Consider the following 57,671-nt stretch of genomic DNA (forward strand, 5'->3'; position numbering starts at 1 on the left):
ATTTAGTATAGCCTAGGTTGGGACAATGATAACATTAATTCTAATTAATAAAGATATATAACGTGAAAACTTATTCTGCAAAACCATCACAAATTCAGAAAAAGTGGTGGGTCATAGATGCTAAAGACCTTGTATTAGGTAGACTTGCTAGTGAAGTAGCTAAAATCTTACGCGGCAAACATAAGCCTTCCTTCACTCCTCATTTAGATTGTGGAGATTATGTAATAATAATTAATGCCAAGCATATTTGCTTGACAGGTAAAAAATCAGATCTTAAAGATGGTAAGTTTTATTATCGCCATACTGGTTTCCCAGGTGGAATAAAGGATACAACAGCTGGAAAAATTCTGTCTGGTAAATATCCTGAACGTGTCGTTAAGCTTGCTGTAAAAAGAATGATTACGCGAAATGTTTTGGGATCAAAGCAGATGGGTAATCTATATGTCTATGCAGAGAATGAACACCCACATAAAGCACAGCAACCTGAGTTTTATGATTTTGCAAGCAAAAATACAAAGAATAAAAAATAGTGGATTATGACAATATTAAAGGTTCAAAGTGAGAAAACCAAAAGCGATACAGTTCAGAGTAAGTTAGTTAAGCCTAAAACGCCTGTAGGAAGTAGTGATAATAAAGTCTATGGTACAGGTAGAAGAAAAAGTGCAATTGCTAGAGTTTGGTTAAAAAGTGGTAGTGGTAAGGTAATTGTCAACAAAAAAAATATGGAGCAATATTTCACTCGTGAAGCTCATACCAAATCTCTTTTGCGACCATTTGTTGTAACCAATACTGCTGGACAATATGATATAATATGTACTGTTAGAGGCGGTGGAATATCAGGACAACTGGGTGCTGTACTACACGGTGTTTCTAGGGCTCTTGACAAAATTGCACCAGAATTTCATAGTATTTTACGCAAATCCGGTTTCTTAACAAGAGACTCAAGGGTTGTAGAACGAAAAAAATATGGTAAGCATAAAGCTAGAAAAAGTACTCAATTCTCTAAACGTTAAAATTTTACAGAGTCTGTTTGGAGTTGTCTAGCATGTCATTTTCTGAAGCTCTTTCCATCATGGCGGGGTAGCTCAGTTGGTTAGAGCAGCGGAATCATAATCCGCGTGTCGGGGGTTCAAATCCCTCCCTCGCTACCACAAAATGCTAATTCATGTGGTAGTTTATTATCGACTTTGTGTAATGGGGGTTTTCATAATAAGAATCAACAACTAATTCTTTAAAGCATTAAGTATACGGCGATTTTTTTTATATTTTATATATGAAAGTTATTAGTGCTACTTGATGTCTATGCTATTATGCGGTGAATGTACTCGAAATTCTTCAAGTTCTTGCAAACATTATTATGAAAAGGATTACATTCGGTTTAATAGCTGAGTATGTGGCTATTATTATTTATAAAATTAAATTTTATCAAATTCTTCACCATCGTAAAAGATATTATGTTGGTGAGATTGATATTATCGCCCTACGTGGAAAACAACTTGTTTTTATAGAAGTAAAAGCAAGGCGTTCTGACGTTGATGATCGGATATTATCAACTCATCAACAAGCAAGAATAAAAAGATCTGCTAGTGTATTTTTAAGCTCTAACCCAAAATACCAAAATTATCAAGTTAGATTTGACCTAATAATTATTAAACCTTACAGTATACCAATTATTATTGAAAACGCATGGTAATAGAGTTCTTTCTACTACACTATACACTCAAATGCTAACTGACTAAGTAATTATTTTAAAATTATTGCTTGACCAATAAAGCAATATATGTCAAAAAGATCATACTCATATAGTCTGAGACTTCTCTTAAAACTAGGCCGCTATAGCTCAGAGGTAGAGCACATCATTGGTAATGATGAGGTCGTAGGTTCAATTCCTACTAGCGGCACCAATTTTTTATTAGTTGTAATCCTTAAAGTCCTAGTACTCATAAGCTTTCTTCCTATAATTTGCATTAATATTTAAAGACTATCTAAACTTGATATATTTGTCCTCAGTACAGGACAAAGAGATTAAGGAGAGAATAAAAACTAGTAATCCCGTCTTCATACTGCTAAAATTCGATTCTACTTCATGTAAATTATGGTAAGCTTTATCAACCAATTCTTTACTCATCAGTTAATAGACCAATCACTATTTGCTTTTTACCCTTCTTTTTATCCCGATTGTACCCATATTCCGCAAGTTCATTCTCTGTTCCTTCGAAATAGCTGGAAGTGACGTCATATAAAAGCATAACAGGCGGCTTGTTATTTTTCTTTTGATAAGTTTTAAATAATTTTAATTCGATCTTTTCTTGGTTCTCTTCTAACCATTCTAGAGCCTGATATAAATGGTTTTCATCAAATGAATCGACAGATAATACATCAGATATCGCATGCGATTTCGCCCATTTCACGCTGGAAAGTCTAGACCCTTGGTGAGCAAAGCGTGCTAAAACCAAAAATAGACTCAATAAAGCTTCTTTGCTTCTAGTACCAAGAGCCTTAGTAATACTAATTTCATCAGCAATTCTTTTTAGTAGAAAAATAGTCCCAAAACTTTCACCAACCTCAGGAACACCATCTAAACCATCAAATTCACCTTTAAGCATCTTCTTAAAAGCCTCAATGCGTAAATCATCCCAGTTAGTTAAGTTAGCTAGGGTTTTATTTAATACTTTCCCGTCTTCGCGACTTATCTTCGAGAGGGAGAAGTGTTTGAAGAGGTAGGAAAGTAAGGTTTATAAGGATTTTGCTATAAGATTTGTAGTCATGTAAATGATATTTTTTATTTGACAATGCTGGAATTTAGAGATATAATCTCTTTCATGTATATTACAACTGTTCCAAATAGAAATTCTCGTCCTGCAATATTGCTTCGTACCTCTTATCGCGAAGACGGGAAAGTATTAAATAAAACCCTAGCTAACTTAACTAACTGGGATGATTTACGCATTGAGGCTTTTAAGAAGATGCTTAAAGGTGAATTTGATGGTTTAGATGGTGTTCCTGAGGTTGGTGAAAGTTTTGGGACTATTTTTCTACTAAAAAGAATTGCTGATGAAATTAGTATTACTAAGGCTCTTGGTACTAGAAGCAAAGAAGCTTTATTGAGTCTATTTTTGGTTTTAGCACGCTTTGCTCACCAAGGGTCTAGACTTTCCAGCGTGAAATGGGCGAAATCGCATGCGATATCTGATGTATTATCTGTCGATTCATTTGATGAAAACCATTTATATCAGGCTCTAGAATGGTTAGAAGAGAACCAAGAAAAGATCGAATTAAAATTATTTAAAACTTATCAAAAGAAAAATAACAAGCCGCCTGTTATGCTTTTATATGACGTCACTTCCAGCTATTTCGAAGGAACAGAGAATGAACTTGCGGAATATGGGTACAATCGGGATAAAAAGAAGGGTAAAAAGCAAATAGTGATTGGTCTATTAACTGATGATCATGGCGAACCTTTGGCTGTTAGAGTTTTTAAGGGTAATAGTGCTGATCCTTCTACCATTTATGAGCAGATTGAGCTAGTAAAATCTAATTTTGGTATTAAGAATATCGTCTTTGTTGGTGATAAAGGAATGATTAAGAGGACAGGCAAAGAAGCCCTGAGCAAAGAAGGATGGGACTATATTACAACCTTAAGTAAAGTTGAGATTGAAAGCTTAAAGAAAAGCGGAGTTTTGCAATATAGTTTTTTTGAAGAACAGCTATGCGAAGTAACCAATAATGGCAAAAGATATATTTTAAGGAAGAATGGTTCTATAGCCCGAAAAGTTGAGTTTGATAGGAATAACCGAGTTGAAAAATTGGTTGCAAAGATTGAAGAGCGTAATATATATGTATCAACCCATAAGAAAGCAAAGCTAGAACTTGGTTTAAATAATATTCAAAAAATTGCCAAAGAATGGCGGATAGATAAATTTATCAACCTAAAATTAGACGGCAACCAAATAGTGGTTGAAATTGATCAAGATAAGAAAAAAGAGTTGTTTGCTCTTGATGGTTGTTATGCGATTGAAACACAGATTGAAATTAAACTGATGAGTAAAGAATTGGTTGATAAAGCTTACCATAATTTACATGAAGTAGAATCGAATTTTAGCAGTATGAAGACAGGATTACTCGAAGTAAGACCGATCTTTTTAAGGAAAAGCAACAGAACGAAGGGACATGTATTTGTTTGCATGTTGGCATTAAAAATATGGCACTATATGAAAAATAAGTTGAAACAAGGTTGTGGCGTAACCAAGGATGGTAAATATAATGTGACCATTGAGGAAGCATTAAGAGAGCTGGATAAAGTATGTTTTTTATATTACACAATCAAGGGTTGCAAAGTTATAAGATTACCAAAATTAAGCGAGTTTCAACAAAATTTATTCAATTTATTTGATTTAACGATGCCCCAAATGACAAAATCTGCAAAATGATAAAATAATGGTATGGACCTCCTGATATACAGAATGAAAAGCAGTTGCTAATCTTCTAAAGTTAATATTAAATATTAAAATAACAATCAGGAGGCTAAGATGGAAGTTACCACAATTGGTATAGATATTGCAAAAAGAATTTTCCAAATTCATGGTGTAGATAAAAATGGTAAGACGGTATTAAAGAAAAAATTAATGAGAGATCAAGTTTTAACATTTATGGCTAATTTACCAAAATGTTTGGTAGGTATGGAAGCTTGCGGCGGAGCTAGTTACTGGGCAAGAGAAATAACTAAATTGGGGCATATAGTAAAACTAATGGCTCCACAATTTGTCAAACCGTATGTTAAAACTAATAAAAACGATCAAGCTGACGCTGAAGCTATATGTGAAGCAGTAACAAGACCAAATATGAGGTTTGTACCAATTAAAACTGTAGAACAACAAGATATTTTGTCAATTCATCGGGTAAGAGAGAGATTGGTAAAAAACCGTACGGCACTTGCGAATGAAATTAGAGGATTATTACATGAATTTGGTTTTATTATTCCTCAAGGGATCAATAAGGTTGTAACAAAATTAACTGAGATTTTAGATGAAGGAAATTTGAGTCAGCTAGGTTACCAAACATTTAGTGAATTGAAAGAGGAATTTTTGGATAATGACAAAAAAATAAAAGAGATAGAAAAAAGATTAAAAATAATAGCTAGCAACTTAACTCAATATCAACGATTAACAGCTATACCTGGTCTTGGTTTAATTACTGCTACTGCTTTAATAGCATCAATAGGTAATGCTACAAGTTTTGAGAATGGTAGGCAATTATCGGCATGGTTTGGATTAGTGCCAAGGCAGCATTCCAGTGGAGGGAAAGATAAGTTGCTTGGAATTAGCAAGCGAGGTGATGTTTACTTGCGTACTCTATTGATCCAAGGAGCTAGAGCTGTACTAAATGCCAAGATAAGATTTACATCGGAAGAACAAAAATCTAAAAAAGATTTTAGCAAATTTACGCAGTGGATGTTTAATTTATCTGAGCGAAATGGACATAATAAAACAGTAGTTGCTGTAGCTAATAAACTGGCAAGAGTGGTGTTTGCAGTACTAAGGTCAGGGGATGATTATGTAGAGAGTAAAGTTTGTAGCACAGAGCTATTATAATTAACATAAAATAAAATAAATAGTGGTTTATTAATTAATAGGTAAACAAAGAATATGTAAGAGATTCCAACCCGGAATATGCGTGAGATAATAATATTGATGGTAAATAAGACAAACCTTAGCTTACAAAGAAACTGATGACTACAATGGCTCTTTGAAGCCGATAAAATGATAAGTATATAGTTTGTAAGCCAGCGAATTCCATCAGGGCTGTAGGATAAATTACACATAATTTATTAACTATAAGCCGGATACATGTATGCATTTGCATTTTTGCTATTAGATGTTATTTTTTTCTTGCATTTTACAGGAGGTCCATACATGTAGTCAGTAACGAGAATTTAATTCTACACTCCACTCGTCGCATAATACTCACGTTCTATAGCATAATTTCTGCTCATATTTATCTCGAAGATGAGTAGCGAGGAGGCGATGGAATCGCCGACGTGGCAATCTTTCGAAGTAGCAACCCTTACTTCACAAGATCGCCACGGCATCTAACGCACAACTGTCAAAAGTTTACAAATACCTATACTACAGCGTCATTGCGAGCGAACGTATGTGAGCGTAGCAATCCATTTTGCTAAAATAAAAACATGATTTTAATCTTTTAAAATCATGTTTCTAGCTTTAGAAAGGTTTAAAATGCATTCGCGTTAGCCGCTTTAAGAATGCATTTTTCCTTATATTAAAACCGCTTCCTCTTCTAACTTTCAACAGTTGATGACATCTGAGCTATTAAACCGATGTCTTACATCAATAGTTGAGGTTAACTATACTGAAAAACTTGAAGTATTTGCAAAAATATCATAAGTTACAAAAAAGTTACTATTTATTAGGGTTGTTAATATAATTTTCGTGATGTTATTTGATATTACTTGATTACTGGCTATAAACCTGTCTTAATTTACTGAAGACGTCTTGTATCGCTAAATTATGAAAGAGGAAGTTTTGGAAAAAAATTAAGCAAGGAGTATAAGTGGAACAAGATATGTATAATTCCTTACTTAATTTTGACAATAAGATTACCTTACAAGAATGAAGTTATGCAAGAGCCTATTTCTACATACTAAAAGTTGTAATACTGGAATACCAGTAGTACAAACGCTGTCATTCCCACCGTAGCTCGGATGACAGCTTTGTGTGTAGTACAACTAAAGTTTAACAGCAGGTTTAGATAATATAAAATCTAACTGCTACTAATTAAATAATAAAACAAAAGTATACTAGGAGGATATTATGTTTAAGTCGCTTAAGAAATCTAGTCCAGATAAGAGTGCTAGTCTAGGTAGGAGTTCTAGCCTAAGGAGTACTGGTAATGATACTAGTACTGGTATTGATCCTGTTTTAGAGGCTAGATTTAAATCTCTCCAAGAAATGCTTGGAGCTTTTCTAAGGAGTATTAGTAATGATACTAGTACTGGTACTGATCCTATTTTAGAGGCCAATTTTAAATCTGCTCAAATACGGCTTGGAGCTTTAAATAAAGAATATGGTGATGTACAAAAGATCGGTACGGATCCCAATCAATTCAATTATAGTAAGGCTCAGAAGGAATATAAAAATTTATATGACGATATTAAAACCTCTAAGTTTTCTCTAGAAAAGGAACAACAAGACTCACTATTGTTTGGAATATACCACGGTCTAGCTATTAGTGCCTTCCGAGCAGGTAAGTTTAAAGAACATAATGAACATTTATTACATGCGTATGACAAGTATAGTCCTGATAGAGATAAATCTATAATAGGACTAGAAATATGGGTAAAGATATATAAAAATCTTGGTGCAAATGCACAAAAAGTACCCAGCATTTCTTCACAATGCGATAAGTTATTAAAAGAGGTTGAAACAGAAGTTCAGTCACTAATTAAGGCTGGAGGATATGACCAAGCTCGTACAAAAATGGAGTATTTGAATAAAAATAGCCATAATTTCCAAATATTTGAGCTATACGCTAGTACAATAAAAGATCCAAAGGAAGCTTTTAAGTATCTTAAAGAGAAATCAGATAAATATAATCCTATACAACGTCAAGATATTTATGAGATCTTTAAAACATTGCAAGAGAAGTTTAACAAAGCTGGAGAGACAAAACTTGCTGAAGAAGCTGCTACCTATGCTTTAAAGTACAACCCAAATCCAACAGTTGCTACGGCATCTGCAGCTCCAGTTGTAAGCCCTGAGGTAAAGAAAGCTGAAAAAGAATTTGAAAAACTTAAAGAGAAATATGACGAAGCTGCCTTTAAGTTAAAGACGGTTGTAACTCTTGATGTACATACTAAACAGTTAGAGGAACTTAGAACTAAACACGAAGCTGAATTAAAAGCTGAATTAGAGAAACTTAAAACTGAACACAAAGCTGAATTAGAGGCACTTAAACCTAAAGCTTCACCTACAAAAGATACTAAAGTGAATGACGCCGGTGACTTTTCTCCTACTTCATCTCTACCACCACCGTATACCAGTGTCGATATAGGTAATCATAAATATTTGCAACTTGTTAAAAATGCCACCACAACTCCCACAGCCCCCACAACTCCCGTAGTTAAGGTCGTTACTCCTCTTGCCGAAGAGGTTTTAAATGAGTTAACTAAGTTAGCTCATTTGATTCCGTCGCTTAATTGGCAAGATTCACAGTATAACACTACTAAAGGTAAGGCAAAAAGTCTTTTGAGTGAAGCTGTTAAAGAGAATCCTGATGTATATAAAACTATAGAGGATCCTAAAATTTTGGTGCTTCTTGCTGACGTTCTTTTGTCTTCAAATAAAATGGAGGAAGCAAGAATAGTTTGTAAAAAGGCTCTTGACGCTGATCCAAATATATGGCAAGCTACCGATGATCAGATAGTTTTGCTAAATTTAGCTGGAGTTCTTTTACCTTCAAATCAACTAAAAGCTGAACAAGTTTATAGTAAAGCTATTAGTACTCGTATTTATTTTACAGATGCACGTGGTAATTATGAAATGGATGTTAATAAGACTACTATAGTATCCAAGACTGTTGCTCAAGATGGATATAGTGCTGCAGAGAGGGATTGCTTAGTTAAGGTCTGTTTATCTTCCAATAAAGTATATCAGCAAGTACAAGCTGTAGATTGTTACCCACATACAGATTTTGCTAAAAGAGAAGCTATAGCTGGGCAATTAAAACAGTTAGCTAAGCAAATGCTGCTTCCAATATTCCCTAGTTATGCAGCATATACGTTATATTCAAAGGCTTCTTTTGTTCTAAAAGACGATCTAGAATTAAGTCAGGATATGAAAACAACATACGAATATACTCGCCCTTATAATGTTCTGCCTAAATATTCTACTAAATATTCTAATTATTATCCCCCTACTGAAGAATCTACTACATACCTCATCGGTGAGTGTGCTAATAACGATTATTAAGGCTAGTCATAAATAGTGAATAAAGTCCCATAAATTATTCCTCCTACTTCAAAGCCTAACAGCTTTTGAGGTAGGAGGGATAGTTGCTCAGGGTAATTTTAAAATGGGGCTGTTTAAACAGCCCGGCTTTTAAATTGTTCTGTCGCTATCCACAAGCGGCTAGTTTCCACAACTGTCGAAAGTTTACAAACACCTATACCACAGCGTCATTGCGAGCGTAAGCGAAGCAATCTAGGAAACAATCTATAGATAAATGATGTTACTGGATTGCTTCGTCGGTCTTACAGCCTCCTCGCTAATAGACGCATAGGAAAGCTGTATTTACTAACTTTCAACAGTTGTGGACTAGTTTCGAGAGAAGTCCAATGTTAAAAAAATACTAAAAAGATAAAATATTGAATAGGCAAATAGTTTTTTAGCTTGTTTATGATCTTTATCACTAAACAGAGAGGCAGCATAGTATAAAAAAATTAGCCCCAGTATAAATGCAGTTACTAAATATACAAAATTACTTATTCCTAAAAAAAAGGGCGTAAATGAAGTAATAAACATAATTATACTATAGGCAAGAATTTGCTTCTTAGTATAATATTCTCCCTTTACCACCGGCATCATCGGGACGCCACAATTTTTGTAGTCTTCTGAGCGAAAAATTGCTAATGCCCACGAGTGTGGGGGTGTCCAGGTTAGAATAATCATAAATACAGAAAAGGAGAAAAGTGAAATCTCATTAGTTACTGTTGCCCAGCCAATCATAGGAGGCAATGCACCTGCAACCCCTCCAATAACTATATTTTGCATTGTTGAACGTTTTAGCCACATGGTATAAATGAAGACATAATACAATATGGTTATTAGTAATAATAAAGCAGATAGTAGGTTAACACAAAGTCCCATCAAAAAAACTGAAAAGAACCCCACAACCACGCCAAAAGCTAAAGCATCCTGTGGTTCTATAACCCCAATAACTAGAGGTCTGTTTTGTGTACGTTTCATTATCGCATCAATATCTCTATCATACCACATGTTAATAGCTGCACTACTACCAGCTCCAAGTGTAATACAGAGCATAGCGATGCAAGCTATAAATGGATGGATGGGGTATGGAGCAAGCCATAGACCAGAAAAGCTAGTAAATACCACAAGTGCCATAACTCGTGGTTTCATGAGTAGGATATAGTCCATAACTGAGCTATTAGAGCTTTTTTTAGTAGTATTCATCTCTAGTTTTGCAAGAGGTCTATTAATATAATTAGAGGAATTATTCATATATTTTTATCTTAAGAAAATTTATTATTTCTAGGAAATCCACTAGGAGGGATTTTACCAACCGAACCTCGTCGTCCAAGAAATGGTAAAAGATCTTTCTCTACCCTAATCTTTTCTCCTAATTTCCAGCTTAGCCCTAAACTACTATCAAATATCTTGACATCCATAAGTTTAGCATTTTTGAACTTTTGTAGAATTACCCCTTGTCCTCGTTTCATTATTGGTATTTCGTCTAGTTTAAATACTAGTAATTTCCGGTTCTCACCTATACAAGCTATACAATCACCTTCTACAGGCACACAAGCAATACAGGAATGATTTGCAGGAATTTGCATAATTTGCTTACCGAGTTTAGTTTGTGCTACTACCTCATCTGAATCGATGATAAAGCCTTTGCCAATACTACTTGCCAATAAAAGTTTTTGGGTAGGCCTATAGACCAACATGCTTACTATTTCTTCATTACCTATATCTATCATCAATTTTATAGATTCTCCATTGCCTTTGCCTTTAAATATATTATCGGCTAGGATAGTGAAAAAACGCCCCGCTGCACTTAATATAAGAATTTTGTCAGTAGTATAGCCTTCTAGAATAAAATTTTCTGCGTCTCCTTCCTTATATTTAACAGTTGATAAATCGTTACTATGACCTTTTAAAGAGCGAATCCACCCCATCTTGGAACATATTATGGTAAGAGGTTCTTTGGCTATGAAAGCTGAAATATCAACAATCTGAGCAACAATATTAGCCTCTTCAAAACTAGTTCGACGTAGTCCTAGTTTAGTACTAAAACCAAACTTTGTTTGCACCATTTTAACTTCTTTCTTAACTATCTTTTTTAATTCACTCGGATCTTGTAGAATTTTCTGTAAATGTGCATGCTCTTTTTCGAGTAGATTATGCTCGTTAATAATTTCTTGTTCTTCCAATTTTCTTAAAGATCGCAATCTTGTATTAAGAATTGCTTCAACTTGCACATCAGTTAAACCAAACTTAGCTATCATTACTTGTTTAGGCTCATCTTCTTCACGAATAATTTTAATTATTTCATCCAAATTTAAGTAAGCTATCCTTAGACCTTTGAGAACTTCCAACCTATGTTCAATTTTGCCAATAAGAAATTTAGATCTGCGAGTAATAATATTTTGTCGGTGTAATAAAAACTCCTGCAATATTTCCAGTATATTAGCTACTTTAGGAATATTATTTGAACCTATAACATTCATATTAAGCTGAATTCTATTCTCTAAAACTGTCAGTTTGAATAATGACTCCATAATTACATTAGGATCACAATTACGATCCCTAGGTTCAATAATTAATCTTATATCTTCTGTAGATTCATCTCTAATATTGCTTATTAAAGGAATTTTTTTGTCTTTTAACAATACAGCTATTTGTTCGATAAGTTTAGATTTTTGTACTTGATAAGGTATTTCAGTAATTACTATCTGATATAAACCATAACTTAGGTCTTCCTTTGCCCATCTTGCTCTTACTCTAAAACTACCACGCCCCACACCATAGGCTTGATGGATTGAATCGATTCTATCAACAATTATTCCACCCGTTGGAAAGTCAGGACCTTTAACAAATTGCAAAATATCGTTAACATTTGATTGAGGATGGTCAATTAAATATATTAGTGCATCACATAATTCATGTAAATTATGTGGTGGTATACTGGTTGCCATTCCAACTGCTATACCTTCTGAACCATTAGCCAGTAAATTAGGAAACATAGCGGGCATAACTACCGGTTCGGTATCGGAATCATCATATGTAGCCCGAAAATCAACAGTATCTTGATCTATATCTGACATTAATAAGGTACAAATTTCTGTCATTCTTGATTCTGTATAACGCATAGCTGCTGCGTTATCTCCATCAATAGAACCAAAATTTCCTTGTCCATCAATTAGTGGATATCTGAGAGAAAAATTTTGTGCAAGACGTACTAATGTATCATACACTGCAACGTCACTATGTGGGTGATATTTACCCATTACATCACCGACAACTCTTGCACATTTCTTATAGGCAGAGGTTGGGTCTAACCTTAATTGGAGCATGCCATACAATAATCTGCGATGCACTGGTTTTAACCCATCACGAACGTCAGGCAAGGATCTTGACATAATTGTTGATAAGGCATAAGAGAGGTAACGCTCTGATAATGCATTACCAAAGTCTATATTTTCTATTTTAGCATTATCTATCATACAAAACTTTTTATTATTATTTATTCCATGTTTAGTATAATATCCTAAATATATGCTAGCACTAATAGCAAAATGGTATTAAATAATAAAAATTATACTTTTTCTTTTAATCGTTCTATTTCAACAATATATTTATCACCTTGCTGGTCTTCAACCCATAACTGTTGAAAGTTAAAAAACCGTCTATTAGCGAAGTACTATTGTAAGGCTTAAACCGTCTATTAGCGAGCGAACGTACGTGAGCGTGGCAATCCATGAAGCTTGTTATATGGATTGCTTCGTCGGCTTATGCCTCCTCGCAATGACGCTAGGCTGTTTTTCCTATGACTTTATAAATACCACGCGTAAAGTAAATTAGTTACAGAAATAGTTTTTTTGTAGTTGTCTTTCTGCAACTTTAGTGTAAAATCAACAGGAAATCAACTTATTTTAGACCGCTGCCTACGCGGGACAGTTTAAAAGTCATAACTAATGATAGAAAATACTAAGTTATAAAAACAAATAGTTGTCATCGCGAGCCACAAAGTGGCACAACTGTCGAAAGTTCAACAAACGTCTATTAGCGAGGAGACCGTAGGTCGACGAAGCAATCCATGTGACAAGCTTCATGGATTGCCGCACTCACGTACGTTCGCTCGCTAATAGACGGTTTAGGGCTGACAACGCTCCTCGCTAATAGACATTTATGCATTTTAAAAAACAAACTTTTCTATCATTAGTTAGGACTTTTAAACTACCCTAGTGACATAATGATGGCAGGGATATAGACATGAATTATTTTTTTTAATTATAGAATGGTAAAATGATGGCAAAAAAACAAAAATTCTTTAAAAATTTACTGGCTAGTAGTGCAATCGCCTCGGTTGTAGCTAGCCTAGGCAGTAGTAACGTGGCATTTGGAGCTGGTGTTGCTGCGGAACGTGGTGCTATAATTATAAACAATGGTGCGGCTTTGATGGATGATGCTGCTAATCTGAATTGGCATGGAATTGATCAAGTCGGTCAGCCTATAGTAGCAATATATGATGTAGCTGCTGTGTGGCGTGATGCTAATCTAGCAAATCGACAATTAGCAATCACCTATGGTGGTGATCCTGCAGCTGATCACTACACACTTAATGCTAACCAAGCAGGTGCCATTATTACCGCTATCAACTTAGCTGGCCGTCAGCCCGGCGATCTTACAGTTAATGAAAATCTGTCAATCGGTTCTATAGTGCCTGGTGCTGGTGGTGCTGGTAGGTTACCTATAAAGATAGTAGCTGGTCACACCGCAACTTTAACTGGTACTGTAGCTGCCATAGCTCAGCATGGCTTCAATGCAGACCCCAATACCTACACCGGCTTGGGTAATGTAGAGCTTGGTGGTAATGATGGTGGTGGTCATGCATCAACCCTTGTAGTTCAAGCTGGTAATACAATTCGTACTGTCACTGCTGCTCGAAATGGTGAGGGAATATTAAGCTTCGAAGGAGCTGGTGGTGCTACTGGAGATATTGGTACAAATCTTCTTAGCTTAGCGAGAGTGAGCATAGGTGATGGGGAAGCTTATTTACAGGGTGATGTTTTTGCTACTACCACTAGGCTTACCCACGAAAATTCAATACTTAAGCTAGCAGCCGATAAGACAATCACTGGTGCTGTATGGAATGATACTGGTGCGGCTAATAAGGGTGTATTAACCTTCGAAGGAGCTGGTATAGTAACCGGAGATATCGGTGCTGCTGATTTTGCTGCTGCTGGTGATAGGACTTTAAAGACAGTAAATATAGGTAATGGGGAAGCTCATTTAAAGGGTAATGTTTTTGCTACTACCACTAGGTTTAAACACATAAATTCAATACTTAAGCTAGCAGATGGTAAGACAATCACTGGTGCTGTATGGAATGATACTGGTGTGGCTAATAAGGGTGTATTAACCTTCGAAGGAGCTGGTATAGTAACTGGAGATATCGGTGCTGCTGATCTTGCTGCTGCTGGTGATAGGTCTTTAGCAACCATAAATATAGGTGCTGGAGAAGCTCATTTAAAGGGTAATGTTTGGGCTAAGAACACTAACCTTACCGATGGAGCGTCTGTACTTAAGCTAGCAGCTGGTAAGACAATCACTGGTGCTGTACGGAATACTACTGGTGTGGCTAATAAGGGTGTATTAACCTTCGAAGGAATTGGTAGAGTAACTGGAGATATCGGTGGTGATGATCCTGCTCATCTTAGTCTTTGGTCTTTAGAAACTATAAACATAGGTAAAGGAGAGGTTACTTTAGACGGTAATGTTTGGGCTAAGAATACTAACCTTACCCACGAAAATTCAACACTTGCACTAGCAGATACTAGAACAATCACTGGTAATATAGTTAACACCACTGCTGAAAATAATAAGGGAATATTAAACTTTGCAGGAGCTGGTACGGTAACTGGGGATATTGGTGCTATTAATTATGATCCTGCTCTTAATAAGCTTATTTCCCGAATTAATATTAATGGAGCTGGTAAGGATGTTATATTAAGAAAAAATGTCTACACTGATACACTTCACTTTGGTGCTGCTAGTACTGTACAAATTGGTGGTAGTTTTGTAGGAGAAGTTGATTTTAATGTTGGTGGAGTATTAGAATTTAACGGTGCTGATGGTCCTGTAGGGGAAATAATACCTCGTTTTTTCAACTCAACAATACAAGGTGGTAATAATGGTACTTTAAATGTTAATACTAGCGTGCTCATAGCTAACAATGTGGAAATTGGGGAGATTGATACCATAAATATAGGTATGGTTGGGGGAAATGCTAAAGCTCTAGCAATAAATGCCTCAGCTGCTGATGCTAATCTTCTTAATGGTACAAATATTAATTTTATGCATGCAAATTCGATGTTGGGCTTATTTACAAGGGGACGTGATAGTATTGTAACCTTTCATGGTAACTTACCAAGAGGAGTTTCTAATGGTGCTGGTGTTTTGGTTGGTAATGGAGGAATCGTGTGGCTAGATGGTGATGATACAACTCCAGGTTACACTTTAACTGTGCAATCTGCAACCGGTGCAGAAACCCTTGGTACTGTTGCTAATAAGCTAGGTGAATTACGTATTTCTCGTCGAGTTACCATCGCAGGGGAGGCTGTTAATAAGCTTGATGTCAAGAATGCGAATGCGTTGAACATTATTAATGGGGCAATATTTACCGATAATAGTGCTACCTCTGCAAAGATTGCCAATATTCATATTGGAGCAGCGTCTGCTGATGTGCCTACACCTGCCGGTCCAGCAAATTATATACTTGATGCAAAACACGGTGTTTTTAATTTAAATGCTACTAAGGCTGATCAGATTACTTTTGACCATGCAAATGCTCAGTTAACCTTACGGAATAGTGCTGCTGCAGATAAAACAATAACTTTGGTAAATAATTTAAATCCAGGTGCTGATGGTAAGGGTATAGTTAAGCTTGATTCTGTTGTGGATGGAAAAACATTGACGATTGCTGGAGGAGGTAAATCTTTAGGTATTATTGGTAATAACCTAAAAAAGGTAATTTTTTCTGGTGCTGGTAAATTTGACACTCGGCAGATTACCATTCATAGCCAAAATATAGAATTAAATGTAAATGAACTAACATTGGGTGCGATTAATAGCAATATTTTATTTGCTACAAATACTGTGCTTACCGCTGAGGGTTATATTACAGGTAATGTAGATTTCCAAGATAAGGATGGTACAGTTATATTGCAAGCTGGTAAAAACATCAATGGTAGTGTAACTAGTACTGGTACTGGTGATGCTAAGGGAACATTAGTATTCCTAGGAATTGGTGAAGTAACAGACCCGATTACTAAATTAAAGATGTTAAGAGCTGGGATAGGTGAGGTAAGATTAGCAGGTGGCAATTATAATATTACTGAAATTCAAGGTAATGGTGTTAATAATTTAATTTTTGCTAATAACTTTAATTTAACAGGTTCTATTAACTCAACAGGAGGAGCTGCAGTTGGTTTAATATTCAAAGGCAACAATAGAGTTACTGGTGTAGTTGGAACGGCAAAAAATCCTGTTGGTACTATACAAGTCCAGGGTACTACCGTCTTTAGAGACAAAGTTCAAACTGCTAATGATCAGGACATCATAATATCTAATAATGCAACTGCTGAGTTTGCTAACACTGTGACGACCCGTGATATTAAGGGAGCAGCTGACGGTCAAGGTACGGTTACATTTAACAATACCACTCCTATAACTATTAATAGTACAATAGGTGCTGGAAATTCAGTAGATACTCTAAACATAGCGGGAAAAGATGTAGAGATTACCCAAGCAGTTTCGGCGAGTAATATTAACTTCTCTAATACACAGGAGGCAACTTTAACTTTAGAAGGGACAAGTACCGTAGATGGTATTAGGACTAATGGTAATAATGTTCATACTCTTGCATTAGCTGCAGATTTTACCACTGGAATACAAGATATTGGGTCAGAGAATAACAGGTTAAAATCTGTTAAATTACTGGGTGATCATAAAATTACTATTAAGAGTGGTGTCTATTCCGATATATCAACTAAAACTAATAATACTGGTAAAGTAGTTTTCAACTCGGATGGAAGCTTTGCTTATAATTTAGGAACAAATGATTTAAAATTGTCTGATGTAATCTTTGATAAGAATGCTACGGTAAGAGGTGATGTTTATTCTCAGCAAATAACCATTGCTAGTGATAAGACTGCAACTTTTGCTGGTACTATAAACAGAACTATATCTGTGCCAAACTTCACTGTAGATGGGTCTAGCCTATCAAGATCATTGAAAAGTTTTGCCTATAGTACACAAATTGTTTCGGATGAAATAAAAAATGAAGGTATTGCAAAATTTGATAAGGCAGTACTGGTTGATGCCAAAATTACTGGTGGTAAGGTAACGTTTGCCGATAATGTTTGGTTTAAACAAACTGCTAATGGGAAAGAAGTAAATTTTGCTGCAGATAAATATGTAATATTAGAACAAAATATTAGCTTTGCTAATATTAAAGCAGATAAAGCTAAGATAATTATATTACCTAAAACAGCCTCTATAACTGGTAATTTAGCAGCTAAAGATTTCACCGTAGATCTTGCAGCTAATCAATTAAAATATACTGGTCAGGCACAGCTGACAGGAAAGATAGAACTAGTTACTGCCTACGACACATCAAGTGGAGCAGGTGGTAATATAGAGGTTCAGACAGGTAGTAAATTGGATTTATCGAAAGCAGACGAGTTGACTATAAAAGTGAAAGCTCAGACTGATATTAACAAAATTCCTAAGGAGGGGGCTAAATATGTTGTGATTTCGTCAGTTAATGGTAATGGTCTTGTTGCAATTGATAACAGTAAAATTAAGCTTGACCCAACTGGTGAACAAAACCGTTTTGTACAGTGGTCCATGGATTCTAGCGATCTAACACTATATATAACTGACATTTCTAAGGAAGTTATAGCTAAAGAAATTGCTGATAAATCCACATCACAGGAAAATCGGGAATTTTATACACAGTTGAATAATGTAACAGATCGTAATAGTTCTGCTGCTCAGTTCATGAACAATATAGGTCGGATGGATAGAGAGCATGCCCTTCAAGCGATGGATAAAATATTGCCTGGTAATGAACATCCAATAGGAGAGAGCCTTGTAAGAAATCCAACATCTGAAATAATTGGAGGATTGATTGCTCAAGCTGATACCCAAATTACTGCAACAAGGATGGGAAATTCAGTACCTATGCAAAATGCTGCATCAGCTGTAGACTCTGAAAATGCTACATCAGCTATAGGCTCTGGTGATGATGATACGCTAAGGTATGGAGTATGGGGTAGTCCATTCTATGGTACTGCTTGCCAAGAAACGTATAAAGGAGTTAGTGGTTATAAATCGAAATCAGCTGGTGGAATAGTTGGATTTGATGGTTTAGTAAATGATAATCTGCTACTTGGTGCAGCTTATAGCCGAATTAACACACAAATGTCTCATCAGGATAAGAAAATTGGTGATAAAACTAACGGTAAGACTAATATCTTCTCCTTATATAGTTTATATAATCTTACCAATAATTGGTTTACTGAAGCTATAGCATCATATGGTATAACTAGGGTTAAGAACTCAGAAGGACGCCTAATCGCCACAACGAAGAGAAATGTTACTGCTCTAGAGACTGCTGCTGCTAAGTATAAATCTATCTCTTATAGTGGTCAATTACTTACAGGGTATAATTATATAGCTTCTGAAAAGTTAATGATTACCCCAACAATTGGGTTCAGATATTCGCAATTTAAGGATGCTGGCTATACGGAAACTGGTACAAAATTCCAAAACCTAGTTGTTAAGAAAAGGTCGTACAATAAATTTGAAGGTATTTTGGGGTTAAGAACTGCGGCAACCCTGAAGGCTAACAAAGTATTGTTAATACCAGAATTGCATGGTTACGTTAATCATGACTTCAAAGGAAAAGCACCAATTATTGATGCAAGGTTAGATGGGATAAATGAACCATTACCAACTAAATCAGTTAAACCTGTTAAGACCTTCTTCACTGTTGGTACTGGTTTCACTGCGAAATATAATATGATGGAATGTGGTATTATCTATAATGTTAACATTGCCAGCAAATATATTGGTCACCAAGGTAGTTTGAAGGTTAAAGTGAATTTTTAAGTAGCTTGTCCTCAATTTAATGAGTGCAAAATACGCTACTAGAATTCGGGATAAGAATTAACTAATTCTTATCCCGAATGGGGGTAAAATGGTGATATAAGAGTATTTATGTCATGGCAATTGTCATAACATAAACACTCTTAGCCCCGGAATCCTTTAAGATTTTAGCACATTTGTTAATGGTAGTGCCAGTTGTCAATACATCATCTACTAATAATATTTTTTGACCTATAATTTGATATTTTTTATTGAATATAAGGCTATTTGATAAGTTTTTTTCTCGTTCTTTTTTAGATAAAAAAGTTTGGGATTTGGTCCATCTTGACTTAATTAATACGTCAGGACTTACCGGTTTTTTTAGTAGTTTGCTGATTTCTTGAGCCATAATCAAAGCAGGATTATACATTCTAAACAATCTTTTGAATCTATTCATTGGAACTGGAATAATCAGGTCAATATCTTGAAATTCGCTGTGATATTGTCTATAAAGTAATTTGCTGAAAGTTTTGGAGAAAATAGTTTTATCTTGATATTTAAAGGCATGAATTATTTCTTTGCTATGCTCATTAAATTTAATTAAGCTACGAGATACATCATACCAAGGTTTATGTTGAAAGCATTTTGCACAACACATATTATCTAAAATTGATATATCTAATCTACAACCACAAATATTGCAGTAAGGTTTTGTAATAAAATCAAGTTTCTTCCAACAATTTAGACAAAAACCCTCTTTAGTGGCAGTCATTTCAGCACAAGACAAACATCTTGCTGGCAAGATATAATCTATTAGGTAATTATACAATCTACTAATTTTGTACATTATTATAAAAGTAAACCTTTAGGCAATATCTCTAGTTAAATTTACCGGTCTACGAACACATGGGTTGCCAGTACTCGAAGAATCTGTTGATTCAATAGACACACAAGGGCTTTTAATCTCGTAAGGAGAACCAGGAGTGCATGATAATAATTGCAAGAGTATAACAAAAAACAGAGAAAATCTTAATAATTTTGTCATAATTGTCGTTTGGAATTAATTTTATTGTCTTAGATTCTATAGGAGGTTAACCTAGTTCGCAATATATCTCAAGTACATTTAATAAAAAATAAGTTTTAGATACAAAATACATAATAGCTTGTGGCATTTTTCCTGACAAGCATATATACTCTCTTCAAATGTTTGCAAGTAATAACCTAAGGAAACGATGGTAAGTACATCCTTCAAAGAAAAACCTCCTTATGCTAGAAAGTATAATAGCTGGCGTATTAGAATTTTATATTCAATAATTATTGGTTATTCAACATTCATATTTTGTCGTCAGAATTTTAATATTGCAATGCCTGCTTTAATGGATAATTTTGAGGTAACAAAAACTCAACTTGGCTGGATTTTAACAGCCTCTTCTATAGTTTATGGTGTAGGAAAATTGTGTAATGGATTCTTTAGCGATAGGTCAAATGCTCGTATATTTATGGTGGTTGGTCTTGCCCTTGTAGGCATCATAACATTGTTATCTAGTTTTGCTTCTAGTATAACCTTACTGGGTCTTTTATGGATTCTGAATAATTGGTTTCAATCCATGGGATGGCCGCCTGCAACACGTATGTTGACTTATTGGTACGCTTCTAAGGAATTAGGAATGAAATGGTCTTTGGGGGCTACTTCTAATCAAATCGGCGGAGCAACTACTATGATAGTGTGTGGCTATTTAATAGACGTTTATGGTTGGAAAGCAGCATTTATAATTCCTGGAATAGTGGCATTATTAATATCGTTATTTTTATTTAATAGATTACGTAATTCTCCCAATGAGGTTAATTTACCCATAGTAGAAGAGTATAAAGAATGTGATATATCTCTTGGGAACAATGGTGATAATTTATTAACACGTCAACTAATAAAAATTGTATTTTGTAATAGGTTAGTGTGGTATGTGTGTTTTGCTAATATGTTTGTTTATATTGTACGGTCAGGTGTAATTTTTTGGGCACCCGTATTTTTACGTGAACTAAAAAACATTACTATTGCTCAAGCTGGTCTACAAGTTGCTTCTTATGATATCTTAGGTTTAATTGGTGGTGTTGTTGCTGGATGGATGTCAGACAAGCTATTTCAAGGACGACGTGGTCCAGTTGGTTCAGTATTTATGTTTGTTTTGGCTTTTACTCTTATTTTATTTTGGCAAATACCAAACGAGTATGAAATATTTAGCATGATTATTCTTGCTTTGGCTGGTTTTTTTGTATCTGGACCGCAAGTCTTAATAGGTGTTGCTACAGCAGATTTTACTAATAAACAAGCAGTTGGTACAGCTAATGGTCTTTCAGGCTTATTTGGTTATCTTGGTGCTGCATTGGCTGGGGTATGTGTTGGTTGGATTTCTGATAATTTAGGTTGGAATGGTGTTTTTTTATTTTTTATCTTTTCTGCTTTCTTGGGGGCAATACTTTTTTCCTTAACTTGGAATTATAGTTCTAGAAAAATTGCATAAAGTACCACTTTAACCATGCTATCAGAATTTGCTTGCCAAAAATATATAAATTTATATAAATATTAACAATAAATTAATAAAGGTTTACTGTGACTCAAGAATATACATTTTCAATGATTAAGCCAGATGCTACGAAAAGAAATCTAATTGGTAAAATTATTTCTTACTTAGAAAATACTGGACTAAAAATAGTAGCTCAAAGAATGACTATTTTAACTAGAGATCAAGCAGAAAATTTCTATGCAGAGCATAGGTCAAAGGCATTTTTTAATAGTTTAGTGGAATATATCATTTCTGGTCCAGTCGTCTTGCAGGTGCTTAAAGGGGAAAATGCTATTTTAAAAAATCGTAGAATAATGGGAGCTACTAACCCAAATGATGCTGAACTAGGCACAATTCGAAAAGATTTTGCAGAGAATATTGAGGCTAATAGTATCCATGGTTCTGATAGTTTAGAAAGTGCAGAAAGAGAAGTGAAATTATTCTTTACTAAAAAAGAAATTGTAGAATAACTTAAGTCTTATGAAATATAGCGTTGTAGTTATTGGTGGTGGTCATGCTGGTTGCGAGGCAGCTTCGGCTTCTGCACGTTGTGGTGTAGATACTCTTTTAATTACTCTGAAGCTAGATAATCTTGGTGAAATGTCTTGTAATCCTGCAATAGGCGGAGTGGCGAAAGGTACTCTAGTGAAAGAGGTAGATGCACTTGATGGGCTTATGGGTAAAATTATAGATCAAGCTGGTATACATTATAAGATGCTTAATGAAAGTAAAGGGCCAGCAGTTTGGGGACCAAGAGCTCAAGCTGATAGAAAACTTTATAAAAAAGCTATGTATAATGCTTTAATAAATCATCCAAATTTGACAATTTTATATGCATCTGTAGAAAATATTGAAATCCAAAACTCTAGAGTGAAAGCATTGATTTTAGATGATGGTACGAGAATTGCATGTCAAAAAGCTGTGTTGACTACAGGTACGTTTTTATCTGGACTCATTCATATAGGACCTAAAAAAATCCCATCTGGTAGAGTGGGTGAAAGACCATCATACGGCTTATCTAACACATTGAAATATCTAGGTTTTTCCCTTGGTAGGTTAAAAACTGGTACACCTCCAAGAATAGATGGGAGAACAATTGATTATAACGAAGTAGAAGTGCAGACTGGAGATGCCGTGCCACGCCCTTTCTCTGAACTTACAGATTCTATTAAGGTAAAGCAAATAAATTGTTTCGTTACTAGAACAACTGAACAAACTCATGAAATTGTTAGAAATAATTTAGATAAATCAGCTATGTATTTTGGACAAATCGAGGGCATAGGACCAAGATATTGCCCATCTATTGAGGACAAGGTTACTAGGTTTGCTAAAGCAAGTCATCAAATATTTTTAGAACCTGAAGGTTTGGATGACCATACGATATACCCAAATGGTATATCTACATCATTACCTGAAGATATACAACTAGCATTACTAAAGACAATTCCTGGTCTTAAAAAGGCTACAATGTTAAGACCAGCCTATGCAATAGAATATGATTATGTTGATCCTAGAGAATTAAAAGCAACTTTAGAAACAAAAAAAATTGAGGGGTTATACTTTGCTGGTCAAATTAATGGCACCACTGGTTATGAAGAAGCGGCGGGGCAAGGAATCATAGCAGGTATTAATGCAGCTTTATCACTAAAAAGTCAATCAAATTTTATTTTGACTAGAGCAGATGCCTATATTGGTGTTATGATTGATGATTTAATTACTCTTGGTACAGCAGAGCCTTATAGAATGTTTACTTCTAGATCTGAATATAGGCTTTCAGTTAGGGCAGATAATGCAGATTTAAGACTAACTCAAATGGCTATAGATTTTGGTATTGTATCTGATTTACGCAAAGAGATTTTTAACAAAAAATGTGAAGATATTCATAAGGCAGAAAATATTGTAAGAACTCTTTCTCTAACAACGACTAAGTTAGCTAATCTAGGCGTGTCTATCTCACAAGATGGTTCACATAAAACAGCCTTTGATTTGCTGGGATTACCAAATTTTGGTATCGATAAAACAATAGAAATTTTTCCAGAGCTTGTTTCATTAAATAGAAAACTTCTTCATTATCTTTGTATCGAATCAAGATATTCCTCTTATTTGACTAGACAAAATGCAGATATTCAATTATTTAAAGAAGAAGAATTAGAATTGTTAGATGATGATATTGATTATTTTAAAATACCAAGTTTGTCTACAGAGGTGCGAGAAAAACTACACCATCATAAACCAGCTACTATTGGTGCGGCTAGAAGAATATCCGGTGTTACTCCAGCCGCTTTAATAGCAATTATAATTTATATGAAAACAAGGCATAGAAATTAATGTATGACTGTGATAATATTTCACGTGAAACAATAGATGCTCTAGGAAAATATCAATCGTTAACATTGAAGTGGAATAAAACTATTAACCTCGTTTCTTGTAATACCGAACATGAGTTTTGGGTAAGACATATTTTAGATTCTTTGCAACTCATGAAGTACATAAATGACCACAATATCCATTTAGTAGATGTTGGTTCGGGTGGTGGATTTCTAGGGATAGTATTGTCTATTGCAGGGATAAAGAATGTTACTTTAGTGGAATCTGATATAAGAAAGTCTATTTTTTTATTGCAAGCTTCTAAAACTTCTAGTAACAAAGTAAAGGTGGTTAATCAACGAATAGAAGATGTTAAATTAGATTGTGATATATTAACTTCTAGGGCATTTGCTCAGTTAGAGAAAATATTTGTTTATACCAAACATATTAATGTAAAAAATAAATATTTATTATTTAAAGGTGAGCAGTATCACGAAGAAATTGAGAATGCCAAAAAGAGGTGGTCTTTTTGGTATTCGGTATATGATAGTGAGACTTCTAATAATAGTAAAATTCTAGAAATTAGTAATATACATGACAAAAATAGTTGCGATAGTTAATCAAAAAGGTGGAGTTGCTAAAACTACGACTACTGTAAATTTATCGACAGCTTTATCTGTAATGGATAAAAAAATTTTGGTAATAGATTTAGATCCTCAAGGAAATAGTAGCACTGGATTTGGTATAAGTCAACAAGATAGAAAGGTTACTATTTATCAGGTATTAACAGGTTCAAAGCCTATTGGAGAAGCTATAATACAAACAAATATTCCAAATTTACAATTAATTACATCTAATACTAATTTGTCTGGTGCCGAGTCGGATTTATTAAGTATAAAAAAGCGAGAATATTTATTATCAGATTTATTAAATAACTTAGTCGGTGACTATGATTATGTTATGATAGATTGCCCTCCATCTCTTAATCTGCTAACAGTCAATGCGTTAGTTGCTTGTGATAATGTGTTAATTCCCATGCAGTGCGATTTTTATTCATTAGAAGGGTTAAGTCATTTACTAAAAACAATTGAAATTATAGAGAAGAATCTAAACCCAAAAATAAAAATCGCTGGTATTTTATTTACTATGTACGATAAACGCAATCTATTAACTGAACAAGTGGAAGAGGACGTTAGAAAATGCTTAGGAAGATTGGTATTTAAGACAGTTATTCCAAGGAATATAAAACTATCTGAGGCACCATCTTATGGTCAGCCAGCAATTATTTACGATCATAAATGTGCTGGCTCTATTGCTTACATGGAACTTACTAAAGAGATTTTAGGTAGAAATATATGAAAAACAAAGGTTTAGGTAAAGGGTTGTCAGCTTTGCTTGGAGAAGAGGTTTTTACTATAGAGAAAGATGAATTAGTAAAAATTATAGATATCGACAAAATTGAAGCTAGGAATAATCAACCAAGGAAAAAATTTGAGTATGATAAAATAAAAGAATTAGCCGATTCCATAAGTAATAATGGTTTGTTACAACCAATTATTGTTAGTTCAATTAGCGAGGGGAGATATAAAATTATAGCTGGTGAGAGACGTTGGCGGGCTTGTAAGATAGCTAAGATTACTGATGTTCCTGCGATTATAAAAGATTTAAATGATAAAGAGATTATAGAAATAGCTCTAATTGAAAATATTCAAAGAGAAGAATTATCGGTTATAGAAGAATCAGAAGGATTTGAGCGATTAATAAAAGAGTTTGGTTATACACAAGAGCAACTAGCAGGAAAACTTAGCAAAAGTCGTAGTCATATAGCGAATTTATTAAGGCTAAATCAATTGCCACAATCTATCAAAGATAAAATAAATGATGGTTTTTTAACTATGGGACATGCAAGATGTTTAATTAATCATGAGCAGGCTGAGATAATAGCTAATCATATTATTGAGAATGATTTAAATGTTCGTCAAACTGAAGATATGGTAAGAAACTGGTCCAAAAATGAATATACAAAAGCACCAGAACATGAGAAACGTGTAGGAAAAAAATTCCTAAAAGAAGGTAGTAAAGATAATGATTTACAGTTATTAGCTAAATCATTGTCAGAAAGATTTAATATAAAAGTAACTATTGAAGACTATCCAATTGGTGGAAAATTAATATTTCACTATAATAGTTTAGAGGAACTTGATTCAATTTTGTCGAGGTTAAATTAAATGCAAATTTTTTTAGATAGTGCTGATATTAAAGAAATTGATGAGATTAACCAATTGGGTATCATTGATGGTATAACTACTAATCCTTCTTTGATGTCTAAGACAAAAGATGATTTTGGATCAACCATTATTAAGATATGTAAGATAGTACGCTCTGATGTTAGTGTAGAAGTAGCTGCCAATGATGTTGACACTATGATTAGCCAAGGTAACAAAATTTTAGGAATATCAAGTAATATTGTTATCAAATTACCTATGACATGGAATGGTATTAAAGTGTGCCAGTATTTTGCAAATAAAGGCAAGAAAGTAAATATGACACTATGCTTTTCGGTTAATCAAGCTCTTATCGCTGCAAAAGCTGGAGCATATTATGTATCACCTTTTATAGGTAGGCTTGATGATATAGGTCAGAATGGTATGAGTTTAATAAGAGATATAAGACAGATGTATGATAATTATCAATATCAGACAAAAATCTTAGCTGCATCTATAAGAAACCCGAACCATGTTTATCAATCTGCTATGTATGGAGCTGATGTTGCTACAATGTCTGGTAAAATTATCAAACAATTATTAGATCATCAACTAACAGATTCAGGTTTAGAGGTTTTTAATAGAGATTGGAATAAATCTAGATTAGAATTTTAATAATTAAAAAGGAGTTATATACTACTATATTTTAAGTAACAACACATAAAAAAGTTTATCTTCACTGCAACTTTCAAGAGATATAAAAGTTACTCAAAAAACAGCTTGGCTTATGATTCATAGGATAAGAGAAGCAACACAATAGAAAGTTTTTGGGCTGTGTTTAAGTGTGGAGTGGTTGGGAGTTATCATTAAACCTATCGCGACTTTACTTCTGTTGATGATTTGTACGTAGAACCGGTACTCAAATCTTTACGTACATTTAAGTACGCTACGGTTCGAGGTGAAGTATCTCCTTCAAATCCCTCAGTATAAGTGAGTTTCGAAAAAGGTCTATTCTATAAACAAGGAACACACTGGAAGATATTTGAATAAATTTATCTTTAAGAGATAATTTGAGGAATCATAAAATAGGTGGTATGTTTAATAACATTCTTGTAAATGCTAAAGGACACTTGGCATATAAAACTTTGGTAAATTCTTATGCAAATTGAATCAGTAAACAATTTAGGAATATCGTTTAATGAAGCTTTATCAAAGATAGGAAAAAGTGTACTAAAAAATGATGACATAATAATTGAAAACGACAGTAAAGCAAAACCATTTGTAAAATGGGTAGGTGGAAAAAGAAGTCTAATAAAAGAATTATCCACAAGAACACCGCAAACTTATAAAAGATATTATGAACCATTTGTAGGAGGAGGAGCCCTTTTATTTGCTCTTACTCCATCTAGTGCAACTATATCAGACATAAACCTAGATTTAGTTATTACATATGCTGTGATTAAAAATAATCCTCAAGAATTGATAAAGCTACTAACAAAACATAAAGTAAATCATTGTGAAGAATATTATTACAAAATCAGAAAACAATTTATTAATGATAATGATGTAGAAGTTGCTGGACGTTTTATATATCTTAATAAAACCTGTTATAATGGTTTGTACAGATCCAATAACAAAGGGGAATTTAATGTGCCTATGGGGAAGTACAAAAATCCAGCAATAGTGGATGAGACAAATATAATAGCTTGTAGTAAACTACTACAAAATGTTGATATAAAACATCAAGATTTCAGCGAAATTTCTCCAAATAAAGGTGATTTTGTTTATATTGACCCTCCTTATCATCCTATAAATAATAAATCGTTTACTAAATATACAAAACTTGATTTTACAGGAATAGATCAGATAAAACTTTATCAAAAATGTAAAGAGTTAAACGATAAGGGTGTATATTTTATGCTTTCAAACTCTAATATTCAGTTTATAAAGCATATGTATAAAGATTTTTATATAGAAATTATAGAAGTGCCACGCACTATTAATTGTAAAGCTAATGAAAGGAAAAATGCAGAAGAGGTTTTGATTAGAAATTATGAATAAAATACAAGGTGGAACAACTGCAAATAAAACAGGGAACGAACTTGAGGTATTTATAAATAATCGTCTTGTTAGGGAAGGTTACGTTTTTGTTCCCAAGACTAGATTTATTGCTTCACAAGCATTAGCCCAACCAATCTATACTAGACAATTTAATTTAGGAGAAACTATCTATAATACTGCTTGGCAATGCGATTTTATTCTATATCATCCTACAAAACATTCTAATTGTCTTGTTATTGAATGTAAGTGGCAACAATCAGGCGGTTCTGCAGATGAGAAATACCCTTATACAATATTAAATATTAGGAAACAAAGTGTTTATGATGTTATTATCATTATAGATGGAGATGGTTACAAAAAAGGTGCTTTACAATGGTTAAAAGATCAAGTTCATGGAAACTTAAAAGGTGTTTTTAGTATGTCTGAATTTACAGCTTGGACAAATAAACAAAATATTTAGATTGTATATGTATATAATTCCCTTAAAGAATTCATGTTAAGATTAATCTGTACCACTACTATTTAAAAACTACAAATAAATTACAAAAAATAAAGGAATTAAGAGTTATGTCATATCAATATGTTTATGTTATGAATGGTCTAAGTAAGACTATCAACGGTAAACAAATCTTAAAGGAAACGTATTTATCCTTCTTACTAGGGGCAAAAATTGGTATTATTGGTCCAAATGGTGCTGGCAAATCTACTCTTTTAAAAATTATGGCAGGTATTGACAAAGAATATGACGGTGAGGCGTTTGTAGCGAGTGGGGTTAGAGTTGGCTATTTAGCTCAGGAGCCGCATCTTGATCCTACTCGAAATGTTTTTGATAATATTATGGAAAGTTTAAGTGAGAAGAAAGCTTTAATCGATGAATTTAATGAAATAAGCTATAAATTTGCTGAGGAAATGTCAGATGATGAAATGAACGAACTTCTAGCAAAACAGGCTGATCTACAGGAAAAAATAGATAGTTGTGATGCTTGGAGTTTAGAGAGGGAAATAGAGATTGCTATGTTTGCATTAAGGTGTCCAAATAAAGATGCCGATGTTACAAAAATCTCAGGTGGGGAAAAAAGACGAGTTGGGTTATGTAAACTTTTACTAGAAAAGCCTGATATGTTATTACTTGATGAACCGACAAATCATTTAGATGCTGAATCGGTATCTTGGCTAGAAAATTATTTAAAAAATTATAAAGGTACTGTAGTAGTTATTACCCATGATCGATATTTTCTTGATAATGTAACGGATTGGATATTAGAGGTGGATCGTGGTAGATGTGTTCCATGGCATTCTAATTACACTACTTGGCTCGAGCAGAAGCAAGCAAAATTAGAGCTTGAAGATAAAGAAGAAGATGATAGGAGTAAACAATTAAAAAGAGAACTTGAATGGATACGTCAATCACCAAAAGCTAGACAATCAAAAAGTAAGGCTAGAATTAGTGCTTATCAGGATTTGTTGACTAAACAAAAAGAACAAAGATCCGGCATTGCACAAATTATTATACCTAATGGTCCACGCCTAGGCGATTTAGTTATAGAGGCAGAGCATATAGCAAAGAGATACGGTGATAAGGTGTTGTTATCAGATTTTAGCTTTAAGGTTGTTCCAGGAGCTATTGTTGGTATTATAGGTCCAAATGGAGCAGGTAAATCTACTTTATTTAACATTATCACTGGCAAAACTGATCCAAATCACGGCTCTATTAAATTAGGACAAACTGTTAAACTTGGTTACGTTGATCAATCAAGAGATGATTTAGACGATAACAAGACTGTGTGGGATGAGATTTCCTCAGGTCTTGAAGAGTTAAAACTTGGTTCTAGATCAATGAAAAGTCGAGCTTATTGTGCAGCCTTTAATTTTAGGGGTGGAGACCAACAGAAGAAAGTAGGGCAACTTTCTGGTGGTGAACGCAATAGAGTGCATATAGCCAAATTACTAAAAGAGGGAGCTAACGTTATATTACTTGATGAACCATCGAATGATCTTGATGTTGATACGTTACGAGCCTTAGAAGATGCGATTTTGGATTTTGCTGGATGTGTATTAGTAATAAGCCATGATCGTTGGTTTTTAGATAGAATAGCAACACATATTATTGCTTTTGATAAAGATGGCAATGCTACATGGTTTGAAGGAAATTACCAAGATTACCATGATTATATGATTAATTTAACAGGGGAAAATATTATTAATCCTAAATATCGTCATAAAAAGTTAGTATAAACCTCAATTTTGGATTAAAAGCAAAAGAGTATACAGCAGAAATAGAATTATGAAGAGGTCTATTATGTCTCTAGGAGAAATATTAGTGGTTATGTTAGTAGCACTGATAGTAATGAAACCAGAAGATATTCCAAGCATTATAAAAAAAATCCAAGAATTTAAATTATACTGCTCAGCTATCAAAAATCAAGCATTGGCCTATATTACGAAAGACCTAAAAATTGATAATGATATTCTAGAGAATAATGCTGAGCAGTTGAATTTTTATTTAGAAAGGATCATTAATATCCAAGGATATTATGATGGTAATTATTCTCTAGATGAGCTTAAAACAAAGTATGATGAGCTTATAAAAATAAAAAGTACAAAATATGTACAAGATTGTAAGAAATAATGAATTTATTGAGTATATAAAAGATATATTAGCACCTTTCGGTCAAATAACTACTCGTGCGATGTTCGGTAGTTATGGCATATATAAAGATAGAGTGATAATAGGGATTATTGCAGAAAGTGAGCTATACTTTAAAGCAGATAGCTTCACCGCTAAATATTTTAAATCTTTTGGCTCACAGCCATTTACCTATAATAGCAAAAATAAGCTGGTAACTATATCATATTGGAAAGTATTACCTGAGATTTTAGATCAAGAGGAAGAACTGGGAAAATGGGTCTCTATGGCATTTAATGTATCTATTAATTCCAAGAAAATACCTCATGCTTTAAATCATTGAGGTAGAATTGTGAATTATGAAGGACACCAAAAATCTGATATTGTATTTACTAACCTCAGTTTTGGATTAAAATTTTTAATTTTAATCCAAAACTGGCTAGAATATCAGAAAAATGCATTCTTAAAGCAGTTTTGCGACTCAACTTCGAGAGAGAAAAGAGCTTGAAAATGAGTCGCATAAGTGGCAAACTGCTGTATTAAATGCAGCGTAAATATGTTGAAATCACTGAATATATTAAAGTTTTGTACTGTCTGCAGTAGTGCCTTTTAAGGGCAAATCAAACTCCATGGCGAAAGTGGATTTTTCATCATTAGTGAAACAGCCTTCTGAGACTAATGTACGCTTCCAAATTTCAAGAAACATTTCAGGTGAGCAAGCTTCTCATCTTCGAGATAAATATGAGCAGAAATTATGCTATAGAACGTGAGTATTATGCGACGAGTGGAGTGTAGAATTAAATTCTCGTTACTGACTACATGTATGTATGAACCTCCTGTAAAATGCAAGAAAAAAATAACATCTAATAGCAAAAATGCAAATGCATACATGTATCCGGCTTATAGTTAATAAATTATGTGTAATTTATCCTACAGCCCTGATGGAATTCGCTGGCTTACAAATTTACTATATACTTATCATTTTATCGGCTTCAAAGAGCCATTGTAGTCATCAGTTTTTTTGTAAGCTAAGGTTTGTCTTATTTACCATCAATATTATTATCTCACGCATATTCCGGGTTGGAATCTCTTACATATTCTTTGTTTACCTATTAATTAATAAACCACTATTTATTTTATTTTATGTTAATTATAATAGCTCTGTGCTACAAACTTTACTCTCTACATAATCATCCCCTGACCTTAGTACTGCAAACACCACTCTTGCCAGTTTATTAGCTACAGCAACTACTGTTTTATTATGTCCATTTCGCTCAGATAAATTAAACATCCACTGCGTAAATTTGCTAAAATCTTTTTTAGATTTTTGTTCTTCCGATGTAAATCTTATCTTGGCATTTAGTACAGCTCTAGCTCCTTGGATCAATAGAGTACGCAAGTAAACATCACCTCGCTTGCTAATTCCAAGCAACTTATCTTTCCCTCCACTGGAATGCTGCCTTGGCACTAATCCAAACCATGCCGATAATTGCCTACCATTCTCAAAACTTGTAGCATTACCTATTGATGCTATTAAAGCAGTAGCAGTAATTAAACCAAGACCAGGTATAGCTGTTAATCGTTGATATTGAGTTAAGTTGCTAGCTATTATTTTTAATCTTTTTTCTATCTCTTTTATTTTTTTGTCATTATCCAAAAATTCCTCTTTCAGTTCACTAAATGTTTGGTAACCTAGCTGACTCAAATTTCCTTCATCTAAAATCTCAGTTAATTTTGTTACAACCTTATTGATCCCTTGAGGAATAATAAAACCAAATTCATGTAATAATCCTCTAATTTCATTCGCAAGTGCCGTACGGTTTTTTACCAATCTCTCTCTTACCCGATGAATTGACAAAATATCTTGTTGTTCTACAGTTTTAATTGGTACAAACCTCATATTTGGTCTTGTTACTGCTTCACATATAGCTTCAGCGTCAGCTTGATCGTTTTTATTAGTTTTAACATACGGTTTGACAAATTGTGGAGCCATTAGTTTTACTATATGCCCCAATTTAGTTATTTCTCTTGCCCAGTAACTAGCTCCGCCGCAAGCTTCCATCCCTACCAAACATTTTGGTAAATTAGCCATAAATGTTAAAACTTGATCTCTCATTAATTTTTTCTTTAATACCGTCTTACCATTTTTATCTACACCATGAATTTGGAAAATTCTTTTTGCAATATCTATACCAATTGTGGTAACTTCCATCTTAGCCTCCTGATTGTTATTTTAATATTTAATATTAACTTTAGAAGATTAGCAACTGCTTTTCATTCTGTATATCAGGAGGTCCATACCATTATTTTATCATTTTGCAGATTTTGTCATTTGGGGCATCGTTAAATCAAATAAATTGAATAAATTTTGTTGAAACTCGCTTAATTTTGGTAATCTTATAACTTTGCAACCTTTGATTGTGTAATATAAAAAACATACTTTATCCAGCTCTCTTAATGCTTCCTCAATGGTCACATTATATTTACCATCCTTGGTTACGCCGCAACCTTGTTTCAACTTATTTTTCATATAGTGCCATATTTTTAATGCCAACATACAAACAAATACATGTCCCTTCGTTCTGTTGCTTTTCCTTAAAAAGATCGGTCTTACTTCGAGTAATCCTGTCTTCATACTGCTAAAATTTGATTCTACTTCATGTAAATTATGGTAAGCTTTATCAACCAATTCTTTACTCATCAGTTTAATTTCAATCTGTGTTTCAATCGCATAACAACCATCAAGAGCAAACAACTCTTTTTTCTTATCTTGATCAATTTCAACCACTATTTGGTTGCCATCTAATTTTAGGTTGATAAATTTATCTATCCGCCATTCTTTGGCAATTTTTTGAATATTATTTAAACCAAGTTCTGGCTTTGCTTTCTTATGGGTTGATACATATATATTACGCTCTTCAATCTTTGCAACCAATTTTTCAACTCGGGTATTCCTATCAAACTCAACTTTTCGGGCTATAGAACCATTTTTCCTTAAAATATATCTTTTACCATTACTGGTTACTTCGCATAGCTGTTCTTCAAAAAAACTATATTGCAAAACTCCGCTTTTCTCTAAGCTTTCAATCTCAACTTTACTTAAGGTTGTAATATAGTCCCACCCTTCTTTGGTCAGGGCTTCTTTGCCTGTCCCCTTAATCATTCCTTTATCACCAACAAAGACTATATTTTTAATACCAAAATTAGATTTTACTAGCTCAATCTGCTCATAAATGGTAGAAGGATCAGCACTATTACCCTTAAAAACTCTAACAGCCAAAGGTTCGCCATGATCATCAGTTAATAGACCAATCACTATTTGCTTTTTACCCTTCTTTTTATCCCGATTGTACCCATATTCCGCAAGTTCATTCTCTGTTCCTTCGAAATAGCTGGAAGTGACGTCATATAAAAGCATAACAGGCGGCTTGTTATTTTTCTTTTGATAAGTTTTAAATAATTTTAATTCGATCTTTTCTTGGTTCTCTTCTAACCATTCTAGAGCCTGATATAAATGGTTTTCATCAAATGAATCGACAGATAATACATCAGATATCGCATGCGATTTCGCCCATTTCACGCTGGAAAGTCTAGACCCTTGGTGAGCAAAGCGTGCTAAAACCAAAAATAGACTCAATAAAGCTTCTTTGCTTCTAGTACCAAGAGCCTTAGTAATACCAATTTCATCAGCAATTCTTTTTAGTAGAAAAATAGTCCCAAAACTTTCACCAACCTCAGGAACACCATCTAAACCATCAAATTCACCTTTCAGCATCTTCTTAAAAGCCTCAATGCGTAAATCATCCCAGTTAGTTAAGTTAGCTAGGGTTTTATTTAATACTTTCCCGTCTTCGCGATAAGAGGTACGAAGCAATATTGCAGGACGAGAATTTCTATTTGGAACAGTTGTAATATACATGAAAGAGATTATATCTCTAAATTCCAGCATTGTCAAATAAAAAATATCATTTACATGACTACAAATTTATCGCAGGATTCTTGTAAACCTTACTTTCCTACCTCTTCAAACACTTCTCCCTCTCGAAGATAAGTTGCGAGTTTGCCAAAGATATCTATATAAGAAATCAAGTTAAATTAGTTACTGATGAGTTCTTGACAGGGGAGTTGACTTTATATATATTACGGCTTACCTATATATACTCGATGAAAATCAAGAATTGCGTTGTCGTCTTCAGGTATCTTCGGTGTTCACGTACTAAATGTACGCCTAGCACCTCGATCCTTCAGCACTTTATAATTTTGATCTTCGTCTATCAACTCTTCATTTACGAGTAGTATATCATAGTAAGCCTGATAAAGGGGGTGTAGCTCAGTTGGTTAGAGCGTCTGCCTGTCACGCAGAAGGTCGCGGGTTCGAGTCCCGTCACTCCCGCCATTCGGTACAAGTTGTCGTTTTTTCAAAAATATCGAACGGGAAACGTAGAGAGGTCTCAAGTTTTTTGCCCCTTAGTTTGAGGTTCTGAAATACGAAATTTATCATTTTGCGTTTTTGGGGCATTTCAGAACCTTTAAAAGTTTCATAGGCTTCAGATGCTAGAGTTATTAGCGTTGTAGCGGTATCAGTAAATTTATCGTCTGCTTCCTCATAAACTTTAATTAAACGAGCAATTTCATATTGGCGATCTTTTAATTGTTGTTTTTTTCTTTGAAATTCTTCTGTACTAAGTTCTCCATTGAGTCGCAAATCTATTAATGAATTTAATCTATTCTCATTTTCGGTATGTTCTTTCTTTAAAGCAGCTGTTGCTTGCCCATGCTCATCTTTCTTTAGCTCATTAGTGTTTTTTAAATAGGCTAGAGTCTCTTTTAGCATTTCTGGGTCTCTTATACCTATTCTTTTAAAAACCTCTTCTACCTGCTTTAAAACCTCATCTTCTCTTACATAAATCTTTTTGTTTGGATTCTTTGGATCCCATGTACCTAAATAAGTCCATTCGTCCACTTTGCCATCTGAATATGTTTTGCTGTGAGTTTCAGCTGTTACAACTTTACCAGTTACTGCACAGGTGATTAATCCTCTAAAAAGAAAATCCTTACCACCATATTTAAAAGGCTTCTTCTTCCACCCTAAACGTACATCTTTACATGCCATAAAAGTCTCTTTTGTTATAATTGCTTGGTAACCATGTGACCACACCTCTCCTTTTACTCTCATTTCACCGTAATAAAATGGTTGTTGGATCATGCGATGCACTACTGTTTTATTGACGTAGCAATTGTTTTTGCTTCTAAGACCAAGCTCCTTAGCTTTTTCAGTCAAATAATTAAGAGTATACATTCCTGTTGCATATTCTTCAAAGAGTTTTTTTATGATAGAACCTCTTACAGGATCGAGAATTACTATACTGTTTCCTCTTTCATCTCGACTATTTAGATAACCAAGAGGGGCTGGTCCTATCCACTCTCCTTTACGCAATTTATGATCTAGGCTTCTTTTAACGTTATCACTTAAACTATCAACGTAAGATTGTGCCATCAATACGTTCATTCCCCACATTAGCTTTGCATGAGACTGAGAATCTTTATCTATTATGTAACCTTCTGTTCTAAAATGTAATTCTATCTTACCAGCTTTTATTGGTTCTTCTAGTAATGAAATTTCTGAGATTCTTCTTTGTACTCGATCTACTTTATCAGCAACTATAGCAATTGTTTCTCTATGGCTTTTAGCAAATTTGATCATCTCTTTAAATTGTTTGCGATCACCTCTGCTTGAAGATTCGATAATTTCAAAAGTTTCGATAACTTCAAGATTTTTACGTTGGCAATATTCTACTAATCTATATTTTTGAGCTTCAATTGAATACCCTTCTTCTTGCTCCCTTGTTGAAACACGAACTAAAATTATTGATTTTGTTGCTTTGTCTGTCATATTTTTCCCTTTGATAAAAGTATTATGCATTCAGAGATAGATTAAATACTGGACGAGTCAAGTTGAGTTTGCATTAAATTATCCAAGTAACCTCAGTATTAGAGCCAAGTGTCACATTTTTTTAGCATTAATAATTTTTGGTTATTGTAAAAATAATTGTTTTAAGTCGTAGCAGGAGTAATTTTAGCAAGTGGTTTATCATAGATACCCCTATTTATTATTTTAAGGCTATTACACGGTTTTTTAGTATCATTATGGTAGAGAGGGACCTAGTTTTTTGAATTATTATGCTCTAAGTCTAAATATGGGCTTTTTTATTTACATGGGTTTGCTTTAAAATAGATAAGTTAAAAACTTAACTGAATACCACTGTTTACATCGATCACTTTATTGATATTCTGCATCAGATATGATACAATTGAGTTATAACAAATAAATCTTATGGCAGCTAAACGATTATTATAGCACTTAACATATATGTTCATATTAGGTAAAAGAGATTTTGTATTTGAGGCAAGTTATAGAACGTTAAAAATAATGTATGAATCCCTATCTAAAGTAGCAAAAGGTCTTATTATAACTAGTCTAGAACTTCAAGAGGACAAAATATTAGCTAAATTAGCAGATGAAAGGATAGGTAATACTAAGGAATGGATTAGTCATACGGACACTTGGAAATAATGTATAATCTTCTCTATTCAGATCAAGTTATATACAAAGATATCCCTAAGCTTTCTACACCAGTTAAATCTTTAATTTAGAGAAACAAGCAAAAAATCTAGGATATACTTTGCTAAAAATGTGAAAATTTAGCAGATTGATTGATTTGTTTCCTAGAAGAACCTTAATGCTTAATTGTTCTTGACCCATATATCCATGTTATATTGTTTACAATATTCAAACATATCTACTGTGTTAGGGTGGTGTATGCCAAACTCTTTAATTTGTGGCTTGCCAAAAAATTTATAATTATATAAATCTTTGCTTTTACAGGCAGCTTTTGCTCCTTTCTTGTATAACGTACTTACTTGAGCAATATTTTTACTTCTATCTCCATATAAATAATGGTATATAACAAATGCTTTTTTATAAGATTCTATGGCCTGCTTTAGCCTATTTTGGGTAAATAGAATATCACCTTGTACTATATAACTAGATGCCAAGTCGGGATTATTAGAATAATTTGTTGTTTGCTTCGAATTACTATTTTCACTTGCTAAAAATATGGAAATAGCTTTTTTAATATATTCATAAGCTTGTTCTACTTTATTTAAATCTAATATACTTCTTGCCATTTCCGTATAAATATTTGCAAATATTTCATTATCTTCATTCTTGATAGGCTTATATATGTTATATACCTGTTGAGCTTGAGTATAAGCTTCTTGATATCTACCAAGAAAACTCAACATCTTTGCTCTAGATATATAAGTTCCAGTAAAATATAGGTCATGAATATGCGAGCCATTTTTTATAAACAGCTCAATAATTTTATCTACATATTCTAAAGCCTCATGATATTTTCCTTGCATCTCACATAACACACTTTTCGAGGAATATATTAGAGACATATCAGCTTCTTGTATTACTCCGTGTTCTACTAATTTTGCCATCTTCGCAAGCAATTCTTCAGCAAACTGTGTTTTACCTAAAAACACATAAGAGTCATATATATGGGATATTAAATTAAATTTAAGACCATAATTAGCTTCATCATCAAGTTTATCTAAAATTGTTAATGCTTTAGTACAATAAGGAATCGATTGTTCAAAATTTTTTAATATTTTTTTATGATATGTTCCCATTACTCCTAAATATCTAGCGTAATAAAACTTTTGATTTTCAGACATTTGCCACAATTTAAATTCTTCGTTCTTATCTTTCTTACTAAACCAATCAGCCATTTGTTGTGCTTTATTATTATGAAGATTTACATATAGAGAAAATAACTCACTTCTTAAAATCATGATCGCATATATGTTAATATTATACTCTTCAGAATTTTTTAGAATAATTTCTAAATTCTCTGGTATAGTTTGGGCAGTTCTCCACAAATGTCCGGAGTAAGTTCCTTTTGCTTTAGGTATTTTGGCAATAATATTTTCTAAATATATTTTATTATTATCACCATTTAGTTCCATTATTTTATTGCTAACTATATCATGCATTTCAAAAATAGGGTTATCTTCGCTAGGACTAATATTACTGATTAGCATAAATTTAGATAATTGATATATATCATCATCTAAACTATCTTTATGATCAGTAATGGTGGTAAGAAGCTGTTTTGAGAAGGTTTGATTATTTAATACAGCTATTTTATTTAGCAACTTTATTGCACTTGGTTTTAATTGTTGAATAACCATATTAATATTTGTTGCTATTTTATCAGTTGATTGATAAATTCTCTTTTTATACTCCTCTTTATCTAAACCTTTAATTTTGTTAAGCAATTGAGTTCCTTGCACTATCAATATTGGATAACCACTAAAAGATTGCGTTAAAAATTTGATATTATTGTTATCCTTATTATCCAATAAGTTATTAGCTAAAGCTATAATAGTAGACCTATCAAGTAGGGTCATTGCTATAACATTAGGTAACTTTTCATTATCTTGCGAACAAAACGCGACATGACCATTATGTTCCCAATCAATTAAATCCTGTACTTTTTTATTTTCATTAACTTTTAAATTATCGAACACCAATAACCATTTAGTAGTAGTAGTAGTTAAATATGATATTACTTCTTTTTTTGCTAAAGCAACTTCTTCAGATATACTAGTTTGTTTAACCTTATTAAGTTGTTTAGCTAATTTTACAAATTGTTCATTAATATCTAAGTTACAATCAAAAAACCAAATTAGATCATAATTATTTTTATTCTCATAACCATACATCCTAATCAGTTGAGTTTTACCTATACCGCTAGTACCCACTATACTTGCTTGTCTATATTTACTTAAATATTCATCAAGAATTTTAAGTTGTTGCTCATGATTGACAAAATAACTAACTGGGGTGATTAAATTAGATACTTGTTCTTGAGCAAAAGTTCTAGTATTAATGATTAATAATATGATTGATAGTAAAAAATTTTTCATATAATGAAACTGTTGAAAAATAAATTATCCGGCTTATAGACAAGAAATCAAGCAATTTACCCTATAGCCCTGATGGAATTCGCTGGCTTACAAACTTATACTTATCATACCATCGACTTCTAAAGAGCCATTGCTACATTCAGTTTTTTCATAAGCTAAGGTTCGTCTTATTTACCATCAATATTATCATTTTTTGCATATTCCGGATTGGAATTTGTTAAACTTTTATTACCTATACTGCAAATACCACCCTTGCTAGCTTATTAGCTACCGCGATAACTGTTTTATCATAACCGTTTCTCTCAGATAAATTAAACATCCACTCAGTAAAACTTATTAATATCGGAGTTAAAAGATAACCATTGAAAAAAAGCTATTATCTGATCCGATAAAATTTGGTAAACCTTTAAAACATAGCTTCAAAGGTTGCCGCTCCCTCAGAATTGGTGATTATAGAGCGATTTATCAAATAGTAGATACAGCAATTAATATACTAGTAATTCAACACCGCAAAGATTGTTATAATAATTCATAACAACAAAACTACTATACCCCAATATCCTCAAACTTACAGGTCATTGTGCTTATAGACTTACTTTGTCTATATTAAGGAGCTTAAATTATCTCTTTATTAATCCTTTCCAAGCAAATTTTTTCCGTCACTGTTTTTAATTTTTTAACTCTATCAATAAGGTAAAGTAGCTGTTCTTTAGTTATTCTATAATCTTTGTTATAGCGAGCCTCAACATAAGCCTGTTCAAGTAATCTAAAACATTGCCTTTGCTCAACGCTAGAATGAGGAAATATCTGCCATAATTCTTCATTGTAATTTCCGGCTATACTACCTAGTTTTCTTATGTCGTGTAGTTTCGGTTTATAACCGGAAAAAACTAATAGGATAGCATTATAAAAACTTTCGGTAGCTTGATGAAGTAAAAATGCTGAAAATGGATAATTACCTCTTTCTAAAGGATATCCACATTCTAAAAAAAACTCTGCTCCTTTTGCAAACCAGTATTCATAATCTTCTTTAGCTATTTGTCTTCTTTCTCCCCAGGGTAAGTTTTTAGCTTCCGCCAGCTGAAATTCACCGCTATCATATAAGAGAATTCCTTCTTTTTTTATATCAGAAAAGAAATAATGCCCTTTTTCAAGCTGAGTATTTACCGTCTTAATTGATTCTAGCACCAAAGTTACCCATAACTCAAAAGGACTTCTTAATGATTTTTTTTCTAACCTTTTTTCTATTTTATCTTCTATTGCTAACCCGGCAAGACCGGCATGTTTGCCTTTCTTCATGACTAACATAATATCGAGATCACTTTGATAGCTATAGGTAATATGACCTTTTTTATACTCATCTTGTACCCAATCACCTCTAGCGTAAGAGCCAAATAAAATAATCATCGCAATCTTATGCTTTGATACAGCGAGAATTTCTTTGACGATATTATCAAGTCTTTCTTGAATTATCAGGGAGCGTTCAGGTAAAACAGTTTTCATATATTTGTAATGCAGCTATCTATAATGTAGATTACTACAATCGGCATAGATATTGCAAAAAGAATTTTGCAAATTCACCTATATACAAGAAATCTTTTCTATAACATTTAAGATTTCATTTGAGTACCGTGATATTGTTGCAAGCAAAACATGCTCTTTTCTAGTGTAATAGATACCTTTTTAATTGCATCAATATTATTTACTATTTGTAACAAGGTCTATGAATTACACAAGCCCAAACTCCCTTATGAATCATATACTTCATAGTTCTCACCAACAATAGTACATGCATTTTTCTGCGGTATCGCTACTTGTATTAAGCTCAAAATTAAGTAGGATTTTACCATTTCTTCCCTCGGATTCTGCAATAGTAACAGCTTCTGCAATTTGATCTATATTGTACTCAGTATCTATAGGCATTTTTATATCTGCCATAACAAAACTCTCTATCATTTGTTTAAATATTTGCTGTCTATAGCTTACTGGTTCACTATACACCCAATCTCGTAAATGATAAAATTCAAATTGTACATTTTTCTCCATTGCGTCAGTAAAGAAAAAGGCTGGAAGTTGTTGCCCAGACATTAAACCATATTGCAAAAATTTACCACCAGGATTAACTGCTTTTAACAGTGTTGCTCCTGCATCACCACCAATTGCATCTAAAGCATAATCAACCCCTTTGTTATTTGTAAATTTTAAAATAGCCTTAGTAATATCTTCTTCGTTTGAGTTAATCACTTTCTTCAAACCAAGTTGTTCCAGTTTAACTTTATTCTCAACACTCCTTACAATTGAAATCAAATCAAAACCCAAGCTTTTAGAAAAACCAGCAATAATATGTCCACAAATTGAATTTCCAGCATTTATTACAAGAGTGTCACTTTTATCAATTTTTAATTTATCAACTAATATTAACCAGCAAGTAAGAGGGTTAATATATAATTGTGCTGCTGTTCGATTATCAATTTCATCAGGTATTAAAACAGCTTCTTGAGCTGGAATAATGTTATATTCTTGCCAAGTACCTTTTCCTTTTAATGCCAGTATCCTTTTACCAATTAGGTGATTATTATTAGCATTACCAGCAACACAAACAGTTCCAACTCCTTCAAAACCAGCTATTTTAGGGAACTCTACTCTGTCAGGATATCTTCCTCTAATAGTTAGTAAGTCCGAAGGATTAATAGCACATGCATGCATTTGAACTAATATTTCATTATCCTGAAGTGTTGGTATTTCTAATCTAACAGTTTTTAATACCTCAGACGGATTACCAAACAAATTATACATGACTGCTTTATAGGCTTGGGGTAGGTTAAAATTCTTCATAGTCAATTTCTCACTCTATTTTCTATTTAATCTCTAAATTTTAAAAGATGAATATTTTTAAAATTATACCCCCTGTTTTTTGTTGTGGCTTTCTAGAGTCTCAGTTAACAGCTCTTCTACTTGATAACTAATATTTTCATTGTCAAAATCTGTGAAATCTATTATTATTTTGCTTGTAATTTTATTATTAGACTCTAGAAGTCCTATCAGTGCTATTGCTCCATTGTCAGTAATATTATTGCTACCAATATCCACTTGCTTTACAATTTCATTATTTGTTAGAACTCCTGCCAGTATATCTGCTCCCTCATCACCAATATCATTGCCTCTAAGACTTATTTGCTTTATGGTTTTATTATTTTCTAGAAATTCATCTAGTATAATTAGTCCTTGAACCCCGATATTATTATATTCAATATCTATATTAATCAAACTATGATTATTCTCTAACAGTTCGATAAGCAGACTTAGTCCCTCAAGGTCAATATCGTTGTCGCAAAGACGTATTGCGGTTATAAGCTTATTATGTTCTAAAATTTTGCCAACTATTTCAATTCCTTCTAAACCTATACGAACGTCGATAAGTTCTATATAAGTTATATTATTGCTCTGCAAAACTTCTCTAAGTATTTGTGCAGCAATGTTAGTGATATTATTTATTTTTTCATTTGTTAAATTATTTTGTTGTGAATCATTTTGTTGTTGATTTCTGACATCGCTCGTCATACAATTAACCCCTATTGTTCGTTAGGAAAATAGACACTGAGGTTAGATTTAAAAATTTTGTGATTATTGCTTCTAACCTCGGTGCTTAACACCACACCACGTAGTATCATCTTCACACATATCTTTATTAATCCGAGAAGTACACCTTTTTGCTCACAATTAGTGATTTTCTTATAAAATTTATTATAATAGTGTTGAACTAGAGACAGTGGTCAAAATTATTAAATAAGCACATAATTTGGCTATTAAAATCAAGGAAGTATTGAAAGAATGGGATGTACTCTCTGTATTTACCAACATATTCCTTTGATATCAATTCAATTTAGCATTGCTGGACTAACTAAGAATTACTTATAAAAAGTGATTAAAAATCTTGATGAAATAAGAGATACTATCACAGATAGCCTAAAACTTCCCTAGGTTATTTATAAAGTCTTAATTCATCAATGAGGAAATTACAATGAACTCAAGGATAATATCATTATTAAATATTTTATTAGCACAATTAATATTAATTAGTACCTGTAAGGCTGAGGGTAGTAACCTACCGAGTGCCAAAACTGGTAAATCTATATTACTACCAAAAGTGATAAGTCCTAATACAAGTACTAATATAACTATTATTCTAAATATAAATCAATCTAGCAATGATTCATACTTTACAATTGAGTTAGGGGCATATGAGAATAAAAGCCCATCATTAAAACTCACTATGGGATCAATGCTAGAGTTATATTCTCCAATCCAGAATTCAGCAAGTACTCAGCAAAAATTACACATAGTAATGCGTCCATTTCAAGAATTGAATCAATCATTAAATGAGTATCCTAATACCAAAGAACAAAGTCTTGGATTAAAAAAGGAGTTATTAAGAGAGAAAGTATTCAGAAAAACTTATCCTCAAGAAATAAAGCTTCAAAATGAGGAAGTATACTCACATTATCGGTCAAATAACGAACCAATTCACCCGCGTTACTATTCTACCTTATTACCGGAGCGTAGATTTAATAAAAGTATCGTTGATTTGTTAGGTAGTAGTAAATTAGATGTTTGGCGGGCATCTGCTAGGCAAGCTTATGCAGATAGTCCAAGCCTATCAACTTTATGGCGAGCTTTTGACCCACAAGATATTATTGATCCTGAACTGCAGGATATTGCTGAATATTTTAAAAGTTATAATAATAAATTAACCAAGGAAGAGTTTGAGCAAAAATATGGTGACTCAAGTTTAAAATATGACCCTAATTTTACCGAAGCACTAGTAGAAGATATTTTAGAGAGGAAAAAGCAGCGAGAAATTAATGAATATATAATTGCTGCAGGTAAAGGCGGATTAATTGAAGTTATTGTAAAATTTGGACTCGAGGTGATATTTGGTAATCTGTTCTTATTAACATTGCTGCTAGCTTCGTCCCTATTGTGGTGGGCAAGTAAGATGGGTGGCAATGGCTTTAAAAAATGATAAACTAGCTAACTCCCAAAAGTATAGAGGTTTTCCTCTATCAATGATTTTTTGGTAAAATTTGTTATAATAATGCTAAACTGGAGACAATAGAATTATTATTAAATTAAACACCTAATTTAGCTAATTAAGATTTAATGTGTGGCAACATTAATCAGAAATATTAAGTCGCTACACATTCAAATTTTTTATTTCATTACCTCAAATAGCTACAATCTTTAAAAAATAAGGGTAAATAATTTTATTAAAATTTACCACTTAAAGCATCAAGTATCACTTTATTATTAGCAATAATGGCATCTAAATATTTTATGACTTGTTGTAAATATAAAGAGAAGATATATTTGATTTGTGATAATGCTGGGTATCATAAGTCAAAGAAAGTAAAGGAGTATCTAGTAAATAGAATTAGTATTTTCACCTCCCTATAGCCCTAATCTTAATCCGATTGAACGATTATGGAAATTTATGCATAGAATTGTAACAAATAATAAATTTTACCATAATTTTGCTCAATTCTCAGAAGCTATAGATAGATTTTTTGCTAATATTGATAAATACAAAGGTAATTTGCTTACTCTTATAACTGATACTAATTATCTTTCAATATAGAATTAATAGGATTAATAATCCAGTTCCAACTAGTGATAGACTTAATAATTTGAGGACTTGCTTCCTACCACCTCTTTTAGTTTCTTTTAATACTGATTCTCCGAGTTTGTAATAACTGTATGAATTTGCCTAACTCGACTAATACTCAAACCGGTAATTTCAAAAATCTGCTTAGGTAAATATGAAAACTTGGCACGTAAATAAATACATTGAATCTTACGAAATGCTATTATATCTAGGGCTGATTTTAACAAAAATTCCATCCGACAAACTGTTTCTGATGGATAAACATATTGATAACCTGACATTAGCTTTTTTATTTTTATTCTATAACTTAAATTATACCTTTTTCATTCTATATTGAAAGATAATTAGTATGACCAATTTCATACTATAACTTTTTATCATTTTGCCAACTCTTCAGGTTAATTGAGTATAAATCTTTGGGACCAAATTCCGGTACATGAAAGTCAAAAAATATGCCAATTGATCGATTCTGTGTCGGTAATTTTAGCACATCGTGGGAGAAGATTTAATGCAAAAGTAGCTCCAAAAATTGCCACGGCTAATGGTTATTGTGCAACTAAAAACCACATTACTATGGTGTTAAGTTGCATATTTTAGCTGGCTATAAGCAAGGTTCTCTGCCTATTCCAAGTTATGTTGGATTAACAGAAGCGGGTATGGCTGACTTGAAAGCGTACGAATGTATATTACCCATTTTGCAGGATCAGAAAATTAATATTTTTGCAGATAAAGCCTACCAAACCCAAGATAAAGCGGAACTTAAAACTGGTAATTTAACTCTATATACACCAGTAAAAAAGGTCAAGAGCTTATCGGCAGCTGACCAACTATTTTCAACTGCAGTTTCAAGAATACGTCAACCAATAGAGTCGCTTTTTAACTGGCTTGAAGAAAAAACAAAGATCCAACTGGTCAGTAAAGTTAGATCGTATAATGGGCTAATGGTTCATGTATTTGGAAAATTATCCTCGGCTTTCTTTTTGCTATCTCAAAAATTTAGCTCTTAATTGGCATTTTATCATACAATAAAACTGCCTTAATTCGGTCACATACTCTCTTATCTCGTTCATTACCATGACGTGACTTCAGTGCCGTTCTTTGTTCAGATGTTAACATATTTCCCATTATCATATTCTAGCTTCTTTCTTCTCTTCATTCAACTCTTCATTTACGAGCAGTATATATCAACCATTCTTTCTTCGTTTAAAGGGAAATTGTCATATTCAATAATAACTTTTTTTCGGTAAAGCTTATTTCCATTATTTCTTGGCATAGTAAACAGCCTTCTTTACTTCGTCAAAATCTATTGGCATATTTACTCCATGATTCATTTGATGGAGTTTCACCATCAACCTGTAATAATATTCACAAGGTGCAAATTTTGATTGCCAGTTATTAATATCTTTCATCTTTACAAATACCTTAATATTTACATCAGATCAAATATATGAAATAATGATATCTATTCTACCACAATATAACTCTTTAGACAATGCCAATTCTGCAAATCTCAGAGCCTTAAAAGAAATAGGAGCTAATGTCGCAAATAGTATCGAGGTTAAGCAAACAATTGAAGATTTATTTAATATACAAAAAGAAGAAATTATGCCATTAATTGGCTGTTATTCCACGGTTGAATCTACTGAGTAATAATAGTCCTGTTGTATAAGTTAGTGGAATTTAACATTTATAATACAAATTATGAAATATGAAATGAGAGGACAGTAGGTTTTGTTTGTATTAGTTTGAATAAGTATTGTTTACGTTATAGTTTACGAAAATGAACTGAAAAGTGAATATGTAACAAATAAAGGTAAAATTAATATGAAAATATTATACAAATTATTTATAGGAGTAGATACGATACTAAACTGTTTCTCGTTAATTTGTATTTATATACCACTGGTGAGTACACTCTGCATTTTTGTAGCATTAGGAGACGATAATCCTCCAGGTAAGTTAAAGCCAATCCAAAATATTGACCTATTTTATGATGATATTGCTAATAAACTAAATAAACCTCAAATAAGATTTATGACTCCCCAAGAGATAACGCAAGAATTAGACGTAGAAATACACAACAGCAGTGCATTAATAAAACAAAATTATAATGTACCAAATTTTCCACAATTAAAAGATAAATGCAGAGAGATACAGTTAGATTGGGATCGTTCTAGGTTTCATCACGTGACTATTCCACAAGCATCTAAAATCCATAGAAAACAGTATAATAACTCTCAATCTAAGCCATCACGTTCCAACCTTACCAGTACTACTACACAAAAATCTAAGAATTTATTTTTTAAGGAAATTGGTGAAGCTCTAAATCTAGATATATCTAATATGAGTTGTCAGGAAATGGATAAAAAGTTAGAAGAAAGAATAAAAGAAGAATCTAGATTTGTAAGAAAAAGTTCTACTACACAATTAGAATCTGAAGGTATTCGCAAAATCAAAGGTAAAATCCAATATCTAGAGCGTCTACATGATCGTCTTAAGCATTACCCTAATTCTATTCTACAAGACTCTCAAGCAAATGAGAAAATTGCTAGTGAATCTTTTCATGAAGATGATACTGATAATGATCTCAGTAGTCTTGTATCGTACCCACTCGATAATGATAAAGATAATAGACCTCTTGTGAAATCCGCTTCTGTTAGAGAATTTGTAGGAAACACGGAGTGCAAAACCGAAAGTAGTACGAAAAATGTATATGAGGATTCGAGCAGCGAACCGATGCACAAATTACCAGCAGAAGTAGAATTACACAAGAGGTCTAATGACAGAAAGGGTAAACCATCATTAGGGTTTAGCAGCATTGCAAGTTGCCCCACAACTAGTCAATACACTGAATATACACAGGTACATGATTCCAATATAGTCAAATTTCCAATATCTGAAATAGCAACTAAATCAGAAACCTTTCCTAAAGATAGTAGTCATTTATCATCAGACTCAGACACCTTACCACATACTCATGAAATGTCAAAAGATTTCTCTAAATCTTCTGAGTTATTGAAGGGGGAACAGATAGCAGAATTCGAAAATACTCGTGCAAGATACGAAATGCATAGTCCATATTATAAGCTGACAGCAATTAGCTCTTCATTAAAAACAGAAAATACTCTTGCCCAGGGATCAAGTAACATTAAAGAACCATGTAATGAGGGAAATAGTACCAATGATATCAATAAAGTTTCCTTAGAACAATATGATAATAGTCGCTCATTATTAAGTCCTAGTAATATCTTCAGTGAGTCAGTAGTTAAAAAAAATACTGAACCGATACGTGGTTGTGATATAACAAAACTTCCAATATCTGAAATAGCAACTAAATCAGAAACCTTTCCTAAAGATAGCAGTCATTTATCATCAGACTCAGACACCTTACCACATACTCATGAAATGTCAAGGCAGACAGATAGTATTAAACATGAAGTCTCGTTAAAGGAAACATCAATACAAATAGATACTATAAAACAAGAAATGTCATCATTGGATTGGAGTACTATACCAAAACAAGAGCAAATTCCAGTACCAACAACTCATCCAATAGGAGAATATTCAGTAGATTCTAGTATAGTCCGTACAGTGATAGTTCCTCCCACAATAGAAGAAAGAGAAATTATTGTAGAAGGAGAGCTTTTAGTATAAGAAAATTTAACAACACCAGTCGTACCAGCAGCACCGGCAGCAGAAATAGTAGCAGCACCAGCAGCGGGGGAAGGAAGCAGCACTGGCAGAAGAGGTAGCAGTAGCACCAGCAGCGGGGGGAGAAGCAGCACCGACAGCAGAGATAGTAGTAGCACCAGCAGCGGGGGGAGAAGCAGCACCGACAGCAGAGATAGTAGTAGCACCAGCAGCGGGGGGAGAAGCAGCACTGGCAGCAGAGGTAGCAGTAGCACCAGCAGCGGGGGGAGAAGCAGCACCGGCAGCAGAGATAGTAGTAGCACCAGCAGCGGGGGGAGAAGCAGCACCGATAGCGGAAATAGTAGCAGCACCAGCAGCGGGGGAAGAAGCAGCACTGGCAGCAGAGGTAGCAGTAGCACCAGCAGCGGGGGGAGAAGCAGCACCGGCAGCAGAGATAGTAGTAGCACCAGCAGCGGGGGGAGAAGCAGCACCTAATAGAGCAATAATCTCAACAACTAACTCCAAAGACAAAATAATAGATCTATTACAAAAACAAAAAGAGACAGTAAAAAAACTTACTTTAACGTTAAATGAAATAACCAACTCATCTTATGAATTAGCAGACTCCATTATTGATTTTAGATTAATTATTTTAAGAAATTTCAATCACTTTAAAAACTTTATCGGTGATCACAAAGATAATAGAGTAAAAAGTATATGGATTAGTAGGGCTATTGGTATAACTCAATATAATGAGAATGTTTGCAACACTAGTGCTACAACTATTGGAGGTGATATAGCACTGCCAAATGGTAACATTATTGGAGGAGCTTATAATTATGTGATCTCTAATTCTAAATATAAAAATAGTATTAATAAAGTTACTGTGCATACTCACGCAATATCTATATATGGTCAAACTAATCTGTCTAAGAAATTAATATTACAAGGATTCTTTTCTCTTGCTTCAGGTAATGTTTATACAATCTTACCAGTACAAAATCAGAAAGTGAAAACTAAGTTTGCTAATGCTTCACATAGTGCCAAATTAATAATTGCTTATAAATCACAAGTTGATAAAGTATTAATTACCCCACTTGTTGGATTTAAATATGCAAGGTATAACGTTACTGGACATGATGTAAATTTTAAAACACAAAATTTATCAATCTCTACTATTAATAATCAAAAAGCTTCTGGACTTATAGGATTTGAAATAGTTAAGTCAGTGAAGATTAATAATACTACCCAAATAATTCCTGAGTTACATATGGAAGCTGAAAAATTTTTATATAATAAACAACAAAAGCTTCGTATGCAAATAATGTCAAGCTTATTTAGCAACAAAAAGGAGATATTGATACTTGTGAAACCAGCTAAATATAGTTACAAAATTGGTGGGGTTATTAGTCTAAAACATAGATATACAGAAATTGCCGCAATGTATGAGTATTTGATTTCTGATAATAAATACTTTAGCCATAAAGGGGTGGTGAAATTAAAAATATCCTTTTAGGACGGGGGTTGCTTATATCTTATTAGTCGTGAAAAATATTAAATTTCGAACTAGTTTTTTGCTCAACAGAAGAATTAGAAAGTGGAGAGATCAGTAATGGTGTAAATAATTGTCAACTGGTAAATTGGTTAATAATATCCGACTCTGTCCAACTGATTGTGTGTGTGCCAAGAGAAGGTGCATTAATCTTACAGGTGAAAGACCTGTGTAAATTGTAAGCAGAGTTTGACCCTCTATTGTAATGAAAATTAACGTGTGCCGTAGCGAAGCTGTGGAAGAGATGGCAGTAGGTCTGCCGGGATCAGCTGCTAGAAGCTGGTTTCAAACCACCTCAGGTGGTTGTTATTAAGAGTAATGGTCGTGAGCATATGAGGAAAAATCAGTATAAACTGGTGAGGTAAGTATTAGAAAGACGAACGCAAGTGAACCCTTTATGACACATCGTAAAATTACTAAATAAGACATCAAAACCAAGGGCGAGTCATTACACAATAATTTTATGGCATTTTACTTTGCATAATATTCTAAAATGATTAGTATTTAAAAAGTACAAAAATTTATTCTAGGATAAATACTGAAGTTAATAGAAAGGCGATAGAAAATGTTTAGCTAGATTTGATCGAAAGTAATCTTTCTGATTGGAGTAAAGATCAAGCATTATTTTCTTGGTTATCAGCATTAAGGTAGTTTAGATATTATGCAAAGTACAGTATAAAAAAACTGAATCTTTGAGCGCAGGCAAACTAGGTTTACCTAGTTTGCCCAAGTGCGGGGTAGAGGAATTCCAAAAGCAAATGCTAAAACCTAACTTGTAACTACATAGTTTATTTTATTGGTAAGCTTTATATAGGCAGCAGAATGCTCTTTAAGTGGGTTATTTAGGTAGGATAGGTGGGTAGGTAGAAAGTATGAGTTAGGTGTAAAAAAAGAACGGTATAAATCTAAACAAAATTTGAAAAGGTATAAATTACAAATATACTGGAAATACTTAATGATCTTGTAATAATATAAAACTGCTTTAAAGGCAGATTGAACTAGTAAAAGACTACTTTTGGTGGGTGATTTTTTATCTGAAATTTGCTAAGGTAAGTAAGATCGGTAATAAAACCAATAAATTTAGATTTCAGTTAGTCTTCAGGAAAATAACAATACAAGACTAACTGAAAAAGTAGTGGAATCTATATCTAGTTTATATTTATTCTATGTAGTTATAAGTCTCGGTTAATAACTCTAATAGTTTATGATAATTAGAATTCATATCATATTTTTCGTGGTCATAAAAACTTAACATTATTTTGCTGACAATCTTTTTATTCTTTAAACTTTTTACAAGCTCCTCTGCCTCATTATGATACAACAAAGTGCCATTAAGCGTTATTTCGGTTAGAGTACTATTAAGTTCTAAAGCTTTACAAAGTTTAAAACTCCCACTAGGACCAATATGATTATTATCGAGATGTATTCGCTTGAGAGTCCTATTATTTGCTAAAAATTTGGCTAGTATGTCTGCTCCTTGATCATTAATATAATTATGTACAAGGTTCATTTCGTCCAAAGTATTATTACTCTTTAACACTGGGACAAGGTGACTTACTCCTTCACAGCTAATATTGTTGTTGCTTAAATCTATTTTGGTTACTATATTGTTGTTTTGCAAAAACTTCGCAACTATCTTTGCTCCTTCATCGTCAATGTTACTATTACGAAGATTTAAGTAGGTTACCGTTTCACTATTTTTTAAAGCTTCGTTAAGCAGTTTGATACTACTACCAATATCATGGTTGCTAAGATTTAGATAGGTCAATTTTTCATCAGCTTGTAGTTTTTGCTTAGCTTGTTCTAGTTCAAAAGAAATATCACTTGTTAATTTATCTTGTTTATTATTATTTTGTTGATTTTTAATATTGGTAAACATAGAATTAACTCCTGTTTTTTGAGTACAAAAAATAGACACTGAGGTTAGAACTAAAAAATTTCCGTTTCTTTACTCTAACCTCGGTACTTGAACACCACACCACGTGGGTCACTACTAATATATTATCCTTATCACTAACAGAGTCCAGAGAAGTTTTAGCACCTAGGGTGTTTTTTTATGAAATTTGATAGATCAGCGGTAAAACGGAGACAGTGGGTAAAATTATCGTTATAGTTAGGGGATAAATAGTTATAGTAAAATTTAATTAATTTTTCTGTAATAAAGCTTTAATAGTGTTTTCCTTATGGTGAATGTGATTTAGTTCTTGTTCAAGATGTAGTTTTTCTGCTTGTTGTTTTGCCTTGTTACAATAATTCAAGGCTTTATTGTAATCTCCATTGCTGAGATAAGCATCGGAATAAGTTAAATAAAAAACATTTTTATTCCATCATCAGCTATTTCCTCAATTAGGTTATTATATTTACTTACCTTACATCTTCCTTCTTTTATAAGACCACCTTTACTAGACGGTTACTTTCAATTTAATAGATATTAATTAAAAAACCCAATGCACTTGGTAAAACGTATATGTGCAGCAAACTGTTTTGCAATCTTTTAGCATTATACCAATTCCCTAATTTAAATTAGTATAAATAGTAGAAAAAAGATGAGATTATGTTATAATATTCCAAGTTTATGAATAAATTAAGGAAAGGAATATAATGGGATGTCATCAAAGATTAATAACAGAAGAGTTATACCAACGTGCTATTGAGCAGCTTGCAAGCATGAACCGAGATAATAGAGTTGCTATTAGACTTATGGCTATAATTGCTGCTAAAGAAAATGGTGTTGGTATAGTATGTAAGGTATTTAATATAACAACCAATACGCTTAGGAACTGGGTAAAAAGCTTTGCTCAAGGTAATGATAAAAGCCTTGAATATAAACAAGGTAGAGGACGAAAAAGTAAATTAACAAAAAATTGTTGTGAAGCAATAAATAAATGGTTACAAGACGATTGTAACATGACAATAAAAAATATCATCATAAAACTTAAAGAAAATTTGGAGATTGATTCTAGTAAATCGGCTGTACATAGAGTATTACAGAAACTTAAATTTGCATACATTACCCCAAGACCAGTGCATTACAAACAGAATAAAGAAACTCATGAAGGGTTTAAAAAAAACTTCAAGAAACAATAACAAATAACCCTAGCAGTTACTTGTATTTCTTTGATGAATCACGTTTTGGGACTCATTCTAAATTAGGTTATGGTTGGTTTCATAAAGGTAGCAGAACTCAAGTTAAAGCCAAAATGGGCTTTCAAAATTTCTATGTTTATAGTGCGGTTAACCCAATCACAGGTGATGATTTTACTTTAATGATGCCAAATGTCAATACCGTTTGTTTAAATATATTTTTGGCAGAGATGTCTAAACAGATAGGAGAACAAAAAGCGATTATTGTTATGGATTGTGCTGGATGGCACAAAGCTAAAGAGCTAATTATTGCAACAAATATAGAAATTCTTTATTTACCCCCATATTCTCCTGAATTGAATCCGACAGAGAAATTGTGGCAATATTTAAAGTCTAATACTATAAAGAATAAAGTATATGACACAATCGAACAACTAGAAATAGTAGTATGTTCCTGCCTTAAAAATTTAAATGCCTCACTAATTAAATCGATTTGTTGTATGAATTATTTGCTAAATTAAATTAGGGAATTAGTATTACAAATCATATTTTAAGTCGCCACTCATCTTCGAGATAAATATGAGCAGAAATTATGCTATAGAACGTGAGTATTATGCGACGAGTGGAGTGTAGAATTAAATTCTCGTTACTGACTACATTTTTTCACCTGTGGAATTTTATAATAAAGAAATACTGATAAAAGTGTACTTTAATGACAAGAGTTTTTATTTGAAACAAAACAATGGTAATACACATAAGAAGCATTATGTTGACTAATTTTTAGTATGTCAAGTAGAAAAGTGATGTTTACATGACTACAAACTTCATACCAAAACCACTGCGAACCTGATTCTTTAGACGTTTCAAGCACTTTTTCGTCTCGAAGATGAGTCGCCAAATAAAGTATCCTGATCATCATTATCAAACTGATTATCCCCATCTGCTACCTCAAATAATTTCACAACAGGTATCTCTGGGACATATTCTTTTACTTTTGCCTCTTCTATGGCTTTTAATTTAGCTGCTTCTTCTATTGCCTTAGCTTCCTCTTGCTCTCTAAGCTTTGCCTTTTGCTTAAGTCTCTCATACTAATTATCTTTCAAAATAGAATTAATAATTTAATTCCAACTAATGATAGACCTAATACTAAATTATACCATGATACCATGTTAATTCTATTTTGAAAGATAATCAGTATCAAAAAGAAGGATGTATATCTAAAGAATAGGAGGTATCTTTTTGGTAAGTCTATTTAAGGTGTAAAAAAAGTCACAATTAATAAAAATTAATTACTTTATTAAAATTAATTATAGACAATCATGTAAAATACTGTTTTTATATTAATAAAAAAGTAAAGGTTTTTATATAAATTAACTATTAATGACTATAGTCAGAGAATTAAATTATGTCTAAGAATCTAATGCAAGAAGGTGTTCCAGTACTAGTAGGAGGGAAAACAATAGAGGAAGTAAAACTAATATTAGGTTCAAAAGATGTAAGTAATGAATACAAATTTAACCAACTTGAAAAAGTACTAAGTAATAAAACCGAAGATAAGCATGAAAAACTGAAATTAGCAATAAAATACCTAAATGACTTAAAGAGTCCTGAAGTTGAGGAATATATATCTGCTTCAAATAAGATCATGGAACAGTTGCATAAGGCTTTTCAGGGAGACGAATTATATAAACCATGGGTACGTTATTTTGATGTATCATGCAAAGTTGAAGAAGAATCTATAAAAAAGTCAGAACATAGTATATTTACAAGTGGTATAACTACGCTAGTGAAGAAATTGCTATTTGAGAATGGAAATGACCAAATAGACTGGCGAATAACTAAGAAAATGCTTGAAGTAAGAGATATCTTGTTTGAAGAAGATACGATAGATATTTTTCAACTAGAAGATTTATTTAAGCCAATTAAAGCCGAAATAGAAAAAGCAATTGAGTTTCTTTTATGGAAAGACCAAAACATTGCTGTTGATAGTATCAAGCTAACTACTGATGCACTAAAAACACTAAAAGATCATTTTAGTGATCAGAATAAATTTAATCAACTGCAGGAAGCAATTTTAACTAGCAGATTTGATAAAGTGGAGTTTAATTTACCTAGTACAGTGATTGTGGGTGAAGATGGTGGTATGTATTTGCTGTTAAATAACCTGAATAGTAATGAGAAAGTTATTAAAGAAGTTGCTAGCACTGATTACCTAAAAGATAAGTTACAAGGAGAGAAACAACAGATTACTATTGGTAAAGGCGGTTTTGGTACAGTAAGGTTTGCCTTAAGCTTATTTGACGCTAAATCCAAGCCTAGTGATTTAATTTGTATCAAAAAAACTAAAAGTATTAACTATCCAGAGCCATCTTATGAACAAATTATTGATACAACCCTTAGAGATTACTTTACCAATGATGTAGCAGATATAATATATGCACTAGGTGTTTTTGATATGGCGTTAGTTACTGATAGAGATGCAGGGGAAAATCATCGTAAAGGCTATTTGATGATGGAAGTATTACCACAAAATACAGCTACAAAAGTGTTTGCAAATCCAAACTATCAAAAGTGGGAATATCAAAAACCTTATCTATTAGATGTGTTTGATAAAACACAAAAGTTATTAGAGCAGAATGTTGCAATGACAGATCTAAAGCTAGACAATACCCTTTATAATACAGATACAAGGAAAGCGACAATCATAGATCTTGGTGGAATAGTTAAAATTGACAAAGAAGAAGAAAAAATAAAATTTAATATCCGTAAATATTCTTTTCAACACACAAAAGAGTTTAGTGCTCCAGAATTACAACAAGACAAAGGAATTATTGATATTGAGAAAGCCTTGTCATTTGCTTGTGGCAGAATTATAGAGGATATTACAAAAGTCACAGATATTGATCATGATCAAGTTAAAGTCTTAGTTAACAGCTTAATACAACAGACAGCAGAAAATAGGAGTTCAATTAAAGACGCTATCAAAGGAGTAAAAAAAATTGGTGATGGCAATTATAAAAAAAATATTATTTTTACCCACTATATCAGTAAAATCAAAGAGCGACTTGAAAATAACAAATCGTCAATAAGTATTAACGAAGATATATCCAGTACTAAAGAGTTACTTATACCGTTTAATGCTACTAAACTTAATCCTTATAGATATGCTAATTTAGACACTAAAGATTTATCAATAGAAATTGATAACTTTTGGAATGGTCAAAAAGAAGTGATGTTATTGCTTGGTACTGCTGGTTCAGGTAAAAGTATTACTCTACAATTAAAATTCATGGAAGCTGTTGGCAAATGGAATCCTAGTGATCCACTTCCAATATATTTTAATTTGGCTAGCAACTTTGATTTAGTTGAAATCATAGATTCTTTGAATAAGGGGCTTGGCACTAATCTTCGACTTGAGGACATTAAAAATGCACATCTTTATATTGACAGTTTTGATTAAGGGTTAGGTATCGTTACAAGTCGTGAAACCTTAATTAAAGAGTATATTAGAAAGTTAAAGAATCCCAAAATATTAATCTCTTGTAAAACAGATTATTTACTAAATGATGATGATCATAGTTGGTTTATGCCAGAGTCAAAGCAGCTTGAAGCTTATTATATCGCACCTATTAATTATAATAATAATCAAAACTTAGAAGAATATGTAAAAAAATATGTTACCGTTAAATGTAATGAAACTGATCACGATGAAAAATATTACTTAGATAGAATTGATCAATTAAAAATAAGGCAAATTATTGACACTGGTTTTATGTTTAAAATTGTGATGGAATCAGTACCTTCAATAAAAAAAGAACATGTTAGCAAACAAGATATTTACGATGAGTATGTTAAGA

49 protein-coding genes, 3 tRNA genes and 1 pseudogene (1 of these 53 cut by a window edge) are annotated in these 57,671 nt (G+C 32.9%); 35 read left to right on the forward strand and 18 right to left on the reverse strand.

Annotation, left to right across the window (positions count from 1 at the left end; translation table 11 throughout):
- Positions 1-62 precede the first annotated feature (62 nt).
- The 5 genes from rplM to ACFEL1_RS05080 all read left to right on the forward strand — a co-directional run bounded on the left by rplM (position 63) and on the right by ACFEL1_RS05080 (position 1,904).
- A complete protein-coding gene (rplM, locus tag ACFEL1_RS05060; protein WP_375330702.1) occupies positions 63-530 on the forward strand; it encodes a 50S ribosomal protein L13 in 468 nt (155 codons plus the stop codon).
- Positions 531-536: 6 nt separating this feature from the next.
- On the forward strand, positions 537-1,013 hold the full coding sequence (gene rpsI / locus ACFEL1_RS05065) for a 30S ribosomal protein S9 (RefSeq protein WP_341748113.1): 477 nt from the start codon (positions 537-539) through the stop codon (positions 1,011-1,013).
- A gap of 61 nt (positions 1,014-1,074) precedes the next feature.
- Positions 1,075-1,151 (forward strand) — tRNA-Met (locus tag ACFEL1_RS05070).
- A gap of 206 nt (positions 1,152-1,357) precedes the next feature.
- On the forward strand, positions 1,358-1,693 hold the full coding sequence (locus ACFEL1_RS05075) for a YraN family protein (protein WP_341762750.1): 336 nt from the start codon (positions 1,358-1,360) through the stop codon (positions 1,691-1,693).
- A gap of 136 nt (positions 1,694-1,829) precedes the next feature.
- A tRNA-Thr gene (locus ACFEL1_RS05080) sits at positions 1,830-1,904 on the forward strand.
- A 216-nt stretch (positions 1,905-2,120) separates the two neighbouring features.
- On the opposite strand, the gene ACFEL1_RS05085 is transcribed toward ACFEL1_RS05080, so the two are convergent.
- Positions 2,121-2,606 (reverse strand): hypothetical protein, encoded by a 486-nt coding sequence (locus ACFEL1_RS05085; RefSeq protein ID WP_375330703.1) that lies wholly within the window; start codon positions 2,604-2,606, stop codon positions 2,121-2,123.
- A gap of 216 nt (positions 2,607-2,822) precedes the next feature.
- On the opposite strand from ACFEL1_RS05085, the gene ACFEL1_RS05090 reads away from it, so the two are divergent.
- The 3 genes from ACFEL1_RS05090 (at position 2,823) to ACFEL1_RS05100 (ending at position 8,987) form a co-directional block, all read left to right on the forward strand.
- Positions 2,823-4,430, forward strand: a complete 1,608-nt coding sequence (locus ACFEL1_RS05090; protein WP_375330704.1) for an IS1634 family transposase — start codon at positions 2,823-2,825, stop codon at positions 4,428-4,430.
- A 99-nt stretch (positions 4,431-4,529) separates the two neighbouring features.
- Entirely contained in the window at positions 4,530-5,591 is a 1,062-nt protein-coding gene (locus ACFEL1_RS05095) for an IS110 family transposase (RefSeq protein ID WP_375330705.1), read from the forward strand.
- Between the two features lie 1,239 nt (positions 5,592-6,830).
- Positions 6,831-8,987 carry a tetratricopeptide repeat protein gene (locus tag ACFEL1_RS05100; RefSeq protein ID WP_375330706.1) on the forward strand — a complete coding sequence of 719 codons (2,157 nt, stop codon included), beginning with the start codon at positions 6,831-6,833 and terminating at the stop codon, positions 8,985-8,987.
- 345 nt (positions 8,988-9,332) lie between these two features.
- Here the strand turns inward: ACFEL1_RS05100 and cyoE are convergent, their stop codons facing one another.
- Both cyoE and parC read right to left on the reverse strand, forming a co-directional pair.
- Positions 9,333-10,208, reverse strand: a complete 876-nt coding sequence (cyoE, locus tag ACFEL1_RS05105; protein ID WP_375331552.1) for a heme o synthase — start codon at positions 10,206-10,208, stop codon at positions 9,333-9,335.
- Positions 10,209-10,267: 59 nt separating this feature from the next.
- On the reverse strand, positions 10,268-12,478 hold the full coding sequence (gene parC, locus ACFEL1_RS05110; protein ID WP_375331553.1) for a DNA topoisomerase IV subunit A: 2,211 nt from the start codon (positions 12,476-12,478) through the stop codon (positions 10,268-10,270).
- An 808-nt stretch (positions 12,479-13,286) separates the two neighbouring features.
- Here parC and ACFEL1_RS05115 point away from each other — a divergent pair.
- Positions 13,287-19,154, forward strand: a complete 5,868-nt coding sequence (locus ACFEL1_RS05115) for an autotransporter domain-containing protein (protein ID WP_375330707.1) — start codon at positions 13,287-13,289, stop codon at positions 19,152-19,154.
- A 106-nt stretch (positions 19,155-19,260) separates the two neighbouring features.
- Here the strand turns inward: ACFEL1_RS05115 and ACFEL1_RS05120 are convergent, their stop codons facing one another.
- Both ACFEL1_RS05120 and ACFEL1_RS05125 read right to left on the reverse strand, forming a co-directional pair.
- The gene (locus ACFEL1_RS05120) at positions 19,261-19,977 is read right to left on the reverse strand and encodes a ComF family protein (RefSeq protein ID WP_341762851.1); all 717 of its coding nucleotides are present in this window, start codon (positions 19,975-19,977) and stop codon (positions 19,261-19,263) included.
- Between the two features lie 18 nt (positions 19,978-19,995).
- Positions 19,996-20,175 carry a DUF2706 domain-containing protein gene (locus ACFEL1_RS05125; protein WP_375330708.1) on the reverse strand — a complete coding sequence of 60 codons (180 nt, stop codon included), beginning with the start codon at positions 20,173-20,175 and terminating at the stop codon, positions 19,996-19,998.
- A 187-nt stretch (positions 20,176-20,362) separates the two neighbouring features.
- Here ACFEL1_RS05125 and ACFEL1_RS05130 point away from each other — a divergent pair, with 187 nt between their 5' ends.
- From ACFEL1_RS05130 to ACFEL1_RS05195, 13 genes are all read left to right on the forward strand, one after another.
- Entirely contained in the window at positions 20,363-21,649 is a 1,287-nt protein-coding gene (locus tag ACFEL1_RS05130; protein WP_375330709.1) for an MFS transporter, read from the forward strand.
- 89 nt (positions 21,650-21,738) lie between these two features.
- Positions 21,739-22,161, forward strand: coding sequence for a nucleoside-diphosphate kinase (gene ndk, locus ACFEL1_RS05135; protein ID WP_341761565.1), 423 nt, complete (start codon positions 21,739-21,741; stop codon positions 22,159-22,161).
- Positions 22,162-22,171: 10 nt separating this feature from the next.
- Positions 22,172-24,019, forward strand: coding sequence for a tRNA uridine-5-carboxymethylaminomethyl(34) synthesis enzyme MnmG (gene mnmG / locus ACFEL1_RS05140; protein WP_375330710.1), 1,848 nt, complete (start codon positions 22,172-22,174; stop codon positions 24,017-24,019).
- Positions 24,019-24,618 (forward strand): 16S rRNA (guanine(527)-N(7))-methyltransferase RsmG, encoded by a 600-nt coding sequence (gene rsmG / locus ACFEL1_RS05145; protein ID WP_375330711.1) that lies wholly within the window; start codon positions 24,019-24,021, stop codon positions 24,616-24,618. The genes mnmG and rsmG overlap by 1 nt, the downstream gene beginning before the upstream one ends.
- Positions 24,593-25,357 carry a ParA family protein gene (locus tag ACFEL1_RS05150; protein ID WP_341761567.1) on the forward strand — a complete coding sequence of 255 codons (765 nt, stop codon included), beginning with the start codon at positions 24,593-24,595 and terminating at the stop codon, positions 25,355-25,357. Before rsmG ends, ACFEL1_RS05150 begins: the two co-directional genes overlap by 26 nt.
- The gene (locus tag ACFEL1_RS05155; RefSeq protein ID WP_375330712.1) at positions 25,354-26,226 is read left to right on the forward strand and encodes a ParB/RepB/Spo0J family partition protein; all 873 of its coding nucleotides are present in this window, start codon (positions 25,354-25,356) and stop codon (positions 26,224-26,226) included. The genes ACFEL1_RS05150 and ACFEL1_RS05155 overlap by 4 nt, the downstream gene beginning before the upstream one ends.
- Positions 26,227-26,877, forward strand: a complete 651-nt coding sequence (gene fsa, locus ACFEL1_RS05160) for a fructose-6-phosphate aldolase (RefSeq protein ID WP_341761569.1) — start codon at positions 26,227-26,229, stop codon at positions 26,875-26,877.
- A 483-nt stretch (positions 26,878-27,360) separates the two neighbouring features.
- On the forward strand, positions 27,361-28,263 hold the full coding sequence (locus ACFEL1_RS05170) for a DNA adenine methylase (protein ID WP_341761570.1): 903 nt from the start codon (positions 27,361-27,363) through the stop codon (positions 28,261-28,263).
- Entirely contained in the window at positions 28,256-28,723 is a 468-nt protein-coding gene (locus ACFEL1_RS05175; protein ID WP_375330713.1) for a PD-(D/E)XK nuclease superfamily protein, read from the forward strand. Before ACFEL1_RS05170 ends, ACFEL1_RS05175 begins: the two co-directional genes overlap by 8 nt.
- 107 nt (positions 28,724-28,830) lie before the next feature.
- Positions 28,831-30,498, forward strand: a complete 1,668-nt coding sequence (gene ettA, locus ACFEL1_RS05180; RefSeq protein WP_375330714.1) for an energy-dependent translational throttle protein EttA — start codon at positions 28,831-28,833, stop codon at positions 30,496-30,498.
- A 49-nt stretch (positions 30,499-30,547) separates the two neighbouring features.
- Positions 30,548-30,892 carry a DUF2672 domain-containing protein gene (locus ACFEL1_RS05185; protein WP_341761573.1) on the forward strand — a complete coding sequence of 115 codons (345 nt, stop codon included), beginning with the start codon at positions 30,548-30,550 and terminating at the stop codon, positions 30,890-30,892.
- Entirely contained in the window at positions 30,870-31,232 is a 363-nt protein-coding gene (locus ACFEL1_RS05190; protein ID WP_341761574.1) for a TfoX/Sxy family protein, read from the forward strand. Before ACFEL1_RS05185 ends, ACFEL1_RS05190 begins: the two co-directional genes overlap by 23 nt.
- Before the next feature lie 9 nt (positions 31,233-31,241).
- Positions 31,242-31,397: a hypothetical protein gene (locus ACFEL1_RS05195; protein ID WP_375330715.1), complete on the forward strand. Its 156-nt coding sequence runs from the start codon at positions 31,242-31,244 to the stop codon at positions 31,395-31,397.
- 642 nt (positions 31,398-32,039) lie between these two features.
- On the opposite strand, the gene ACFEL1_RS05200 is transcribed toward ACFEL1_RS05195, so the two are convergent.
- The gene (locus ACFEL1_RS05200) at positions 32,040-33,101 is read right to left on the reverse strand and encodes an IS110 family transposase (RefSeq protein ID WP_375330705.1); all 1,062 of its coding nucleotides are present in this window, start codon (positions 33,099-33,101) and stop codon (positions 32,040-32,042) included.
- 99 nt (positions 33,102-33,200) lie between these two features.
- The gene (locus ACFEL1_RS05205) at positions 33,201-34,808 is read right to left on the reverse strand and encodes an IS1634 family transposase (protein WP_375330716.1); all 1,608 of its coding nucleotides are present in this window, start codon (positions 34,806-34,808) and stop codon (positions 33,201-33,203) included.
- Positions 34,809-35,208: 400 nt separating this feature from the next.
- On the opposite strand from ACFEL1_RS05205, the gene ACFEL1_RS05210 reads away from it, so the two are divergent.
- Positions 35,209-35,285 (forward strand) — tRNA-Asp (locus ACFEL1_RS05210).
- Here the strand turns inward: ACFEL1_RS05210 and ACFEL1_RS05215 are convergent.
- Positions 35,274-36,782: a recombinase family protein gene (locus ACFEL1_RS05215; protein ID WP_375330717.1), complete on the reverse strand. Its 1,509-nt coding sequence runs from the start codon at positions 36,780-36,782 to the stop codon at positions 35,274-35,276. The two genes, ACFEL1_RS05210 and ACFEL1_RS05215, sit on opposite strands and share 12 nt — an antisense overlap.
- Positions 36,783-37,259: 477 nt before the next feature.
- Between ACFEL1_RS05215 and ACFEL1_RS05220 the strand changes: the two genes are divergently transcribed.
- Positions 37,260-37,463 carry a hypothetical protein gene (locus ACFEL1_RS05220; RefSeq protein ID WP_341747850.1) on the forward strand — a complete coding sequence of 68 codons (204 nt, stop codon included), beginning with the start codon at positions 37,260-37,262 and terminating at the stop codon, positions 37,461-37,463.
- Positions 37,464-37,633: 170 nt separating this feature from the next.
- Here the strand turns inward: ACFEL1_RS05220 and ACFEL1_RS05225 are convergent, their stop codons facing one another.
- Entirely contained in the window at positions 37,634-39,886 is a 2,253-nt protein-coding gene (locus tag ACFEL1_RS05225; protein ID WP_375330718.1) for a tetratricopeptide repeat protein, read from the reverse strand.
- A 388-nt stretch (positions 39,887-40,274) separates the two neighbouring features.
- Here ACFEL1_RS05225 and ACFEL1_RS08390 point away from each other — a divergent pair, with 388 nt between their 5' ends.
- Positions 40,275-40,421, forward strand: a complete 147-nt coding sequence (locus tag ACFEL1_RS08390) for a type II toxin-antitoxin system RelE family toxin (protein ID WP_410521700.1) — start codon at positions 40,275-40,277, stop codon at positions 40,419-40,421.
- 80 nt (positions 40,422-40,501) lie between these two features.
- Here the strand turns inward: ACFEL1_RS08390 and ACFEL1_RS05235 are convergent, their stop codons facing one another.
- From ACFEL1_RS05235 to ACFEL1_RS05245, 3 genes are all read right to left on the reverse strand, one after another.
- Complete coding sequence (locus ACFEL1_RS05235; protein ID WP_375330719.1) at positions 40,502-41,389, reverse strand: HEPN domain-containing protein; 888 nt, start codon at positions 41,387-41,389, stop codon at positions 40,502-40,504.
- 270 nt (positions 41,390-41,659) lie between these two features.
- On the reverse strand, positions 41,660-42,721 hold the full coding sequence (locus tag ACFEL1_RS05240; RefSeq protein ID WP_375330720.1) for a zinc-dependent alcohol dehydrogenase family protein: 1,062 nt from the start codon (positions 42,719-42,721) through the stop codon (positions 41,660-41,662).
- 63 nt (positions 42,722-42,784) lie between these two features.
- Complete coding sequence (locus ACFEL1_RS05245) at positions 42,785-43,447, reverse strand: hypothetical protein (RefSeq protein ID WP_375330721.1); 663 nt, start codon at positions 43,445-43,447, stop codon at positions 42,785-42,787.
- 460 nt (positions 43,448-43,907) lie between these two features.
- Here ACFEL1_RS05245 and ACFEL1_RS05250 point away from each other — a divergent pair, with 460 nt between their 5' ends.
- Positions 43,908-44,909 carry a hypothetical protein gene (locus tag ACFEL1_RS05250; RefSeq protein WP_375330722.1) on the forward strand — a complete coding sequence of 334 codons (1,002 nt, stop codon included), beginning with the start codon at positions 43,908-43,910 and terminating at the stop codon, positions 44,907-44,909.
- A gap of 468 nt (positions 44,910-45,377) precedes the next feature.
- Positions 45,378-45,521, forward strand: a complete 144-nt coding sequence (locus tag ACFEL1_RS05255) for a hypothetical protein (protein WP_375330723.1) — start codon at positions 45,378-45,380, stop codon at positions 45,519-45,521.
- A gap of 86 nt (positions 45,522-45,607) precedes the next feature.
- Here the strand turns inward: ACFEL1_RS05255 and ACFEL1_RS05260 are convergent, their stop codons facing one another.
- The gene (locus ACFEL1_RS05260; RefSeq protein WP_375330724.1) at positions 45,608-45,829 is read right to left on the reverse strand and encodes a hypothetical protein; all 222 of its coding nucleotides are present in this window, start codon (positions 45,827-45,829) and stop codon (positions 45,608-45,610) included.
- A gap of 297 nt (positions 45,830-46,126) precedes the next feature.
- On the opposite strand from ACFEL1_RS05260, the pseudogene ACFEL1_RS05265 reads away from it, so the two are divergent.
- Positions 46,127-46,555: pseudogene (locus ACFEL1_RS05265) on the forward strand (hypothetical protein); the annotation flags it as partial.
- Here ACFEL1_RS05265 and ACFEL1_RS05270 read toward each other — a convergent pair.
- On the reverse strand, positions 46,545-46,673 hold the full coding sequence (locus ACFEL1_RS05270; RefSeq protein ID WP_375330726.1) for a hypothetical protein: 129 nt from the start codon (positions 46,671-46,673) through the stop codon (positions 46,545-46,547). The pseudogene ACFEL1_RS05265 and the gene ACFEL1_RS05270 sit on opposite strands and share 11 nt — an antisense overlap.
- A 134-nt stretch (positions 46,674-46,807) precedes the next feature.
- Complete coding sequence (locus tag ACFEL1_RS05275) at positions 46,808-46,957, reverse strand: guanosine polyphosphate pyrophosphohydrolase (protein ID WP_375330727.1); 150 nt, start codon at positions 46,955-46,957, stop codon at positions 46,808-46,810.
- A 46-nt stretch (positions 46,958-47,003) separates the two neighbouring features.
- Here ACFEL1_RS05275 and ACFEL1_RS05280 point away from each other — a divergent pair, with 46 nt between their 5' ends.
- Entirely contained in the window at positions 47,004-47,198 is a 195-nt protein-coding gene (locus tag ACFEL1_RS05280; RefSeq protein ID WP_375330728.1) for a hypothetical protein, read from the forward strand.
- A gap of 174 nt (positions 47,199-47,372) precedes the next feature.
- Entirely contained in the window at positions 47,373-49,202 is a 1,830-nt protein-coding gene (locus ACFEL1_RS05285) for a hypothetical protein (protein ID WP_375330729.1), read from the forward strand.
- A 6-nt stretch (positions 49,203-49,208) separates the two neighbouring features.
- On the opposite strand, the gene ACFEL1_RS05290 is transcribed toward ACFEL1_RS05285, so the two are convergent.
- On the reverse strand, positions 49,209-49,709 hold the full coding sequence (locus ACFEL1_RS05290; RefSeq protein ID WP_375330730.1) for a hypothetical protein: 501 nt from the start codon (positions 49,707-49,709) through the stop codon (positions 49,209-49,211).
- Positions 49,710-49,917: 208 nt separating this feature from the next.
- Here ACFEL1_RS05290 and ACFEL1_RS05295 point away from each other — a divergent pair, with 208 nt between their 5' ends.
- Entirely contained in the window at positions 49,918-50,694 is a 777-nt protein-coding gene (locus tag ACFEL1_RS05295) for an autotransporter domain-containing protein (RefSeq protein ID WP_410521701.1), read from the forward strand.
- Positions 50,695-51,889: 1,195 nt separating this feature from the next.
- On the opposite strand, the gene ACFEL1_RS05300 is transcribed toward ACFEL1_RS05295, so the two are convergent.
- Positions 51,890-52,609 (reverse strand): hypothetical protein, encoded by a 720-nt coding sequence (locus tag ACFEL1_RS05300; protein WP_375330731.1) that lies wholly within the window; start codon positions 52,607-52,609, stop codon positions 51,890-51,892.
- A gap of 722 nt (positions 52,610-53,331) precedes the next feature.
- On the opposite strand from ACFEL1_RS05300, the gene ACFEL1_RS05305 reads away from it, so the two are divergent.
- The gene (locus ACFEL1_RS05305) at positions 53,332-53,817 is read left to right on the forward strand and encodes a helix-turn-helix domain-containing protein (RefSeq protein ID WP_375330732.1); all 486 of its coding nucleotides are present in this window, start codon (positions 53,332-53,334) and stop codon (positions 53,815-53,817) included.
- Between the two features lie 20 nt (positions 53,818-53,837).
- Positions 53,838-54,335 (forward strand): IS630 family transposase, encoded by a 498-nt coding sequence (locus ACFEL1_RS05310; protein ID WP_375330733.1) that lies wholly within the window; start codon positions 53,838-53,840, stop codon positions 54,333-54,335.
- 188 nt (positions 54,336-54,523) lie between these two features.
- Here the strand turns inward: ACFEL1_RS05310 and ACFEL1_RS05315 are convergent, their stop codons facing one another.
- A complete protein-coding gene (locus ACFEL1_RS05315; protein WP_375330734.1) occupies positions 54,524-54,685 on the reverse strand; it encodes a hypothetical protein in 162 nt (53 codons plus the stop codon).
- A 534-nt stretch (positions 54,686-55,219) separates the two neighbouring features.
- Between ACFEL1_RS05315 and ACFEL1_RS05320 the strand changes: the two genes are divergently transcribed.
- Entirely contained in the window at positions 55,220-57,274 is a 2,055-nt protein-coding gene (locus ACFEL1_RS05320; RefSeq protein WP_375330735.1) for a hypothetical protein, read from the forward strand.
- A gap of 126 nt (positions 57,275-57,400) precedes the next feature.
- Positions 57,401-57,671, forward strand: partial view of a pentapeptide repeat-containing protein gene (locus ACFEL1_RS05325; RefSeq protein ID WP_375330736.1) — the start only. The gene runs 2,519 nt beyond the window's last position; the window shows 271 of its 2,790 coding nt (coding positions 1-271); its start codon is at positions 57,401-57,403; its stop codon lies beyond the right edge, outside the window.

The organism is Candidatus Tisiphia endosymbiont of Oplodontha viridula (assembly GCF_964264865.1).
Classification (GTDB): Bacteria; Pseudomonadota; Alphaproteobacteria; order Rickettsiales; family Rickettsiaceae; genus Tisiphia.

Bases quoted from the DNA above. Each gene is read 5' to 3' on its own strand.
- ACFEL1_RS05130 (WP_375330709.1), top strand. From the start codon at position 20,363: ATGGTAAGTACATCCTTCAAAGAAAAACCTCCTTATGCTAGAAAGTAT.
- ACFEL1_RS05155 (WP_375330712.1), top strand. From the start codon at position 25,354: ATGAAAAACAAAGGTTTAGGTAAAGGGTTGTCAGCTTTGCTTGGAGAA.
- ACFEL1_RS05280 (WP_375330728.1), top strand. From the start codon at position 47,004: ATGATATCTATTCTACCACAATATAACTCTTTAGACAATGCCAATTCT.
- ACFEL1_RS05270 (WP_375330726.1), bottom strand. From the start codon at position 46,673: ATGGGAAATATGTTAACATCTGAACAAAGAACGGCACTGAAGTCACGT.
- ACFEL1_RS05305 (WP_375330732.1), top strand. From the start codon at position 53,332: ATGGGATGTCATCAAAGATTAATAACAGAAGAGTTATACCAACGTGCT.
- ACFEL1_RS05185 (WP_341761573.1), top strand. From the start codon at position 30,548: ATGAAGAGGTCTATTATGTCTCTAGGAGAAATATTAGTGGTTATGTTA.
- cyoE (WP_375331552.1), bottom strand. From the start codon at position 10,208: ATGAATACTACTAAAAAAAGCTCTAATAGCTCAGTTATGGACTATATC.
- ACFEL1_RS05090 (WP_375330704.1), top strand. From the start codon at position 2,823: ATGTATATTACAACTGTTCCAAATAGAAATTCTCGTCCTGCAATATTG.
- ACFEL1_RS05260 (WP_375330724.1), bottom strand. From the start codon at position 45,829: ATGTCAGGTTATCAATATGTTTATCCATCAGAAACAGTTTGTCGGATG.
- ACFEL1_RS05085 (WP_375330703.1), bottom strand. From the start codon at position 2,606: ATGCTTAAAGGTGAATTTGATGGTTTAGATGGTGTTCCTGAGGTTGGT.
- mnmG (WP_375330710.1), top strand. From the start codon at position 22,172: ATGAAATATAGCGTTGTAGTTATTGGTGGTGGTCATGCTGGTTGCGAG.
- ACFEL1_RS05245 (WP_375330721.1), bottom strand. From the start codon at position 43,447: ATGACGAGCGATGTCAGAAATCAACAACAAAATGATTCACAACAAAAT.
- ettA (WP_375330714.1), top strand. From the start codon at position 28,831: ATGTCATATCAATATGTTTATGTTATGAATGGTCTAAGTAAGACTATC.
- ACFEL1_RS05320 (WP_375330735.1), top strand. From the start codon at position 55,220: ATGTCTAAGAATCTAATGCAAGAAGGTGTTCCAGTACTAGTAGGAGGG.
- ACFEL1_RS05120 (WP_341762851.1), bottom strand. From the start codon at position 19,977: ATGTACAAAATTAGTAGATTGTATAATTACCTAATAGATTATATCTTG.
- ACFEL1_RS05125 (WP_375330708.1), bottom strand. From the start codon at position 20,175: ATGACAAAATTATTAAGATTTTCTCTGTTTTTTGTTATACTCTTGCAA.
- ACFEL1_RS05100 (WP_375330706.1), top strand. From the start codon at position 6,831: ATGTTTAAGTCGCTTAAGAAATCTAGTCCAGATAAGAGTGCTAGTCTA.
- ACFEL1_RS05075 (WP_341762750.1), top strand. From the start codon at position 1,358: ATGAAAAGGATTACATTCGGTTTAATAGCTGAGTATGTGGCTATTATT.
- rsmG (WP_375330711.1), top strand. From the start codon at position 24,019: ATGTATGACTGTGATAATATTTCACGTGAAACAATAGATGCTCTAGGA.
- ACFEL1_RS05255 (WP_375330723.1), top strand. From the start codon at position 45,378: ATGCATAGAATTGTAACAAATAATAAATTTTACCATAATTTTGCTCAA.
- ACFEL1_RS05300 (WP_375330731.1), bottom strand. From the start codon at position 52,609: ATGTTTACCAATATTAAAAATCAACAAAATAATAATAAACAAGATAAA.
- ACFEL1_RS05215 (WP_375330717.1), bottom strand. From the start codon at position 36,782: ATGACAGACAAAGCAACAAAATCAATAATTTTAGTTCGTGTTTCAACA.
- ACFEL1_RS05190 (WP_341761574.1), top strand. From the start codon at position 30,870: ATGTACAAGATTGTAAGAAATAATGAATTTATTGAGTATATAAAAGAT.
- rpsI (WP_341748113.1), top strand. From the start codon at position 537: ATGACAATATTAAAGGTTCAAAGTGAGAAAACCAAAAGCGATACAGTT.
- ACFEL1_RS05250 (WP_375330722.1), top strand. From the start codon at position 43,908: ATGAACTCAAGGATAATATCATTATTAAATATTTTATTAGCACAATTA.
- ACFEL1_RS05095 (WP_375330705.1), top strand. From the start codon at position 4,530: ATGGAAGTTACCACAATTGGTATAGATATTGCAAAAAGAATTTTCCAA.
- ACFEL1_RS05235 (WP_375330719.1), bottom strand. From the start codon at position 41,389: ATGAAAACTGTTTTACCTGAACGCTCCCTGATAATTCAAGAAAGACTT.
- ACFEL1_RS05275 (WP_375330727.1), bottom strand. From the start codon at position 46,957: ATGAAAGATATTAATAACTGGCAATCAAAATTTGCACCTTGTGAATAT.
- ACFEL1_RS05240 (WP_375330720.1), bottom strand. From the start codon at position 42,721: ATGAAGAATTTTAACCTACCCCAAGCCTATAAAGCAGTCATGTATAAT.
- ACFEL1_RS05285 (WP_375330729.1), top strand. From the start codon at position 47,373: ATGAAAATATTATACAAATTATTTATAGGAGTAGATACGATACTAAAC.
- ACFEL1_RS05225 (WP_375330718.1), bottom strand. From the start codon at position 39,886: ATGAAAAATTTTTTACTATCAATCATATTATTAATCATTAATACTAGA.
- ACFEL1_RS05115 (WP_375330707.1), top strand. From the start codon at position 13,287: ATGGCAAAAAAACAAAAATTCTTTAAAAATTTACTGGCTAGTAGTGCA.
- ACFEL1_RS05220 (WP_341747850.1), top strand. From the start codon at position 37,260: ATGTTCATATTAGGTAAAAGAGATTTTGTATTTGAGGCAAGTTATAGA.
- fsa (WP_341761569.1), top strand. From the start codon at position 26,227: ATGCAAATTTTTTTAGATAGTGCTGATATTAAAGAAATTGATGAGATT.
- ACFEL1_RS05205 (WP_375330716.1), bottom strand. From the start codon at position 34,808: ATGTATATTACAACTGTTCCAAATAGAAATTCTCGTCCTGCAATATTG.
- ACFEL1_RS05170 (WP_341761570.1), top strand. From the start codon at position 27,361: ATGCAAATTGAATCAGTAAACAATTTAGGAATATCGTTTAATGAAGCT.
- ACFEL1_RS05175 (WP_375330713.1), top strand. From the start codon at position 28,256: ATGAATAAAATACAAGGTGGAACAACTGCAAATAAAACAGGGAACGAA.
- ACFEL1_RS05200 (WP_375330705.1), bottom strand. From the start codon at position 33,101: ATGGAAGTTACCACAATTGGTATAGATATTGCAAAAAGAATTTTCCAA.
- ACFEL1_RS05150 (WP_341761567.1), top strand. From the start codon at position 24,593: ATGACAAAAATAGTTGCGATAGTTAATCAAAAAGGTGGAGTTGCTAAA.